We start from the raw sequence: 57,671 nt of genomic DNA, 5'->3' as shown, positions 1-57,671 counted from the left end.
CGATCGGACGCTTGGCTGCAGGCATCGGCAATGGCTTGCAGCAGATCCGCCAGACCATCCAGTGCGGCCCGCACGCTGGATTCGCCGAACAGGGGATTCTCCAGGCAAGCCAGGTCGAAACGCGCCAGACGCTCGCCCAACGTTGACAATACGACGTCCCGAGGCGCGTCGAAATCATCGCTCAGGCGTTTGAGCGTGCGCGTCACCAGCTTCAACTGGAACAACACCGCGTGAGGGTTCTGCTCGTCCAGCAGCAACAGATCGAGCACCGGGATCAGCTGTGCCATCGCCAGATAGCGCGAGCGATAGGTGATGCTGCTGTTGCCCAGTTCCAGCAACCACTCCAGCCCGGCCTGATCGAACGCACCGGCGCCGCGCAGGAAGCCTGCAAGGCTGCTGCCGAGAAATTGCAGACGCTCGATCCGTCGACCGATCATCAGGAAACGCCAGCCTTCGTCGCGGGTCATGTCGTCCAGGGCGAACCCGGACAACGCCGCCAGCGACATCACCAGGCGGTTGAGAAAATCCAGCAACTGGCCGAAGTCCGGTTCGGCGGTGTCCAGCTCCGTCGCCTCGCGCTGCAACTCCACCAGCGCCTGCCAGTTCTCCCGCGAAAGCTTGCCGCGCACCTGCGATGCCGCCCACTGCAAGCGTTGCAGGTTCGAGCGCAGACTGAACGACCAGTCCTCGCCCAACACAGCCGCGAGCAGGCGCTCCGGCAGCTCGCCTTCATCCGGCAGCAGCATCAGCCGCTCGCCAAGTTCCACCGCCGCTTGCAGGGCCTGCGGATCGTCACCGTCGACGTAACGCGCCAGCATGATCCGCAACAGCCGCGCGCTGTCGTCGCAACGCTCGCAGTAACGGCCGAACCAGAACAGGTTTTCCACCACCCGCGACGGCAGGTAGGGGTCGCGCCGCACCAGATCAGGCACGCCGATGTTGCGCCGGGACTTCCACTGCTCGCCACTGGGTGGCCGGTCACCCAGCACCCAGGTGTCCTTGCTGGCGCCACCGCGCTGCATCGACACCACTTCGGCATCGGCTTCGGCCGCCACCCGGGTCAGGCCTCCGGGCAGCACCCGATACCCGTCATGACTGTCCACCGCATACATGCGCATGCCGATGGCCCGCGGTTGCAACCGGCCGTCCTCGGGCTGCCAGACCGGTGCGAGGGACAGCTGCGCGAGCTCTTGCGCCACGTAGACATAAGGCCGGGCCTGAATGCGCCGGGCAAGCGCCTGGCGCTGCTCGTCACTCAAATCACGCCCGAAGACCGGTGCAAAGCTCTGCGACGGGAAGGCCGGCTTGATCAACAGTTCCGGCAGTTTCTCCAGTGCCTGGGCCAGCACGGGCGCCTCTCCGCACCACCAAGTGGCGATGGAAGGCAGGATCAGTTCTTCGCCGAACAGGTATTGATTGATCTTCGGCAGAAACCCGAGCAACCCCGGCGACTCCAGCACACCGCTGCCCAACGCATTGGCCACCAGCACCCGGCCTTGACGCACAGCCTCGAGCAATCCCGGAACACCCAGTGCCGAATCCGTGCGCAGCTCCAGCGGGTCACAGAAATCATCGTCGAGCCGGCGCATGATCGCGTGAACCCGACGCAGGCCGCTCAGGGTTTTCAGGTAGACCGTGGCATCGCGCACCGTCAGGTCGCCCCCTTCCACCAACGGATAACCGAGCTGACGCGCGAGATAGAGATGCTCGAAATAACTTTCGTTGAAGCGCCCAGGGGTCAGCAATACCACCAGTGGCGCCTCGTCGTCACAAGGCGCCTGACGGGCCAGGGTTTCCTGCAACGTACGGAAGAAACCGGCCAGGTGCTGCACCTTCAGATCCCGGTACAACTCGGGAAAGGCCCGGGACACGATGGTGCGGTTCTCCAGCGCATAACCGGCACCCGATGGCGCCTGGGTACGATCCGCCGTCACCCACCAACGCCCGTCCGGCGCGCGCGCCAGATCCACGGCATACAGATGCAGAAAGGCCCCGTCCGGCGGTGCAATGCCCTGACAGGGCCAGAGAAAATTGTCGTGGCCGAACACCAGTTCTGCCGGCAGCAAGCCTTCGCGGATCAAGTGCTGCGGACCATACAGATCCGCCAGCACTGCATTGAGCAGACGCGCCCGCTGTGCGATCCCGGCCGACAGTTGCTGCCATTCAACGTCAGCGATCACGTGGGGCAGCAGATCCAGCTCCCATGGACGATCCGCGCCCTTGGGATCGGCATACACATTGTAGGTGACACCGTTTTCCTGAATCTGCCGGGCCAGCAGCGCCTGACGCTGCGCCCGTTGCGCCGGGGTGCTGCGCTGAAACTGGTCGAACAAGCGCTGCCAATGTGGGCGCACCGCGCCGCCGGTGTCGAGCAGTTCTTGGTATGAGCCCGCCGTCAGCGGGTAGCGGTCAAGCAGATCAGGCATGGAAAGCTCGGCAGCCAGCAGATTGGGGTCAGACTAACGCAGGCACATGACGCCGGGATATACGAAAAATCCATCTGCGGCTGTGAGCGAGCCTGCGCGTATTCGAAAGCGCGCAAGACTTATGCCATGCGGCGGTCCGGGCGCGTTCCCGAGGTGCTCAAGGCAGTAAAGCACCAAAATCGGGCACGCAGTGAAAGGGGCCGACACGCCTGCACGCAAATGTCGCGAGGCACAACGCAAAACGCCAACCCGAAGGTTGGCGTTCTGTTCAGCTCAAGTGTGCGTTTCAGCGCGGAACGACCGGCTTGCGTGCCGGCTTCGGCCCCTTGCCTTTCGCCGCATCCTTGCGCTCCTTGGCAGCCTGCTGGTTGCGGGCGAATGCCGCAGCCTTGGCCTGTTCACGCTTGTCCCACGGATTGCCGCCGTCGCTGGCGCGCGGTGGCAGACCGGTGTGCTGGGTGAGAATCTTCGTGCTCTTGTCTTTCGCGACCTTGTGGCTGCCGGCCGGTGTCGAGTTCTTGCGACGGGCACTCTGATAGCTGTCGGTCGCCGGCTGGTGCAGCGGGATCAACTGGTGCTTGCCCGGCCCGATCAGGTCGCCACGACCCATGCGGATCAGCGCTTCACGCAGAATCGGCCAGCCCTTCGGATCGTGATAACGCAGGAACGCCTTGTGCAGGCGGCGCTGCTCCTCGCTCTTGACGATGGTCACGCCGTCGCTCTTGTAGGTGACCTTGCGCAACGGGTTCTTGCCCGAGTGATACATGGCAGTGGCCGAGGCCATCGGCGACGGATAGAACGCCTGCACCTGGTCGGCACGGAAGCCGTTGCCCTTGAGCCACAGGGCCAGGTTCATCATGTCCTCGTCGGTGGTACCCGGGTGGGCCGCGATGAAGTACGGAATCAGGTATTGCTCCTTGCCCGCTTCCTTCGAGAACTTCTCGAACATGCGCTTGAAGCGGTCGTAGGTGCCGATCCCCGGCTTCATCATCTGGTTGAGCGGACCTTCCTCGGTGTGTTCCGGGGCGATCTTCAGGTAACCGCCGACGTGGTGGGTCACCAGTTCCTTGACGTACTCCGGCGACTCGACCGCAAGGTCGTAACGCAGGCCGGAGGCGATCAGGATCTTCTTCACTCCCGGCAACGCACGGGCGCTGCGGTACAGCTGGATCAGCGACGAGTGGTCGGTATTCAGGTTCGGACAGATGCCCGGGAACACGCAGGACGGCTTGCGGCACGCGGATTCGATTTCCGGGCTCTTGCAGGCAATGCGGTACATGTTCGCGGTCGGGCCGCCGAGGTCGGAAATGACGCCGGTGAAGCCAGGTACCTTGTCACGGATCTCTTCGATTTCGCGAATGATCGATTCTTCGGAACGGTTCTGGATGATCCGGCCCTCGTGCTCGGTGATCGAGCAGAAGGTGCAGCCACCAAAGCAGCCACGCATGATGTTCACCGAGAAACGGATCATGTCGTAGGCCGGGATCTTTTCCTTGCCGTAAGCGGGATGCGGAATACGTGCGTAAGGCATGCCGAACACGTAGTCCATTTCTTCGGTGGTCATCGGAATCGGCGGCGGGTTGAACCAGACGTCGACCTCGCCATGCTTCTGCACCAGCGCACGGGCGTTGCCCGGGTTGGTCTCCAGGTGCAACACGCGGTTGGCGTGGGCGTACAGGACCGGGTCGTTACGTACCTTCTCCATCGATGGCAGGCGGATCACGGTCTTGTCGCGGGTCATCTTCGGGCTGGCCAGGATCTGCACGACCTTGGCTTCCTGCGGATCATCGACCGGGCCTTTTTCCTGCTCGATGGCGCAAGCCGCCGTGTCCTGGGTGTTGACGTACGGGTTGATGATCTTGTCGATCTTGCCCGGACGGTCGATGCGCGTGGAGTCGACTTCGTACCAGCCCGCCGGCGTGTCGCGACGGATGAACGCGGTGCCGCGCACATCGGTGATGTCTTCGATCTTGTGGCCGTAGGACAGACGCTGGGCGACTTCGACAATCGCCCGCTCGGCGTTGCCGTACAGCAGGATGTCGGCGCTGGCGTCGATCAGGATCGAGTTGCGCACGCGATCCTGCCAGTAGTCGTAGTGGGCGATGCGACGCAGGGAGGCTTCGATGCCACCGAGCACGATCGGCACATGTTTGTAGGCTTCCTTGCAGCGCTGGCTGTAGACCAGACTCGCGCGATCCGGACGCTTGCCGGCCATGCCACCCGGTGTGTAGGCGTCGTCGGAACGGATTTTCTTGTCGGCGGTGTAGCGGTTGATCATCGAGTCCATGTTGCCGGCCGCGACGCCGAAGAACAGATTCGGCTCGCCGAGCTTCATGAAGTCGTCCTTGGACTGCCAGTTCGGCTGCGCAATGATCCCGACGCGAAAACCTTGAGCTTCCAGCAGCCGGCCGATGATCGCCATGCCGAACGACGGATGATCGACGTAGGCATCACCGGTGACGATGATGATGTCGCAGGAATCCCAGCCGAGCTGATCCATCTCCTCCCTGCTCATTGGCAGGAACGGCGCGGGTCCGAAACATTCGGCCCAATATTTTGGATAGTCAAATAACGGCTTGGCTGCTTGCATGTCGATAACCGGTGTTGGCTTTCATTGAATTTCGCGGGCGCGGAATATAGCACAAATTTTGACCAATTCCGACGACCGTGGTCGGATTCTCTCCCCTTCGCCCGCCTGCGGCCCACCGGCCCCCCAGAGATACCCTTCAACTTATTCAAGGATGAATAAAGATGCCTGCAAAACCACCGTCAAAAGGTGTGACCACCGCCGAAGTGCACAACCCGCCTTCGCGATCGGCCCAGGACCTGCCGCCACGGCACGGCACTTCGCCCGCTATCCGCTCCGCCGCGCAAAGCCTCGTCGACGGCCAGACACCGGGCAGAAACCCGGACAGGGCAGATCCCGACAGAATCTCTGCGGCGCCATCGCTGAACGTCAGCGAAATCCACTCATCCCCGCCTGCGATACCCTCAGCACCTGCACTGGAAACCTATCGGGTCAGTCCGGGCACCCGACTGCCCGCCGCCGACGCAAGCGGCTTCAGAGTGTTCAAGGGGCGGTTGTTCGTCGACATGCATGATGGCAGCATCCTGCAAATCAGCCTGGATCCCGAGATGGCGCTCTATCGGGCCAGCCTGGGAAGTGAATCACGGCCTTCGGGCCCGATTCTTTTCCATGACCCCCGCAGCAACCGTTGGCACCCGCTGTTCGACTTCGAAGAGAGCGCCCTCCCGCTTTCTGCCGGCCGGCTGACGACCTTCAGGACAACGCTGGATTTCTCCGGCACAGCTCCGGACAGCGACGGTTTGCATGGTTTCGACGGCAAACGCTACGTCATCATCGAGAATCATGCCCATCAGGTGATGCACGACGTTGACGCTTCCTCTTCCGAACGCAAGGTCTGGCGCATCGTCAATCCGAAAGACCCGGTCGCCGGCGATCGCGAAAACATCTATCGCGCCAGCCGGGCCGGCGAAACGCTGGCCATCACCCGCAATGCCGAAGGGATCTGGACCACAAGTCTTGATGGACTCAAGGGAGGCATGCGCCGCACTGCACAGACCCAGGACAACAAAGCCTATTTGTTTCTGCGATATGAGCCCATCAGAAACGCCTTCGAAGCCTTGGCCGCCTCCAACAGGCGTTATGGAGAACTCTGGGACGGCGCCCGAGATCTTCCGGAGGGAAGCCAGGCCGAGAAAGAGGCGCTGATCAAACTTGAAGTGCATATCATCAAGCACACAAGAATGCAGGCCGAATACTTCAAGTCACTGATCGACAACAAGGACTGGTTGATCCTGTTGAAGGCCGGCGGGCTCTACAAAAGCGAACTGCATACCCTTCAGTTGAACAGAATCGACTACTTCAACAAGCTGATCGCCGTAATGGATCGCAGGGTCTATCCGACCGTGCATGCAATCACGGTGGAGTCGCTGAAGAGCAATTTCGCCCATCTCAATAAAAAGCTGAAGATCATGGACGATCGTCAGGACGTGATGGAGCAGATTCGCAAAGCCGACCGCAGTGCGACATCCGAACTGGATGAGCTGAACCGTGGCGTACCCACCGCAGACCAGATTTATTCCAGCCAATACAACATCTGTCTGCGCCTGATTTCCGACGACCCCGAAAATCCGCCGCCTTTCGGCATGCGCAGTGCAATGGCCCTGCACCTGCTGAAAAAGGATCTGCACGAAGTCTCAGGCTACTCCGAACCGCTGGCACTGCAATTGACGCTGGAAAACATCAGGAGTGACAGAGCGGCGTTCGAATCTCTGGCCTTCGAATCTCTGGCCTTCGAATCTCTTGCCTTCGAAACTCTTGCCTTCGAAACTCTGGATAGTTCAGCGACTCCGGCAAAAGCCGCATATGTCAGCCAGGCGTTGTCCCTGCTGGACAGGTTTGTATCGAAAATCGACAACCGCCTGAACGAAATCCATGAGCAGATCGACAGTAACAGCCAATTGCCTCACTACGATCAGGATATCGATTTCGATTTTTTCCCGGAGCAGTCTTCCGGAGCCGCCGAGGCAGCCGCCCCGCGAAAACTGTTCCGGACACGCCATCATGGTACTTATCGGGTACTGGTCGGAGTGAAGGACACCGCAGCGGACGGCAGCGTGACGCTCGAGGTTCCCGATCTTTTCAAGCCGGATGCGCCACCCCAGCGTTACCAGAAAATCCGGAATGAATGGCGACGCATCCGCCCTGCCAGCGCTCCGGCGCCCAGACCGCAACTCATGCGCAACGCGACCGAATGCCTGGCGCGGGTGAATGAACACGTTACCCAGGCCCGGCTGATGGAAGCCCGCAAAGCCAACCCGACCAATATCGTCGAATTTCTGGGTGCCGAGTCGGATCGCCTCAAGGATCTGGCACAGCGTCTGGAATCCACTGAACGGGCGGCAGAGGATGCCGAGGTCACCGGATTGATCAACCGCCTCGGAACCGCCGCTGCGTCAATGGATGCCGAAGGGCAATCCATTCTGATACGGATGTACAAAAACAAGGATGTGCTGGATGTGCTGCGCCTGAACTTCCTGCTCGATCACTCGGAACTGAAGGTAGTGAAAACGGTAGAGCGCAGACAAACGGGCAAGGGAAGAGACAAGTCGTTCCTCGATGTCTACTCGATCAATGACCGCTCGGACAACGCGCCGTTATGGGAGGCGCACTTTCACTATGACAGGCAAGACCGCCAGGCGCTGGACTACACACTCAAGGGGGCACACATGAAGACCCTGGAACAAGGCAAGCTCGGCAGCGCGTTTCAACAGCGCGAAGAACAGGCAGGTCGGCCCCACCAGAGGATCTGGCGGGAGCTCATCAGTCCGCGGGTCGCCCAGAAACTGTTCGATCACCTGGCATGAATCGCGCTATTCATCATCGTCGAAGTTATAGCTGCCCGGTGCAAGGTTTTCGAAGCGCGTGTACTTGCCGATGAAGGCCAGGCGAATGAAGCCGATCGGGCCGTTCCGCTGTTTGCCGATGATGATTTCGGCGATGCCTTTGTGTTCGGTTTCCGGGTGATACACCTCGTCCCGATACACGAACATGATGACGTCGGCGTCCTGCTCGATCGCTCCGGATTCCCGCAAGTCGGAGTTCACCGGACGCTTGTTCGGGCGCTGCTCCAGGGAGCGGTTGAGCTGCGACAGGGCAACCACCGGGCAGTTGAATTCCTTGGCCAGGGCTTTCAGGGAGCGGGAGATCTCGGAAATTTCGTTGGTCCGGTTGTCACCGCTGGAGCCCGGGATCTGCATCAACTGCAGGTAGTCGATCATGATCAGGGCGATGTCACCGTGCTCGCGCACCAGACGTCGGGTCCGTGCACGCATTTCCGACGGGCTGATGCCCGCGGTGTCATCGATGAACAGCTTGCGGTCGTTGAGCAGGTTCACCGCCGAGGTCAGGCGTGGCCAGTCGTCATCTTCCAGTTGGCCGGAACGCACCTTGGTCTGGTCGATGCGTCCGAGGGACGACAGCATACGCATGATCAGCGATTCGCCTGGCATCTCGAGCGAGTACACCAGCACGGCCTTGTCGCTGCGCAGTACGGCGTTCTCCACCAGGTTCATCGCGAAGGTGGTCTTGCCCATCGACGGACGACCGGCAACGATGATCAGGTCGGCCGGTTGCAGGCCGCTGGTCTTCTCGTCGAGGTCGGTGTAGCCGGTGGACAGGCCGGTGATCGCATCCGAGGTGTTGAACAGCGTATCGATACGATCGATCGCCTTTGTGAGCAGGTCATTGACCCCCACCGGGCCGCCGGTTTTCGGACGCGCCTCGGCGATCTGGAAGATCTGCCGTTCGGCTTCGTCGAGGATCTCTTCGGCGGTACGCCCCTCGGGGTTGAAGGCGGCATCGGCAATATCGTTACTGATGCCGATCAACTGGCGCAATGTCGCACGCTGACGGACGATCTGCGCATAAGCCTTGATGTTGGCGACGGACGGTGTGTTTTTTGCCAGTTCGCCAAGGTAACCGAGGCCGCCGACTTGCGAGGTCTGACCTTCCTTGTCCAGTTGTTCGGCCAGGGTCACGACGTCGATCGGCGAGTTCTGATCGGCCAGTTTGGCGATCGCACGGAAAATCAGGCGGTGGTCATGCCGGTAGAAATCACCGTCGGAGACCTGATCGAGCACGCGTTCCCAGGCGTTGTTGTCCAGCATCAGACCACCGAGCACAGCCTGTTCGGCCTCGATGGAGTGCGGCGGCACCTTCAGGGCAGCGGTTTGCAGATCGTATTGCTCAGGAGCGGAGATTTCGTTCATGGCCACTTGTTTTATTCAGGAAAAGCACGGTTTGCAGAAAGACAAAGGGCACGACCTGTAAACAGGATCGTGCCCGATGTTAACCGCCTGACGGGCAAGCCGCCAGCCGATCAGGTGTTGCTTAAGCAGCTACAACGACAACGCGTACGGTAGCTTCGACTTCAGCGTGCAGGTGCACGGCTACGTCGAATTCACCCACGTTGCGGATGGTGCCGTTCGGCAGACGAACTTCGCTTTTCGCCACTTCAACGCCGGAGGCGGTCAGTGCGTCAGCGATGTCGTGAGTACCGATCGAACCGAACAGCTTGCCTTCGTCGCCAGCGGTGGCAGTGATGGTCACTTCCAGCTCGGCCAGTTGGGCAGCGCGGCTTTCAGCCGATGCTTTACGCTCGGCAGCGGCTTTTTCCAGCTCAGCGCGACGCTCTTCGAACGCAGCCAGGTTGGCAGCGGTCGCAGCGGTGGCTTTGCCGAAAGGCAGCAGGTAGTTACGACCGTAGCCGGCCTTAACCTTTACTTTGTCGCCCAGGTTGCCCAGGTTGGCGATTTTTTCCAGCAGGATCAGTTCCATTTGGTATTAACCTCTTAACTTTTAACCTTCACCGTTCGCGTTATCGATGTCTTTCGACACGTGACGACCGCGAAAATCAATCAGGCTGTCGACAATGGCCAGAACCACAAGCAACGGACCGAGCAAGTGCATGAAAGGCACGAGCGTGACGTATATCCCCACCAGCCAGAAGCCGGCCAACCGTTTCTGCGCCACCAGCCCGTGAACCAGGGCCAGACCGGCGAAGAACAGCGGTACGCTGCACAACGGCATCAGGACCAGTGCATGCAGACCGAAGAACGGTGCCACACACATGACGGCCAGAAGCGACAGCGCAACGCCTTTCGGCAGTCGGATGGCGCGAAACTCGCGACCGAAACCGCCGGGGTTATACAACAACGCCTGCCAATAGCGCCCAAGAATCAGGCACAGCACGCTAAAAACCTGCAACGACAGTGCTGTCGAAATGATCGACAGAGGAACCGCCAACCCCGTGAGAATCGCTTTCTGGTCTGCCGAGAATTTCTCGTAGACCTCACCCATTGCCAGCGGCAGGACTTGTTCAAACGTCTGCGCCAGCGCTTCGGTGAAGGAACCGAACACGGTCCCCAGACTCACGGCAATCAACAATCCCACGGCCACGCTGACCAGCAGCACGCGATTCCAGGTGTGTCCGGCGCGTAAAACCAGCGCCAGACCGCAAGCCCCGAGCAACACGATCAGTGCTGTCGGGTCCTTCAGGTAGTGCCAGCTAACTAACGCCGACAACACGCCCACACCCAGGACGCTCAAGGCGTCCGAACCGCGCCGCAGAAGCACAAGGCAACCTGCAGCGGCACTCAACCAGAACAACAGCGGCAACGCCGCAGATCCGGCCACGACCAGCGTGGCCTGCATACGCCCCCGCATGATGAATTCAGCCAAGGCACGCATGCATTCGATCCTTTACTTCTTGTCGACTACCCGGTCTCAGCGGCCGTGGCTGTCGGTGTAGGCCAGCAGGGCCAGGAAGCGGGCGCGCTTGATAGCGGTGGCCAGCTGACGCTGATAACGAGCTTTGGTACCGGTGATACGGCTTGGAACGATTTTGCCGGTCTCGGATACGTAAGCTTTCAGAGTGTTGAGATCTTTGTAGTCGATCTCCTTCACGTCTTCAGCGGTGAAGCGGCAGAATTTACGACGACGGAAGAAACGTGCCATTTGATAGGCTCCTTAAAAGGTCCGTGGATTACTCGTCAGCGTTATCGCTGTTGTCGCTGTCGCTATCGCTGTCATCGCCATCGGCGCTGCCATCGTGCTCAGGACGCTCGCGACGCTCACGGCGCTCACTGCGGTTTTCTTCAGCCTTGAGCATCTCGGACTGGCCAGTGATGGCTTCGTCGCGACGGATGACCAGGTTACGGATCACAGCATCGTTGTAGCGGAAGTTGTCTTCCAGCTCGGCCAGGGCCTTGCCGGTGCACTCAACGTTCAGCATCACGTAGTGAGCCTTGTGAACATTGTTGATTGCGTAGGCCAGTTGACGACGGCCCCAGTCTTCCAGACGGTGGATTTTGCCGCCGTCTTCTTCGATCAGCTTGGTGTAACGCTCAACCATGCCGCCGACTTGCTCGCTCTGGTCAGGGTGGACCAGAAAGATGATTTCGTAATGACGCATGAATGCTCCTTACGGGTTGTAGCCTGCCGCTCAAAAACGGTCAGACAAGGAGTGAATGACACTTATGGACTTGCCGGCACGGGGCACATGGGTGCCTGCCGTCACAGCAAGGGGCGCAATTGTAGAGAAGGGACAGAAGAGGCGCAAGGCAATTGGTGATTATTTGAACAGCCACGCTTTCTGCCACACCAGAAAACACTGTGGGAGCGAGCCTGCTCGCGATTGGGAGAAACACTCAACAATGATGCTGAATGTAACTCCGCTATCGCGAGCAGGCTCGCTCCCTCATTTTGGACTGCGTGAGGCTTAAGCCTTTTTGGCAGCAGCCTTGGCCTTGGCCCCGCGCTGGCGCTGGGCCTCGAACAGGCACACGCCGGTCGCAACCGATACGTTGAGACTGCTGACGCTGCCGGTCATCGGCAGGTGCACCAGGTAGTCGCAATGCTCACGGGTCAGACGACGCATGCCCTTGCCCTCGGCGCCCATGATCAGGATGGTCGGGCCGGTCAGGTCCTGGTCATAGAGACTGACCTCGGCCTCACCCGCCGTACCGACAATCCACAGGCCGCGCTGCTGGAGTTTTTCCAGGGTACGCGCGAGGTTGGTCACGGCCACCAGCGGTATCACCTCCGCCGCGCCGCAAGCCACCTTGCGCACGACCGGCGTCAGGGTCGCCGACTTGTCTTTCGGCACGATCACCGCCAGCGCACCGGCAGCATCCGCCGAACGCAGGCAGGCACCGAGGTTGTGCGGATCGGTCACGCCGTCGAGCACCAGCAACAGCGGCGCGCCTTCGGTCCGATCAAGCAGTTCGTCGAGCATCGCCTCGCCCCAGACCTGGCTCGGACTGACCTCCGCCACCACGCCCTGATGCACGCCTTCGACCCAGGCATCCATCTCGCGGCGTTCGGCCTGGCCGATCTGCACACGGTTTTCATTGGCCAGCTCGACCAGCGTCTGCACTCGCGGATCGTTGCGGCTTTCAGCCAGCCAGATCTGCTTGACGCGTTTTGGATGGTGACGCAACAACGCTTCTACCGCGTGAACGCCGTAGATTTTTTCCAACTGACTCATGACTTCGCCTTCGGTTTACGTGCCCCGCCACTTTTGGCTGGAGCGGAACCCGACTTCGGCGGGCCCTTGCGGTGCTTGCTCGATTTGCCTGGCTTGCCGCCGGAAGCCTTGTCGGGTGTGGACCTTCCGGTTTTTCCCGAGGGCGCCGCCTTACCGCCGTTCTTGGCTTCGGCCAGCAACGCCTTCTTCAATTCACGGCTTTTGCGCAGCTCGGCGTTTTTTGCCACGGCATCGCTCGGACGGTAAGCGTCGGAAACCTTTTCCTTGGCCGGACGACGGCTGGCGGTTTTTGCCGGGGCCTTTTCTTCCACAGCCCTGGTCGCCGGAGCAGCCGTTTCGGCGCCCCGTTTCTTGCGACCGATGGGGGCACTGATGGTTTTCTCGGCCATCTCGAAGTCGATCTTGCGCTCGTCGAGATCTACACGCATGACGCGCACTTCAACGGTATCGCCGAGACGGAAGCTGCGACCGGTGCGCTCACCGGCCAGGCGATGGTGCACGGGGTCGAAGTGGTAGTAGTCGCCCGGCAGCGCCGTGACGTGCACCAGACCTTCGACGTAGATATCGGTCAGCTCGACGAACAGACCGAAACCGGTCACTGCGGTGATGACGCCCGGGAACGACTCACCCACGCGATCCTTCATGAACTCGCACTTGAGCCAGTTCACCACGTCGCGGGTCGCTTCGTCAGCGCGGCGCTCGCTCATCGAGCATTGTTCGCCGAGCTGCTCCAGTGCCGCCTCGTCGTACGGATAGATGCGCGCCTTCGGAATGGTCATCGCGCCGGCACGACGAACGTGCGGCGTGTCCTGTTTCGAATGGATCACGCTGCGGATCGCCCGATGGGTGAGCAGGTCCGGATAACGACGGATCGGCGAAGTGAAGTGGGTGTAGGCTTCGTAATTCAGGCCGAAGTGGCCATCGTTTTCAGCGCTGTACACCGCCTGGCTCAGGGAGCGCAGCATCACGGTCTGGATCAGATGGAAATCCGGGCGATCCTTGATGCTCGCCAGCAAGGCCTGATAGTCCTTCGGTGTCGGGCCTTCCTTGCCCTTGTGCAAGGACAGGCCGAGCTCGCCAAGGAACGCGCGGAGTTTTTCCAGACGCTCCGGTGGCGGACCATCGTGAACGCGGTACAGCGCCGGAATCTCATGCTTTTGCAGGAACTCTGCCGTGGCCACGTTGGCCGCGAGCATGCACTCTTCGATCAGCTTGTGCGCATCGTTACGAGTGGTCGGGCGGATCTCGGCGATCTTGCGCTCGGAACCGAAGATGATCCGGGTTTCCTGAGTCTCGAAATCGATCGCGCCACGTACGTGACGGGCGGCCAGCAATACCTTGTACAGCGCGTAGAGCTGCTTGAGGTGCGGCAGAATGTCGGTGTATTCACCGCGAAGCTTGCGCGCTTCGGTAGCCTTCGGCGTTTCCAGCATCGCGCTGACCTTGTTGTAGGTCAGTCGTGCGTGAGAGTGGATCACCGCTTCATAGAAGCAGTAGTCGGTCATTTCGCCGGACTTGGAGATGGTCATCTCGCAAACCATCGCCAGACGATCAACGTGTGGATTCAGCGAGCACAGGCCGTTGGACAGCTCTTCCGGCAGCATCGGCACCACGCGCTCGGGGAAGTACACCGAGTTGCCGCGGACCTGAGCCTCGGCATCCAGCGCCGAACCGATTTTCACATAGCTGGAAACGTCGGCAATCGCCACATACAGCTTCCAGCCGCCGGAAAACAGGCGCAGCTTGCCCGGCTTGGCTTCGCAATAGACCGCGTCGTCAAAGTCGCGAGCATCTTCACCATCGATCGTGACGAACGGCAGATGGCGCAGGTCGACGCGTTTCTCTTTGTCCTTTTCTTCGACTTCCGGCTTGAGCTTGCGGGCTTCCTTGACCACGGCCTCAGGCCAGACGTGTGGAATATCGTAGGTACGCAGGGCGACATCGATTTCCATGCCCGGCGCCATATAGTTACCAACGATTTCGATCACATCACCCTGTGGCTGAAAGCGCGGAGTCGGCCAGTGGGTGATCTTCACCTCGACGAACTGACCGATCTGGGCATTGGCGTTGCGCCCGGGCGTGACCAGCACTTCCTGCTGGATCTTCGGATTGTCTGCAACAACGAAACCGATGCCGCCCTCTTCGAAGTAACGACCGACGATGCTTTCGTGAGCACGGGACACCACTTCGACGATCACGCCTTCGCGGCGACCGCGACGATCCAGACCGGAAACACGGGCCAGGGCGCGGTCGCCGTCGAATACCAGACGCATTTGCGCCGGGCTCATGAACAGATCGTCGGAACCATCATCCGGCACCAGGAAACCGAAACCGTCGCGGTGACCGCTGATGCGGCCGAGGATCAGGTCGAGCTTGTCCACCGGCGCATAAGTGCCACGACGGGTGTAAATCAGTTGAGCATCACGCTCCATGGCACGCAGGCGGCGGCGCAGAGCCTCGATCTGGTCGTCCGTGGTCAGACCAAACTCTTCGACCAGTTGCTCACGGGCAGCCGGCGAACCCCGGTCAGCAAGGTGCTGAAGGATCAGTTCGCGACTGGGAATGGGGTTTTCATATTTTTCCGCTTCACGAGCGGCCTCGGGATCGAGGGACTGCCAATCGGCCATTAGAGAGTTTTCACCTTGTCTATATGCGGGTTAGTTTGGCATAGGCGCCATCAAACGGGAAATTTCCGACTCTATAAGGCGCGTCTTGAGACCTTTATCGACGTCCGAAAAGCGTTTTGGACACCGCTGGTAAAAAAAACCATTTTTTTTGCTGACAGGGGTTTACAGTTAAAAAGACGCTCCGTATAGTGCGCGCCATCGACGACGTACTGACGCTGTCGAGATGCCCAGGTGGTGAAATTGGTAGACACGCCAGCTTCAGGTGCTGGTGACCTTACGGTCGTGGAAGTTCGAGTCTTCTCCTGGGCACCAATTTCGAGTTTGAGACTGAAGCAGTTTCAAGGCTCACACAAAAACCCGCGAAAGCGGGTTTTTTGTATTCTGCGCCCCGCATTTTTTCTGAAATTGATTTATTAAAATCAAATCAGGGGTTTACAGATCAAAAGACGCTCCGTATAGTGCGCCACATCAACAGCGGCAACGCTGAAGATGAAGCCCAGATGGTGAAATTGGTAGACACGCCAGCTTCAGGTGCTGGTGACCTTACGGTCGTGGAAGTTCGAGTCTTCTTCTGGGCACCAATTCAGATTCAAGGTCACGATCTTGAATCACACAAAAACCCGCGAAAGCGGGTTTTTGCATTTCTGGCTTCCTGAAAACTCAATCCGCCGTGCCAGCCCCTTCCACGGCTCGCAAGGACCATTTGAGAACAAATATCGTTTATCATTGTTGCAAGTTTTTGCAATGCGACAGTGAGGAACCCTGCGAATGATGTTTCGAAATACCCTGCGCCGCGGCTTGACCTTCACCCTGCTCGGCCTGGCACTCGCCACTCCCCTCACCCAGGCTGCCGACACGGTTTCCCTGACACTCTACAACGGTCAACACAAGGAAGTGGGCGACGCCATCGCCAAAGCTTTCGAAGCCAAGACCGGCATTCACGTCAATGTGCGCAAGGGCAGCAGCAACCAGCTCGCCAGCCAGATTATCGAAGAAGGCGACCGCTCCCCGGCCGACGTCATTTACACCGAAGAATCCCCACCGCTGAACAACCTCGGCGAACTGGGCCTGCTGGCCAAGTCCGACGACGCCACCCTGGCAGTCCTGCCGAAAAAGTACGTCGCCGGCAATGGCACCTGGATCGGCGTCACCGCTCGGGTTCGCGTCGTTGCGTTCAACCCGAAGCTGGTCGATGAAAAAGACCTGCCCAAATCGGTACTGGATTTCGCCGATCCACAGTGGCAAGGCAAGGTCGGTTTCGTGCCCACCAGCGGCGCATTCCAGGAACAGGCCGTCGCCATCATCAAAAAGCACGGCCGCGAAGCCGCCGAAGAATGGCTGACCGGCCTACGCGCCTTCGGCAAGACCTACAGCAACAACATGGTAGCCCTCAAGGCTGTGGAAAACGGCGAAGTCGCCACTGTCCTTGTGAACAACTACTACTGGTTCGCCCTGCAGCGGGAGAAAGGCAAGCTCGACTCCCGACTGCATTACTTCACCGGCGGGGATGTCGGCGGCCTGATCACCGTCTCCAGCGCAGCCGTGCTGAAGTCCAGCAAGCATCCAAAAGAAGCCCAGCAATTTCTCGCCTACATGGCCAGCGAGGAAGGCCAGCGCGTGATCACCCAGACCACCGCCGAATATCCGCTGCATAACGGCATGGAATCGGATCGCGGCCTCAAGCCATTCAGTGAGCTGGAAGCACCGGACGTCACGCCCGCCGATCTGGGCAATGCCGAGGAAGCGCTGGATCTGGAACGCGAAGTTGGCTTGAACTGATGAGCGCATCGCTATCCGCTCCCGCCACCCGCGGGGATTACGTACCACGGCGCAAGCGCCCTTCGGCCTGGCTGGTACTGCCGGTGGTGCTGCTGGTGGTGATGAGCCTGCTACCGCTGGTCTACGTCGGGCTCAAAGCCTGGCAGGCCGGCTGGAGCGAGGCGCTGCACTTGCTGTGGCGACCCTACGTGTTCGGCCTGCTGCGCAACACGCTGGCGCTGATGGTCGGCGTGACCGTGACTTGCGGTGTGATCGGCCTGTCGCTGGCCTGGCTGCTGGAGCGCAGCAACCTGCCTGGCCGGCGTCTGTGGGGCGTGATTCTGTGTCTGCCGTTTGCGGTACCGGCCTTCGTCAGCAGCTTTACCTGGGTATCGCTCAGCGCGCAGTTCGAAGGACTGGGCGGGGCGATCCTGGTGATGAGCCTGTCGAAATATCCTCTGATCTTTCTGCCGGTGGCAGCCACCCTGCGCAACCTCGACCCTTCCCTTGAAGAGTCGGCAAGGACACTGGGGCAGAATCGCCGGGGCGTGTTTTTCCGCGTCACCCTGCCCTTGCTCTGGCCTTCGCTGCTGGCCGGCTCCTTGTTGATTGCGCTGCACATGCTGGTGGAGTTCGGCGCACTGTCGATCATCGGCCTGCAGACATTCACCACCGCGATCTATCAGCAATTCGAGTTGGAATTCAGCAATGCCAACGCGGCGATGCTGTCCGCGGTGTTGCTGGCACTTTGTTTGATGCTGCTGTGGCTGGAGTTGCGAGTGCGCGGCAAGGGCCGCCATGTGCGTACCGGCCAGGGCGCGGCGCGGCGTGCCGAACAAGTGCAGCTCGGGTCGTGGGCGATTGCCGGTCAGTTGTATTGCCTGATGCTGGCGATTGTCGGGAGCGGAATCCCGCTGGGGATGCTGGCTTACTGGCTGGCGGTCGGATCGTCAGCCGCTTTCCCGGTGGCAGCAATCACCGAGGCCTTGCTGTCGTCGCTGGCGCTGTCACTCGGTGGGGCGGGACTGTGTCTGGCGCTGGCGGTGCCGGTCGGGTTGCTGGTGGTGCGTTACAAAGGCCAGCTGGCGATCTGGGCCGAGCGACTGCCCTATCTGCTGCATGCCCTTCCGGGATTGGTGATCGCTCTGACGCTGGTGTATTTCGCCCTGCATTACGTGCCGGCGCTGTATCAGACGACCCTGTTGCTGCTGATCGCGTATGCGCTGCTGTTTCTGCCGCTGGCCCAGGCGCCAATCCGCACAGCGCTGAACAAGGCCGCACCGCAGCTGGAAGAGGCCGCCCGCACCCTTGGCGCATCGTCGTTCACAGCGTTCTGCCGAGTGACTTTACCGATCATCTTTCCGGCACTCGGTGCGGCATTCGCGCTGGTGTTTCTGGATGCCATGAAAGAACTGACGGCAACGCTGCTGCTGAGCCCGACGGGGCTCAATACTCTGGCGACCGAGGTATGGGCCCACACAGCGAATGTCGAGTTCGCCGCAGCGGCGCCTTATGCAGCGTTGCTGATCGTGGTATCGGGCTTGCCCGTCTACTTGCTGACCACCCGAATGTATTTGAGCCGATAAAAAAATCGCAGCCGAAGCTGCGATTTTTTTTGCCCGCACTATCAGGCCCGGAACTGCCCCAGACTGGCCTTGAGCTGCGCCGCCAGACCATCGAGCACCTTGCCGCTGGCCGTGGTTTCGACCACCGCTTGAGCGGCTTTCTCGGCCTGGGCATGAATCGTCTCGACCCGCCCGCGCACAGCCTGCGCACCCTGCGCCTGATGAGCCGCTGCCTGGGTCGCCAGACCGATCGCCGTATGCACCTGCTCGACCGACGCCTGCACCGATTGCTGCAAACGTGCGCTGTCACGCAATACCAGCAAACCTTCACTGGCCTGACGCCCGGCCTGACCGATTGCCTCGACCGCCTCGCGTGCGCCCTGCTGCAGCGCCACAATGTGCGCCTGAATATCGCCAGTGGAGCTTTGGGTCTTGCTGGCCAGCGCCCGTACTTCATCCGCCACCACCGCGAATCCTCGCCCGGTCTCACCGGCCCGGGCCGCCTCAATGGCGGCATTGAGCGCCAGCAGATTGGTCTGCTCGGCGATGCCGTGAATCACGGTCAGTACCACTTCGATCTGCTCGCTTTGCTGTGCCAGCCGCTCGATGACTTTCGCGCCGGTATCAACTTGCCCCGCCAGCGCCTCGATGAGACTCCCGACCCTGGCCGACGTGCGGGTGTTCTCTTCGGTGGCCTGGCGAATATCCACCACCTGCTTCAGCGCCGCCTGCATCGCATGGCTTTCCGACTGCGCCTCATCGGCCATTTGCGACAGCGCCCGCAGACTTTCGGCCACTTCATCGCGCTGCATTCCCGCCGCCGCATCGGCACCGGCGTTGCGCAGGGTCATGGCACCGATCTCCTGGCCGGTACGCTGAGCCACATCCCCGGCTTCGCGCACGATCGGCTGCAACTTGTCGACAAAGCGATTGACCGCCGAGGCCATGTCGCCGATTTCGTCCTTGCTGTTGATCTGCACACGCTTGGTCAGATCCCCCTCGCCCGCTGCCAGATCATCCATGGCGGCGTTGAGCATCTTCAAGCGATTGACCACACGATGGCCGAGCACGACCGCCAGCAGCAACAGCACACCGGCGCCGACCAGTGCCAGGCCCATACCGATACGCCAACGCAGCGTGGCAGCAGCGTCCTGCACGGTACTGGCTGTGTTGGCTTTCATCTCGGCGGCGGTGGACTGCGCCGACTGCAGTCGCGCCCGCATGGCCGCAGCACTGTCCGCCGCTGCACCTTTGAGGCTATCGCCCACCAGTTGATCACTGCTGGCAATGAGCGCCGAGAAGCGCTGATCGAGCGCTGCCAGATCGGTTTCCACCGAAGCCGTCGAAACCCCCATCAGCACTTTGCCGATTTCCACCCCGTTGGGATTGATCGACGCTTCGATGTAATAAACGGAAGGGTCATTTTTCGCCGCATCCAGCACCTTATCCAACGCCCGCTCGCCCTGGCCCTTTTCGAGCAAGGCCTTGTTGATGGGGTTTTCGCGGTTGAGATAGCGGGTCAGATGCTGGCCGGTAGCATCGTCATAAACCACGAACAGCACATTGGGATTGCGTTGTGCCCGGCGGGCGAACTCCGACAATGTCGGCACATCGCTGTCCCACATGGCCCGAGGCGCCACCGAAGCCAGCAACTGGGCCATGTCGTTGGCCGAGTCCTTCAGGTCTTTCTCCAGCGTCGTACGCAGTTGTGCCTGCTCTTCCTTCAGACGCGAGGACAGGCCGGCAGTCAAACGCTGGCGAGTATTGGTGGATAACGTATCGAGGCTCGACGTGACTTCACGCCCGGCCTGCTCCAGCTCACCGGAAAGCTTCTGGCTGTCGGCGCCCAGGCGAGTGCCGAGGTCGGCCTCCAGCGCAGTGACCGTGCTCCGCGTCAGGGCGACGGCAACGAGTACCTGCACCAAAAGGGCGATACCGAGAGTAACGAAAACGGGCCGCAACAAACGGCTTTGTAACAGTGAGAGAACGGCCGACACTGTGAATCCCTCTACGTCTGACGCCATTAAATTGATGGCATTCTTGTAGACAGATTCACAGCAAAGGTCATGCCGTCCAACAGGCATAAACGACAAAGGCCCCGATGAAGGGGCCTTTGTGTTTTTACATCAACGACTTATCAAGCGAACGGATGACGCAGAACGATGGTTTCGTTGCGGTCCGGGCCCGTCGAAATAATGTCGATCGGCGCGCGACCAGCTCTTCGATGCGCTTGATGTAGTTGCGTGCAGCCTGTGGCAGCTCTTCCAGGGTCTTTGCACCCAGGGTCGATTCGCTCCAGCCCGGCATCTGCTCGTACACCGGCTCCAGGCCAATGTAGCTGTCAGCATCGGTCGGTGCGTCGATCATGGCGCCATCAGCGTTCTTGTAGCCTACGCAGATGTTGATGGTTTCCAGACCGTCCAGCACGTCCAGCTTGGTCAGGCACAGGCCCGAGATGCTGTTGACGTCGATGGCGCGGCGCAGAATGTTGGCATCGAACCAGCCGCAACGACGGGCACGACCGGTGGTCGCGCCGAACTCGTGACCACGCTTGGCGAGGAACGCGCCAACATCGTCAAACAGTTCGGTCGGGAACGGGCCCGAACCGACGCGCGTGGTATAGGCCTTGGTAATACCGAGGATGTAATCGATGAACATCGGGCCGACACCCGAACCGGTCGCGATACCGCCGGCAGTGGTGTTGGAGCTGGTCACGTACGGGTAGGTACCGTGGTCGATGTCCAGCAGCGAACCCTGAGCGCCTTCGAACATGATGTCCTTGCCGGCGCGACGCAGGTCGTGCAGCTCGGCGGTGACGTCGAGCATCATCGGCTTGAGCAGTTCGGCGTATTCCATGCACTCGTCCAGTGTCTTCTGGAAGTCTATGGCCGGCTCTTTGTAGTAATTGACCAGTACGAAGTTGTGGTAATCCAGCAACTCGCCCAGCTTGGCGGCGAAACGCTCACGGTGGAACAGGTCACCGATGCGCAGGCCGCGACGCGCAACCTTGTCTTCGTACGCCGGGCCGATGCCGCGACCGGTGGTGCCGATCTTCATCTCGCCACGGGCCTTTTCACGGGCCTGGTCCAGTGCCACGTGGTAGGACAGGATCAGCGGACAGGACGGGCTGATGCGCAGGCGCTCGCGCACCGGTACGCCCTTCTCTTCCAGCTTGGTGATTTCCCGCAGCAGGGCGTCAGGTGCAACCACCACGCCGTTGCCGATCAGGCACTGCACGCCTTCGCGCAGCACGCCCGACGGGATCAGGTGCAGGACGGTTTTCTCACCGTCGATCACCAGGGTGTGGCCAGCGTTGTGGCCACCTTGGTAGCGCACTACGGCGGCAGCATGTTCGGTCAGCAGATCAACGATCTTGCCTTTGCCCTCATCACCCCACTGGGTGCCCAGGACTACGACATTCTTACCCATAACACTTGTCCTCATTCGCGCAAACTTGGTGCCGGCGATGGCCGGCAGGAAAACTCAGGAAGCCAGTGGCGATACTTGCCAAAGCCCGTTCTGCTGGATCAATTGCCGGTCGCAGTCCGCATCACGGGCGGCGGCCAAAGGTTGTCCAGGCAATGCCTGAACGACACGCTGACCCTCACTGCGCAACTGGCAAACCTGCTGCCAGAGTGCCGCATCCGTACTGTCAGGCATCCAGATACCGCCAGACGGCAGCTCGACCTCAGCACGCCCCAGGGTCACCAGGGTTTTCAAATCGGTGGAAAAACCGGTTGCCGGACGGGCGCGACCAAAGTCCGCGCCGATGTCGTCATAGCGACCGCCCTGAGCGATTGACTGGCCGACACCCGGCACAAACACCGCGAACACCACACCGGTGTGATAGTGGTAACCACGCAGCTCGCCCAGATCGAAGTACAGCGGCAGCTCCGGGAAGCGCGCCGACAACCGCTCGGCGATCGCCAGCAAATCTTCCAGCGCCGCCAGCACCGGCGCCGGCGCACTGGCCAGACGCTCACGGGCAGCGCTCAACACTTCACGGCCGCCGCACAAGTCGGCCAGTGCCCGCAACATGCCGGACAGATCGGCCGGCAGACCTTCGGTCAACGTAATGACCTCATCGATGGCCTTGCGTTGCAGGGCATCGAACAGCTGCTGCTCGACTTCACCCGACAGACCGGCCGCCTGCGCCAGACCGCGGTAGATGCCGACATGCCCCAGGTCCATGTGCACATCCGGCACGTCGGCCAGTTGCAGCATGGCCAGCATCAGACTGATGACTTCAACGTCGCTGCTCGGGCTGGCATCGCCATACAACTCGGCACCCAGCTGGATCGGGCTGCGCGAAGACGACAAGGCACGCGGCTGGGCATGCAGCACACTGCCGGCGTAGCACAGACGGCTCGGGCCTTCACGACGCAGGGTGTGTGCATCGATACGCGCCACTTGCGGCGTGATGTCGGCCCGAAAACCCATCTGCCGGCCCGACTGTGGGTCGATGACCTTGAAGGTACGCAGATCCAGGTCCTGGCCCGCGCCGGTCAGCAGGGATTCCAGGTACTCGATATGGGGAGTCACGACGAACTCGTAACCCCAGCTCTGGAACAGATCCAACACCTGACGACGCGCGACTTCAATGCGCGCCGCTTCCGGTGGCAGTACTTCTTCGATGCCATCTGGCAGCAGCCAGCGGTCTACCGTTGCCATTACGCCATTCCCCTTAGATCCGGGCGGCCAGCCCGAGGGCGAGCCTTGAGTGAAGCAGAAAATGACCGGTCCGTTCAAAACGCACGCGCATGAACGACGCGACGAAAGGCCTGTTACCGGCTTCGCCCATCACTTTCCTCGAATAACTGCCGGGCCATTCAACCCGATCTTCTGCAACAAAAACAGCAATCAAACATGCAGACGCAAAAAAGCCGGGAATTTCCCGGCTGCCGCATCATACACACGTTTTCCGAAAGGATCACCCCGCCCGAGGCATTAGCCGCCGGGCGGAATGATTCAGGTCAACGTCGCATCAAGGCCTGGACTTTTCCAGGTACTTGAAGAAGTCGCTGCTCGGGTCGAGCACCATGACGTCGGACTTGTTCGCAAAGCTTTCACGGTAGGCACGCAGGCTACGGTAGAACGCGTAGAAATCCTGATCCTGACCGTAGGCCTTCGAGTAGATGGCAGCGGCCTGGGCATCGCCGTCACCGCGAATCTCTTCGGATTCGCGATAAGCCTCGGCCAGCAGCACGCGGCGCTGGCGATCGGCGTCGGCACGGATGCCTTCGGCCAGCTCGTTACCCTTGGCGCGGTGCTCGCGAGCTTCACGCTCACGCTCGGTGCTCATACGCTCGAACACACTGCGGTTGACTTCCTTCGGCAGATCGATGGCCTTGACACGGACATCGACCACTTCGATACCCAGCTCCTTTTCCGCCATCTTGTTCAGCGAAGCCGTGATGTCGGCCATGAGCGCATCACGCTCACCCGATACCACCTCATGCAGGGTGCGCTTGCCGAACTGGTCACGCAGACCGGACTCCAGACGACGGGAAAGACGCTCGTCGGCGATCTGCTTGAGGCCGGAAGTCGCGGTGTAGAAGCGCTCGGCATCTTTCACGCGCCACTTGGCGTAGGCGTCGACCATCACCGCCTTCTTTTCCAGGGTCAGGAAGCGCTGTGTCGGTGCATCCAGCGTCATCAGACGTGCGTCGAATTTACGCACCTGGTTAACGTAAGGCACCTTCACATGCAGACCCGGCTGAACATCGGCCTGAACCACACGACCGAACTGCAGCAGCACAGCGCGCTCGGTCTGAGCCACGATGTAGAAGCAGTTCCAGCCAACCAGCACCACAACAACGCCAACGATCAGGGCGATCAGCGATTTATTGCTCATCAGCGGGTCTCCCTTGTACGTGTCTGCGGCAGGTCGGTGACATGCGGCACGACATCCGTGTTGTTGCCGGCAGCAGCAGAACCGGTAACCGGTGCGTTATTGCCAGGACTGTTCTGGATCATCTTGTCCAGCGGCAGGTAAAGCAGGTTGCTCTGGCCGTTCTTGTTGCCGGTCACGAGAACCTTGCTGGTGCTGCTGAAGACTTCCTGCATGGTGTCCAGGTACAGACGCTGACGAGTGACCTCCGGCGCCTTGCGATATTCGGCCACCAGCTTGGTGAAGCGATCAGCCTCACCCTTGGCGCGGGAGACCGTTTCGTCACGGTAGCCATTGGCATCTTCGAGGATGCGCTGGGCCTGACCACGGGCTTCCGGCACCACCCCATTGGCGTAGGTTTCAGCCTGGTTGCGCGAACGCTGCTCGTCTTCACGGGCACGGATCACGTCATCAAAAGCTTCCTGTACTTCACGCGGTGCGGCTGCGCTCTGTACGTTGACCTGGGTGACGGTGATACCGGTGCGATAGGTATCGAGGAAACGTTGCAGACGTTCCTTGATTTCGCTCGCCATCAGCTCACGACCTTCGGTCAGCACCTGATCCATCGCCGTGGAGCCCACCACATGGCGCAGCGCACTGTCGGTTGCATGTTGAAGGCTGATTTCCGGCTGGTCGACGTTCAGCACGAAGTCCTGCAGGTTGCTGATCTTGTACTGCACGGTCAGCGGCACTTCGACGATGTTCTCGTCTTCGGTCAGCATCTGGCCCTGCTTGGTGTAGGCACGCTCACGCGTGACGTTTTCCATGTACTTCCTGTCGATCGGCGGGAAATAGATATTCAGGCCCGGGCGACAGTTTCGTAGTACTTGCCGAAGCGCAGCACCACGGCCTGCTCCTGCTCGTCCACCACGTAAACCGCGCTGTACAGCCACACGGCCGCCAACACGACAAGACCAATGCCGAGCAGCCGCCGAAGCCGCCACTCTTGCCCGGACCGCCCCCGTCGTCACCCCGTTTCTTTCCACCACCGAACAACCCGTTCAGGCTTTCCTGCAGCTTTCGGAAGGCCTCGTCGAGATCCGGCGGCCCCTTGCGGTCGCCATTGTTGCGACGCTTGCCACCCCAGGGATCCTGATTGTTCGAGTTGCCACCCGGCTCATTCCAAGCCATAGCGCTCTCCATCTGATAAAGCAAAGACGCACCCACGGCGCGCCGACCAATGCTACAGAATGCCTGCCGTTGCGGCACAACCGCTTTTTCAGGCTTTTATTGCAAAGTGTGTTGCTCGATGAACTCCGTCGGCACAACGCCTTCACGGCTGACCAGTCGATTGAGTTCTGAACGCGGCAATCGCACGGCCAGCAAGCTGACACCTTCTTCGTCGTATTCTTCTTTCTGTACCGCGCCCAGTTCGAAGAACTGTGCACGCAGACGCGCAAACCGCTGGGGCAGACGCAAGGTTCCGACAAACAAATCATTGCCCAGCAATTCGGCAATGGCTTGCTCAAGCAGCTCCAGACCAGTGCCATCACGCGCCGACAACCATACCCGTTGAGGCTTGCCGTTCTCGTCGCGCTGGATTTGTGGCTCAACGCCTTCAAGCAAATCGAGTTTGTTATAGACCTCGAGGATCGGCAAGTCCTGGGCCCCAATCTCGCCCAGCACCACCATCACCTGCTCGATCTGCAGCATGCGATCCGGTTCGGCCGCATCGATCACGTGCAACAGCAGGTCGGAATTGCTCGACTCTTCGAGCGTAGACCGAAATGCCTCGACCAGTTTGTGGGGCAGATGACGAATGAAGCCCACGGTATCGGCCAGGACGATCGGTCCCAGGTCGTCCAGTTCCAGACGGCGCAGGGTCGGGTCCAGCGTGGCGAACAACTGGTCGGCCGCGTACACCTCCGATCTCGTTACGTTATTGAACAGCGTGGATTTACCGGCGTTGGTATAGCCCACCAGAGACACGGTAGGAATTTCCGCACGGGAACGCCCGCGACGTGACTGTTCACGCTGGCTGCGCACCTTTTCCAGCCTGCCCTTGATCTGGCGCAGACGAACCCGCAGCAGGCGCCGGTCGGTTTCCAGCTGGGTTTCACCCGGACCGCGCAGGCCGATACCGCCCCCCTGACGTTCAAGGTGAGTCCAGCCGCGAACCAGCCGGGTACTCATGTGGTCAAGCTGGGCCAGTTCAACCTGGAGCTTGCCCTCATGGGTACGGGCGCGTTGGGCGAAAATATCGAGAATCAGACCGGTACGGTCGATCACGCGGCACTCGAAGACACGTTCGAGGTTGCGTTCCTGACTCGGCGTAAGGACGTGATTGAAGATCACCAGATCGGCTTCTTCGGCATGTACCAGGTCGCGCAGTTCCTCGACCTTGCCGCTGCCGATCAGGTATTTGGCGGTTGGCCGATGACGCGGTACGTTAAAAAACGCAACGGTCTCGGCGCCTGCCGAATTTGCCAGCTCCTGAAACTCCTGCGGATCTTCGCGCGCCTCAGGGTCCTGTCCATCCAAGTGAACGAGGATGACTCGCTCACCACCACCGTGGCGCTCAAAGAACAAAGGACACTCCTATCAGGCGTTACCTGGCTCAGCGTCACCTGCATCGGATTCGGATGCACTTGGCAGACGAATTGGACGAACCGGCACGACTGTAGAGATAGCGTGTTTGTAAACCATCTGGCTGACGGTGTTCTTCAGCAGGATGACGAACTGGTCGAACGATTCGATCGTGCCTTGCAGTTTGATACCGTTGACCAGATAGATGGAAACCCCAACTTTCTCTTTACGTAAAGTGTTCAAGTAAGGGTCTTGTAGCGAATGCCCTTTTGACATGTGCCGCACTCCTTTAAGGATTCAATATAAAAAATAGGTAATCAGATGGCTTTTGCCGCCACTCCCCCAAGGATAGACGGCAATTGCAAGGACTCAGCTCAATATGGAGATGGTCCCAAGGTATTTCAAGGTGCGTGGCAGATTGTCGCAATCCAGACTGTCAAGCCAGTGCAAATCGTTCCAGCTGCGCAGCCAGGTAAACTGGCGTTTGGCCAACTGGCGCGTGGCAATGATGCCCCGCTCCTGCATTTCGGCCGACGTCAGCTTGCCATCCAGGTAATCCCAGACCTGTCGATAGCCTACCGCACGTATAGACGGCAACCCGGCATGCAGGTCACTTCTATTACGCAGGGCTACGACCTCGTCGATAAATCTCTGTTCCAGCATATTTGTGAATCTTTGTTTAATGCGCTCATGCAGTACCTGACGATTTGCCGGAGCAATCGCCAAGTTCGCGACAGTATAGGGCAATTGTTGCCGTCCCGATGCCGCTGCATCAGTCGTTTGCCGAGATTGTTTCAAGCGCAGCTCGGTCATGCTCTGACCACTGACCCGGAATACTTCCAGAGCACGACTCAGGCGCTGTGGATCGTTCGGATGAATACGCGCCGCGGACGCCGGATCGATTGCCGCCAGTTGATCATGCAGGGCCTGCCAGCCAAGGCGTGCAGCTTCTTCTTCAATCTGTGCGCGAACTTCGGGATCTGCCGCCGGCATGTCCGCCAGGCCGTCGACCAACGCCTTGTAATAGAGCATCGTACCGCCCACCAGCAGCGGAATGTTTCCGCGTGCGGTGATTTCGGCCATCGCCTGCAAGGCATCACGGCGGAAATCCGCAGCCGAATAAGCCTCGGCCGGGTCGAGAATGTCGATCAGGCGGTGCGGATACTCGGCCAGCACCTCTTTCGATGGCTTGGCCGTGCCAATGTCCATGCCGCGATAGACCAGCGCCGAGTCAACGCTGATCAACTCGCAGGGCAGTACCTTGGTCAGCTCGATGGCCAGATCGGTCTTGCCCGCAGCGGTCGGGCCCATCAGGAAAATCGCTGGAGGAAGCTGGCTCATCAACGACCGCGCAGGAACAGTTTGTCCAGATCGTCCAGGCCCAGCTGGGTCCAGGTCGGTCGGCCATGGTTGCATTGACCGCTGCGCTCGGTGTTTTCCATGTCACGCAGCAGGCCGTTCATTTCCGGCAAGGCCAGGCGGCGGTTGGCGCGGATCGCGCCGTGGCAGGCCATCGTGCCGAGCAGCTCGTTCAAATGCGCCTGGATCCGGTCGCTGGTGCCATATTCCATCAGGTCCGCCAGCACATCGCCCACCAGACGATTGGCCTCGGCCTGCTTGAGCAGGGCCGGAATCTGCCGGATCGCAAGGGTTTCCGGGCCCAGTCTCTGCAACTCGAAGCCAAGGCGCTGGAACCATGCCGCGTGCTCCTCGGCGCAATCGGCCTCGCGCTGACTGACCGCCAGCGACTCCGGCACCAGCAGCGGCTGACCGCTCAAGCCTTCGCTGGCCATGGCGATCTTCAGGCGCTCGTACATGATCCGCTCGTGAGCGGCGTGCATGTCCACCAAAACCAGGCCATGGGCGTTTTCGGAAAGAATATAAATGCCCTTGAGCTGCGCCAGCGCATAGCCCAGCGGCGGAATATCTTCCTGGCCGGCCGGCAATGCATTGGCATTCGCTTGCGGCAGCGGTGCAAAAAACTCGCGATACGCGGCCTGCGCTTCGGCAGCCGGCACGGCAGATTGCGGACGCGGTGTGTATTGATACTGATAAGCGCCGCCAGCACTGGCACCCGACGACGTATTGAATGCCGGTTGCGCTTGCGGTTGCTCCAGCAAGGAGTTGGCAGCCAGACGCATTTCACCCTGCGGACCGAACTCACCCGCCTCGAGGCCGGTCGGCCGTACGATAGCGGTGGTGACAGAACCGGCAAGCTGATCTTCAGGCCGCACATCGCCCAGTGCACGGTGCAACGTGCCGTAGAGGAAATCATGCACCATGCGTCCGTCACGGAAACGTACTTCGTGCTTGGTCGGGTGTACGTTGACGTCGACAGCGGCCGGATCGACCTCGAAAAACAGCGCGAACGTCGGATGGCGGCCATTGAACAGCACATCGCGATAAGCCTGACGCACCGCGTGAGCCACCAGTTTGTCGCGCACCGCGCGGCCATTGACGAAGAAATACTGCAAATCCGCCTGGCTGCGGTTGAAGGTCGGCAGACCGACCCAACCCCACAAGTGAAGACCGTTGCGCTCGATCTCGATCGGCAGAGCCTGCTCCAGGAAACCCGAGCCGCAGATCGCCGCCACGCGCCGGGCGCGGGCCGCATCGTCGTGGGCCTCGTGCAGACTGAGGATGGTCTTGCCGTTGTGGCGCAGATGGAATGCCACATCGAAACGCGCCAGCGCCAGACGTTTGATCACTTCCTGAAGATGATCGAATTCGGTTTTTTCGGTCTTGAGGAATTTGCGCCGTGCCGGGGTATTGAAGAACAGGTCGCGGACTTCCACCGAGGTACCGACCGGATGAGCCGCCGGCTGCACGCGGGGCGCCATGTCGCGGCCTTCGGTTTCGACCTGCCAGGCCTGATCGGCGTCACGGGTGCGGGACGTCAGGGTCAGGCGTGCCACGGAGCTGATCGACGCCAGTGCCTCGCCCCGGAAACCCAGGCTCATCACCTGTTCGAGATCTTCCAGGTTGCGGATTTTGCTGGTGGCGTGACGGGCCAGCGCCAGCGGCAGGTCATCGGCGGAAATCCCGCTGCCATCGTCGCGCACCCGCAGCAGTTTGACACCGCCCTGCTCGACATCGACATCGATGCGTCTGGCGCCGGAGTCGAGGCTGTTTTCCAGCAACTCCTTGATCACCGAAGCCGGGCGCTCAACCACCTCGCCGGCGGCGATCTGGTTCGCCAGCCGTGGGCTGAGCAGTTCAATGCGCGCTGCGTTCAGAACCTGATTCATTCTTTGGATGCCAGTTCAGTGCCCGGAATGGTCAGGTGCTGACCGACCTTCAACTCATCGCTGCTCAGGTTGTTGGCACTGCGCAGAGTGGCTGCCGACACCTGATAACGCACGGCAATCATCGCCAGGGTTTCACCCGGGCTTACCCGGTGATCACGCGGCCCCTGGGCGATCTTGCCCGAGTCGCGCAGCCAGGCGATGTAGGTGCCCGGCGGCGGATTCTGCTGGAAGAACTGGCGCACGCCGCTGCTGATCGAGCGCGCCAGCGCCTGCTGGTGGCTCGATGCCGAAAGCTTCGAGGCTTCGTTGGCATTGGAGATGAAGCCGGTTTCCACCAGGATCGACGGAATGTCCGGGGATTTCAGCACCATGAACCCGGCCTGTTCCACACGCTGCTTGTGCAGTGGCGTGACGCGACCGATGTTGGTCAGGACTTTCTGGCCGACGTTGAGGCTGGAGGTCAGCGAAGCGGTCATCGACAGGTCGAGCAGAACACCGGCCAGCATCCGGTCCTTGTCGTCGAGGCTGACGTTGCCGGCACCGCCGATCAGGTCGGAACGGTTTTCGCTGTCGGCCAGCCAGCGGGCGGTTTCCGAGGTGGCGCCACGGTCGGACAAGGCAAACACCGAAGCCCCGAACGCCGCCGCAGATGGCGCGGCGTCGGCGTGGATCGAAACGAACAGGTCGGCGCCTTTCTTGCGGGCGATTTCGGTGCGGCCGCGCAGCGGGATGAAGTAGTCGCCGGTACGGGTCAGTTCGGCACGGAAGCCTTTCATGCCGTTGACCTGGCGTTGCAGTTCACGGGCGATCTGCAGCACCACGTCTTTTTCGCGCTGGCCGCGTGAACCGGACGCCCCCGGGTCTTCACCACCGTGACCGGCGTCGATCACGACAATGATGTCGCGTTTGCCGGCAGGAGCCGGGGGCAGTTTGATCGCAGGTTCGGCCGGAGTTACCGGCACGGCCGGAACAGTGGCGACCGTCGGTGCCGGCGCAGGTGTTGGCGGCGGCGCGGCATCGGCCGGGTTGTCGAACAGGTCGACCACCAGACGATTGCCGTACTGCGCGTTCGGCGCCAGCGAGAAGCTTTTCGGGGTGACGGCTTTCTTGAGGTCGATGACCACCCGCAGATCGGTCGGCGTACGCTGGGCCGAACGCATGGCGGTGATCGGTGTGTTGGCGGTGGAGACTTTCAATGGCGCGCCAAGGGTAGCGCCGTTGATGTCGATCACCAGACGGTCCGGGGCCGTGAGGGTGAAGACGCTGTGCTGCACCGGGCCGGTCAGGTCGAACACCAGACGCGTGTTGTCCGGCGCCCGCCACAGGCGCACGCTGTTGACCTTTGTCTCGGCCACAGCGTTGACGGTTACTGCCATCAACATCAGTCCAGCGGCAGCCACCAACGCGCGAAAGCGCATACCTAACCCCATCATTTATTTGGATTCCAACGCCAAAGCGGCACACCAGGCCTCGCCACGCGAGCCCTGGGACAAAATAGTCAGCGAACGCCCGCTGTCTTGCGGGCTAATGGTAATGGTCAGGTCAGGCTTTGGCAAAAAGCCTGCACCTTTATCGGGCCACTCGATGAGGCACAGGGCGTCGTCTTCGAAATAGTCGCGAATGCCGAGAAACTCCAGCTCTTCCGGATCGACCAGGCGATACAGATCGAAGTGGAAGGCACGGATATCACCGATCTCGTAGGGCTCGACCAGGGTGAAGGTCGGACTTTTCACCGCACCGACATGCCCCAGCCCGCGAATGATGCCCCGCGACAGCGTGGTCTTGCCCATGCCGAGGTTACCTTCGAGGAAGATCAGGCCATGCCCACCGGTCACGCGGGCGATCCGTGCGCCAAAGTCGCTCATCGCCTGTTCATCGGCCAGGTACAGGGTTACTTCAGACACGGTGCATGCTCCTCCAACAACTGACGAATGGCTGGAATCAGATCACTGGCCGCCAGCCCACGGCCGAATTTACCTTGTTGCGCCCCGGCGTTGGCGTGCAGCCAGACCGCCAGACACGCCGCGTCGAACGGTTCCATGCCCTGGGCCAGCAATGCCCCGACCAGACCGGCCAGCACATCGCCGAGGCCTGCGGTGGCCATGGCCGGATGGCCTTGATGACACAACGCCAGACGCCCGTCGGGGTGGGCGATCAGACTGCCCGCGCCCTTGAGCACCACCACCGCTGTGTATTTTTTGCTCAGTGCCAATGCTGCTGCCGGACGATCCGCCTGCACGTCGGCAGTGCTGATCCCCAACAGTCGCGCCGCCTCCCCCGGATGCGGCGTAATCACGCAATCCTTGGGTAGAGTGACAAATCCGGACGCCAGCAGATTCAATGCATCGGCATCCCACACCTGCGGCAGCGGCGCATTGGCGGCGGCCGACAGCAGTGCCCTGCCCCAACTCGCCTGCCCGAGTCCCGGGCCGACCACCAGCACGGACACCTTTTCCAGCAGCCCCATCAGTTGATTGGCCGACGAAGTGCCCAGCACCATCGCTTCCGGCACCCGGCTCAACGCTGCCGGGACATGTTCCGGACGGGTCGCCAGCGACACCATCCCCGCCCCGCTGCGCAAGGCGCTTTCGGTACTGAGCAGAATCGAACCGCCAAAGCCATGATCGCCACCGATCAGCAGGACATGGCCAAAACGCCCCTTGTGCGCAGCCGGCTCCCGAGCTGGCAGACGCGGCAGATTACCGGCATCGAGCCGGCGGGCAGCGATGGCAATGTCACTGCAGGTTTCGACCGTCGCTTGCAGATCGTTGAACAGCAGGTCGCCGACATGGTCCGCCGCGTCCCCGGTAAACAGGCCAAGCTTGAGCCCGATGAAGGTCACGGTCAGATCCGCCCGCACGGCACTGCCCAGCACATGACCGGTATCGGCACACAAACCGGAAGGGATATCGACCGCCACCACCGGCAGGCCACTGGTATTGATGGCTGCGATGGCAGATACATACGGCTCACGCACGTCCCCGCTCAGACCGGTGCCAAGCAGCGCATCGACAACAATTCCGCGCAATTCACCGGAAGCAGTCCACGCAGCAATCGCAACGCCTTCGGCCAGCGCCTCGGCATGTGCCAGCGCCGCATCACCCTGCAGACGTTGCGGATCACCGACGGCCAGCACCTGTACTGCCCAGCCTGCACGACGGGCCAGCACCGCTATCAGATATCCGTCACCGGCGTTGTTGCCGTGCCCGGCCAGCACAGTCAATGCGTCCGCCGAAGGCCATTGGCGCACCAGCGCGCGCCAGGTGGCATGGGCGGCACGTTGCATCAGTTCGAAGCCCGGCGTGCCGGCGGCAATCAGCCGTGCGTCGAGTCCCCGCACCTGCGCGGCGCGGTACAGTGCGTCGGGTAATGGATCTTTAGTGTGCGGCATGCGTCTTCGGGCTCCGATGTCTGGCAGAATTATACGCACCTCAGCTCCGGTTTCTCTCGCCTCATGTCCGCCATTACCACAGATCTTCCCGCTCTCGCCCAATCCATCAAGGACTGGGGCCGCGAGCTGGGCTTCCAGCAAGTCGGCATCAGCGGCGTGGACCTGGCCGAGCACGAGCAGCACCTGCAACGCTGGCTCGAGGCCGGCTACCACGGCGAGATGGACTACATGGGCGCCCACGGCAGCAAACGCTCGCATCCCGACGAGCTGGTGCCGGGGACCTTGCGCGTGGTGTCATTGCGCATGGACTACCTGCCGGGCGACACGCAAATGGCGCAAATGCTGGCGAAACCGGAAAAAGCCTACATCTCGCGTTATGCCTTGGGCCGCGATTATCACAAGTTGATCCGCAAGCGCGTGCAACAACTGGCGGACAGGATTCAATCGGAAATCGGACCATTCGGCTTTCGCGCTTTCGTCGACAGCGCCCCGGTGCTGGAAAAAGCCATCGCCGAACAGGCCGGGCTGGGCTGGATCGGCAAAAACACCCTGGTGCTGAACCGCAAGGCCGGCAGTTATTTCTTTCTCGGCGAACTGTTCGTCGACCTGCCGCTGCCGGTGGACGCCCCCCACAGCAGCGAGCACTGCGGACGCTGCACTGCATGCCTCGATATCTGCCCGACCAATGCGTTCGTCGGTCCGTATGTGCTGGATGCGCGACGTTGCATTTCCTACCTGACCATCGAACTGAAGAACGCCATCCCCGAAGACCTGCGACCGCTGATCGGCAACCGGGTGTTCGGCTGCGACGACTGCCAGATCTGCTGCCCGTGGAACCGCTTCGCCAGCCCGTCCGGCGAAAGCGATTTCAAGCCACGGCACAACCTGGACAACGCCGAACTGGCCGAGCTGTTTTTGTGGGATGAAGAAAAGTTCTTGAGCAGCACCGAGGGCTCGCCTCTGCGCCGGGCCGGTTACGAGCGCTGGCTGCGCAATCTGGCCGTGGGGCTGGGGAATGCGCCTTCAACGATTCCAGTGCTGGAAGCATTGAAGGCGCGACGGGGTTATCCGTCGGAGCTGGTTCGTGAACATGTGGAGTGGGCACTCAAGCAACACTCGGATCGCGACCTCCAGAATCACGGATAACCCGGCAGATAGGTGCTATCCGCTACCAGGCAGGATCATGACTACCCACCTGTTTGATGATGACGTGCCGGGTATCATTGTTGGTCAGGAAAAACACCCGGTCCGCTTGCGACAGACGAGTGTGTGCATGCTCATAGCCCGCATATGGCTTGGCCGGCGCGTAGTTGGGATAAGGATCGAATTTACTGCCGGGGTAACTCTTGGCAGCGTCATAAGGCGATTTGTTGTTGATCGCGATGTCATCTCTGAACTCCGCGTATTTGGCCCGCGCAACGTTGCCCGGCTTGCCGTTGGGAATGTAATCATGCGCGGCAAAGTCCTCCGTCAACGTCCAGCGTACCGGTGGAGGCGGTGGCTCCTGACCGTTTGCGCCGGATGACTTGGCCTTCTTTCCTCGAGCGTAGTACTCGACGGGTGGTTCATCGGCAAGCCCCTTGAAGTTCTTGCCCAGCATCCGCCCGCCCCGCGTGACGATTTGCCGGGCCGCCAGCCATCCGGCACCCGCCGAAGCCACGCCCAGCCCAAGACTCACCCAGCCAAGTATTGATGCGGCCTCGGATTCTGGCGCCCATTCATTGGCCAGCTCACTGGCAATCCCCGTCCCCCCCGAAGCGACACCCAGCCCCATGGCAAGCAGCGCCAGCGGGGTAGCCGCGCCAAGGGTCACAATACTCGCGACGATCCCGATGCCGCCGAGCGCGATCCCCAGAACCGACTGCCACGAAAAATGCCCCGTCGGGTCGACACGATTGACCGGGTCGCCCAGGCAATACGCATAGGCATTCATCCCGCCCGCTCCGAAAGGACTCAGGTTGTCGGGTGACAGAAAGCGCATCAGAGTCGGGCTGTAGGCCCGATAGCCGTTGCCCAGCAAGTACAGACCGGTAACGGGATCGAGCTGCTCGCCATTGAAACCTGCCAGACTGAAAAGACCGCCTTCGGCGTCCCGATGCCCATAGGGGCTATAGGCGATATTCGTAAGCTGACCACTTTGAAATTGCGTCAGCACACTTTGCTGCTGATCCGTGCCGAACATTTGCACGCCGGTAACCGGACCGTTTTCATACAGCCCCAGCATCAGACCTTCGTGGCGCACGACACTGCGTGAATCGCTGCCACACACATCGTTGATGGCGCGTCCACCGCGATAGTAACGCTGAGTGTCCGCGCTACCCGGCTGAGACAGCGCCATCAGCCGGTCGAAACCGTCGTACTGATAGCCCCGCACGCTCTGCCCCTGAGCATTACTGACACCGGTCAGACGCCCAAGCGTGTCGTAGGTCAACGTACGGCCCTGGTCATCCTTGATCATCCGGCCATTGGCGTCGTATTGCAGAGTGACCGGTTGCGGGTAATCAGCGTGGGAATGACTGACGCCCGTGAGCTGGGTGAAATCGACCTTGCTGTAGCTGAAAGTCGTCAGGTTGACGCCCTGGGGGAAACGGGTTTGCTGCGTGAGGAGGTTGTCCAGCGCATCGAAGGTGAATGTCTGTTCGACGATTTCCTTGCCGTAGGGATCGCGTGGCCGTTGCGTGCCTTCACAGGTGTATTGGCTCAGTCGTCCACGCACGTCATAGGTAAAGCGCTCATCGCGCAGTACTTGAGTGCCGCGTTTCAAGACTTTCTGCGCCAGCTTGCCGGAGGGGGTGTAACTCAAGGTCAGTGTCTGGCTTTCCTGACCCTCGACTTCAAAGCGGCGGGTCGTTTCACGCCCGATATCGTCGTAGCTCAGATACGTCTTCATGCGCAGGGCGGTCGATGTATCCCGGGCATCGATCAGCGCCAGCAAGCCTGCGGTGTCATAGGTGTATTCGAACCGCAAGCTGCCCTGGGTGAAAGCGGATTTGCGCCCCCAACTGTCATATTCAGACTTGTGTTCGTTGCCAAGTCCATCGATGAAAGTCAGCGGCCGCCCACCCAGCGACCAGGTCTGGGATGTTGTCTGGCGATGTTCACCGTACACGGTCGTTTCGGACTTCAAGCGTCCGGAAGGATAGTAGACGAAACGATGTTCGCGCCCCTGCTCGATGCAGGTTTCAGGCTTGCCATGCAAGGCGTCGTAGGTGAAGCGCGCCAGCAATCCGTCAGCCCTGCGCTCAGCCAGCCCGCTCACTCCCTGCGACCAGGTGAACTCGATCTTTTTACCGTCGGCCCCCATTTGCCATCCGGCCTGGCTGGAGCCCGACACATACCCCGTTGTGGATGTGCGACCGCCTGCCGTACTTTCAGTCAGGCGATCCAGCCCGTCGAATACCTGTCGGCCCAACTCCAGCGTGTCGACCTTGATCCTTACCGGTAATGTTTCGGCGCTGTGATCGGCATATTCTGTCTCGACCGCATGGCCGTCCGGCAATTCGCTGCGAACCAATCGATCAAAGACGTCGTAGTGGTAGAGCGTCTTGTTGCCTTCCTGATCGGTCTGGCTGCGGGTTCTGCCGTAACCGTCGTACTCAAGGATCGACTTGCCCAGGCTCTCCCCCTTCCGATCGAGCATCTCGATACTTTTCGGCTTGCCGAAAGCGTTGAAGACCGAGACCGTCTTGCCCATTCCCTCCTGCCAGAGAGTTTCCCGGAGAGAAACCGGATCGAATTCGCGATGTTCTACGCGCCCGTCAGCATGACGCGTCTGTTTCACTTGTCCCCAACTGTCATAGACCCGTCGGGTAATGGCCGGACGGGCAGTGCCGTCCCACCAGTCTGTGCGGGTCTGCTCCACCAGATGCCCTACCTTGTCGTGAAGTGCGGAGTACACCGTGCGCATAAGACTTTCTTGCGAAGCACCCTCATCGAGGTTGTCGCAATCAAGCTCCTTGATGCCGATCACACGTCCCAAACCGTCATGAGTGACCGTTTGCATACCTCCCGCCGGATCCGTGACGGTCACCGTCGCGGGCGAAGTGCCGCTTGCCTCCTGATAAACCCAAGTCGTCGAAGCAGCATGGGCGGTGCCCGGGGAGAGCGTCTTGCGCAAGCATCGACCAATGGCGTCGTACTTATAGTCGATCCGGCGACCGTCCTTGTCGGTCTCCGACAAGGTCAATCCGCTGTATGACGACAGGACTTGCGTCGTGCTTTGCGAAGTACCATCGAAACCGTGAACAGTTTGGGTCAGATGAAGGCGAGCCCCCTCCAGCCGAGAGGAAAACGCCGTTCGGGTGGTGCGGCCACTCCGGGTACTGCGCTGCTCCTGCAATGCACCATGCCGGAGCCGGTCCGCCGGTGTATTGAAATAGCTGTACTCGACTTTTGAACGAAGAACCTCCGCGTCTTCCACCTTTTCGAAAAACTGCTCTTCGATGACCACGACACTGGCCAGCGTCGAGCCTTGCAATGCCGGGTGCAAGGCATGACGAAAACGGGTACAGGTCGAGGCCCCGTCGCCGGTTGCGGCGATGACCGTCCTTTGCTTCTCGAAACGGACAAAGCCGAGCGGATCCACCGGGCAGTCCGGCGACTCGACAGCCGGATAGAACTCGGACAGCGTCGTGACACCGTCGGGCCCCACATGCCTGAGCAGGTTGCCCACGGCATCGAACTCGGTAATCGTGGTCTCCTCGCGTTGCTTTTTGCCGAGACGGTTTTCGAACTTCAGTGTCTGGACCCGGGGCAGACGAAAGTGTGCCGGTTGCTCGTTGAAAGGCTTTCCTGTTGCGAGGTGATACTCGGTGAGCTGCGAAGTGACCGCTTCCCCGCACGTCGTCACCTGCGCAACCAGCAAATGGAATTTGTTGTACGTCCGTTTGATGTGACTGTGCACCTTGCCATCGACAACCAGCCGCTCCTCGGACGTGTACTGGTAACTCCAAGGTGCCGAGTAGAGCGGGTCACCATCGTCGGATGGCTCCACCGACAAACCATGCCCAAGGAAATTACGGTCCGAAAACGTGTAGGTTCTGCTCGTTTTCGGCTGACCGTGACCCGGATAAATGTCATGGGCCATGACATGAGGCAGCGTCGCCGTCGCACCGACGTCGCTGGCGGGCAGCAGATGCCCCTGTTCCTTGTAGCGAATGATTTCAACGGCCCCCAACGGTGTAACGACCCGCTTCAAGTAACCGACTTCATCGATGAGCGAATATTCGAGATCCCAGCCCCGGCCCTCAGGCAAACCGATCTTCACGACCCGGTCGTTGCTATCGAGCTTCATTGTGAAGTCGGCCGTGGATGCCGTATCCGGGTTCTGGCTCAACGTAACCAGAGTGCCCTTGCGGGAGATTTTCAGCAGCGTCCGCCGGTCATCCCTGACTTCGATCAACTCCGGGTATTGATTGACCACTTTGTACAGCAGTGTGACGCCTGCGCCGTTGGCCGCGACGATCCGCGTCGGGACTGCGACCAGACTCCCCCCCTGCACCGTCAACTCTTCCCGATGTCCGTCCTTGTAACGAACATCAAAACGTCCGGCACCGCTTTTCACGACCTTGACGCTTTCCAGCTTCATTTCTCTGAACTGGAGACCCGCAACCGTTTCGACGGCCTTGTAACGCTCACCGCTGAACAGGGTCATCATCTTGCTGCGTGTGTCATAACGGGTCGTGGCCAACGACCAGCCCAGCCCGAAGCCGGTGTTTCGGGTATCGAGCGGGTTGAACCCCAGGGCGAGCCCGAACGAAGGCCCGTTGAGACCCTCAGATCGAACAGCGCCCAAAGACAAGGAACAGGTATACAAGCCTGTCCGAGGATCAACACCGCCCGTTACAAACTCACCAAAATTGAATGCATTGGAATGCACGGAGACCGGAGATTTGTTCTCCATATATAAATTCCTTTTTCATCACACAAAAACCAACTCACTCGATAAACTTCGAAGTTCAAGCCGATCGGATTGAAACCAAACAAAAGAAGCTCACGAACATCTGCAATAAAATCGCTACTCAAACCAACTTGAATGCGCGCGCGTAAAAATCCGGCTTTATACGAAGCCAGTGCGCCGTACCGAACTCATCAAATACCGTCAGTTCAAAAACCTGATCCCGAACCGGCTGACTCTGATAGTCGGGAGAGAGATAACTCAATACCGTCAGATTACCCGGCTGCTGATTGACTGGCGTCCCGACATACCCTTTCGGACCGCGAATGGTCGCACTGGCACCATAGACCGGCGCCATGTAGCCGCAATAAGTTCTTCCCCCCGGGTGGGAATCATCAATGTTTCTGGAAGCAAAGAACAACGTCGCGTACTCGTCATCCTTTTGTACTTGCGTGCTGGTCCAGTCCAGAAGATGAATGGAACGACGGTCAGCATAAAGACCCAAGCTGTATCGATGGATCGCGTCGAAACGATCAATGACGCTTTCACTGACCTTTTCCAGGGAAAAGTGGCTCACTGGATACTTGACCGGCGATACCGCCTCCAACGTCACGCTGCTGTCGCTTCCCAGTTGCCCGTTGCTTCGAACCACTTCATCGCCCAGGGTGATTTCGGCGGCGATTTGCAGCGAGCCCGGCCTGGAGCTGCTGACCCAGAACTCATAGACCTGGACAGGTTCGGCAGGGTCGGTAATGCGGTTATGCGCAGCCGGTACCAGTGGAGTGTCCCGGGCGATGCCGCCCGCCATGTCATGGGCGTAACGATTTTCCCGGGTCTCGACGTTCCAGTCCCCCGAGAGCGGCCGCGCGCCGTTGTAGGAGATCAGGCGAAGGGTCTGCATGGCCGGATGCCCGTGCAGAGACACTTCGTTGGCCCGGGCATCGCCACCCGAAACCAGGACCAGCACCCGCACTTGCATCCGACCGTTGGCGTAGAGTTGCTTATGGCGAAGTGTGGGGGCCGAATCAAATTTGACTTCGAGCCTCTGAATACTGACGACTTCTTCAAACATAAATAACTTCCTGTATAAACATTCAACTACCCCCTTTTCATACAAGCCAGGGCACGATCAAATATTAAACACATCACAAAAGTCTATAACAGCAGCAATAGCTGACAACATGTAAACAGAGCATCAGGAAGCACCAACCTGAAACACGAATTATAAAACCGGCCCTCTGAAATATAAAAATCACAACAAAAAAGCCCACTTCTTCAAAGCCAGAAAGACAAAGAAAAAAGTGAGCCATCTATTTTTTTACAACCAGACTCATTGCAAGACAACGGCTGCTCAGTATTTATCAGGTGTCGGACTCGACCCCGCTATCAGAACTTTCGCTTGATTCGGAAGAGTCAGCGACATCAAGACCGTCCTCATCCGCGCGAATCTGCACTTTACGATCAAGACTGGCATTTTCCAGATAGTGGGTGATTCGCTCCCTCGCCACTACGCCGAGCGGGTTGTCCCGCAAATCCAGGTAAAGATTCTGCGTATCCGGAATATCGAACAACTCTTCGCCGATGATGAAAATGTCGTTCTCTCGCAAATCCACGCGAGTCAGTGCCGGCAACCGCTCCATCCCGGACGGAAGCTCGTCGATCGCACAATCGCGCAGAAACAACTCTCGCAACCCCCGCATGAATCCCACAGACGGGGCAATGCCCAAAGGGTTTTCCCTCAAATCCAGCAACGTGAGGGTTTCGATCCGGGACAGGCCCTCGGCACTGCTCTCGGAAAGACGAAGTGAATTTCCGTTCAATATCAGGTGCTGCAAATCCCGCATCCGGAAGATCGCCGGAGAAAACGCTTCCATTCGCACAGACTCCAGAATCAGGTAGCGAACATTGGGAAAACTGTCCAAAAACCGACCCAACGATACTTCGGTATTACGAGCGCTCAGCACCAGCTCTGTCACCCATTCAAACCGGGCGGACAAATGTGGCAATTCCCCGGAGAAATCGATGAACGTCGAAAAGCTTTGATCGGCAGAACCCTGGCCCGACACTGATTCACGTCGCCAGACCGCTAGAAGATCCTGACTGAATTTTTCACGCGTCTGTCGTTGGCTGGCGAGGGCTTCAGCACTCAATCCGGACTCGGCGCCGGGATGAGTTGAACGTGCACTCCCTAGCCAGTCCTTCAGTTCCTCACGCAACGCGACAGACTCTTTTTCCAGTCGTACAAGAACGGAGTGCGGATCACTGTGTAAACGATCTCCGATGAAAGCAATCACTTCGTCGTCCGCAAGCCCGGGATACAGCGCTCGTACTCGTCGTTCGACAGATGCTCGCGAAATCAGACGGCCTGACAGTGCCGAGGAGGATCCCGGCGCGGAGGTTTCAACATCGTTTTCGTCCGCACCGGCAAGCTTTTGCACCTTGTTGCCGTCTTTCGGGTACCAGTACCGGCGGTGTTGATCAGGCAACAGAAACGGCCCGGAAGGAACGAGCTCACTTGCCAGCATTGCTCGCCAGTCTCCCGTAACGGCATCCCTGGCAACCTGGACAAAGTGCCCGTCGGTCAATTCGATGTACCGGCGCTGCTTGATGATTCTGAATCCCTGAGCATCGGGTGCGGGCAGTTTAGCTGCAGCGCTGATCCAGAAATCGGCCAACACCGGAGGCATCGGTGCGGTTGCAGGCACCCGGGATGCATATTCGGAAACAATCATGCTGTTCTCGACAACATGCGAGGGAGGGGCATCCTGCCTGAATGAATGGCCAGGGTCTGTTGTCGCAGGTGGCAATGCAGCGCGACGTGACACACCTGGCACGTCGACATCCGCTCGCGGCGGTGCTTCATGACTTGGAGCGCGGGAAGCAGGTGGGTTCGGGGAGGGGTCTGGAGCAAAACCTTTTGACGGCTTTTTGAGCATCAGTTCTCATCCTTGAGCGACATTGAGTCAGCTCCTTTATGGCAAGGAACTGACGGACAATAGTGTCCCTGCCGAAATGCCGGCAGGGATCATCGATATGACAGCTTACTGACTTATTCTTTTACAGCCGGCTTAAATATCTATTGCCCTGATGCAGATTTACCCCCGCTCAAGAATGAACAAACTTTCCGTAGCGTTGGTTCGAATGGCCAGTTTGTGTTCAGACCCGTATTGATCAATCGCGGAAAAATGAAACACCTCGTCCACCGTATACTTGGCGTAGCTGTACGCGTACTCGGAAATGGCTTGCACGATAGTCAATTCACCGTGACGGTCGCCGACCCGTACAGGATATTCCTTACTCATCTCAGAAGAGACACTGGCCGGGCCTGAAAATACGGTGTCTAAAAAGTTGTTGTCATTGACAGGCAACTTTACAGTCACGTCAGTCTGATCCGGGCCTACCAGAATACCGATCAGATAATTGGTCGCGGGTGCACCCAGCCAGTTACCGTGAGCAAAAACCAAGTTGCCTGTCCCCCGCGGCGCCACCCAGTCCACCAGTTTTATTTGCTGCCCCTGATGATTGAGTCCGAGGTAGTAATTGGAGATCCGGTTACCTGGTTCTTCATTCCCGCGTCGTACGCTTTTCAAGTGAAACTGCTCAAGCGAATAGCTGATCGGCAATTGCGCATCCAACGTAATACTGCTGTCCTGACGATCGATCAGACCCGTACCGTTGCTTTGAATAACGGTTCCGTTGAGTAAAACACGCGCTGCGATCTGTGTGGTACCAACCCCCGCCGATGAAACCCAGAAGGTGCGCACATGAGGATGAGCATGGTAGTGCGACTCATCGTCCGATGCGTCCATCAAGTCGGCAGAGACAGGAGCCTCCAGTGTATATCGTCCCTGTTCGGCACTGGCTGTCCAGCCGTCCCGCAATGTTTTCCCGGTATTGTAATGAATAAGTTCTACTGTATTCAGTACATCCGCCGGTACAGAAATATGTTGACCGTTTTCGTCGAAACCGGAGACCAGCACCTGCACTTTGACTTGCATACGCCCGTTGCCAAACAACACCTTGCTTCGCGTTGCGACCCCTGAATCGAACTTCACCCTCAATTCAATACTTTCCAGAGAAGCCGAATTGATAGGGCGCTCTGCAGACAGCTCATTAAACTCACTCATTCTTTCACTCCTGTGACTGATATCAGTTCCGATGCACCCGCACCTTATTGGGCGGAGCCGGATATCAATATCACGCCATTCAAAAGCGAACTTGAATTCAAGTGTAAGAAGCTGTAGCCAGTTCTCAATGCTCGTCGTTATAAACGAATTTCGGCATTTCCCAATGAAAGCGAATCGCCAACAACCGCAGCAGAAAGCCACCGAACAGGGTAATCAGAATTGCCTGTTCGCTCGGCACATTCAGATACAGACACAGCATGTAGCACCACGCCGCAGCAAACGAGACGCTGGCGTACAGTTCACGACGGAAGATCAATGGAATGTCATTGCAGAAGATATCTCGCAGGATGCCGCCGAACACACCGGTGATCACGCCGCTGACCGAGGCCACCAGCATGCCGTGGCCCATTTCCAGCGCAGTCATGCAGCCGATCAGGGTAAATGCCACCAGACCGACCGCATCAAGTACCAGAAACAGCGAGCGCAGGTGGCGCATCCAGCGGGCCGTGAACACGGTAATCATTGCCGCGACTGTGGTCAGCACCAGGTATTCCGGGTGCTTGACCCAGGTCAGCGGGTAGTGGCCGAGCAGCACGTCGCGCACCGAACCGCCGCCCAGCGCCGTGACGCAGGCGATCAGCACCACACCGAACCAGTCCATGCCTCGGCGGCCCGCAGAGAGGGCACCGGTCATGGCTTCGGCGGTAATGGCGACGAGGTAGAGCATCAGCAACATGGTGGCGATCCTGGCGGGAAGGCGCGCAGTCTAGCCATTTCAGGGCTGCACCAGAAGAGGGCTTTGCTGAACGTCTGTGACGAGGGGATCTGGCTGCTGCGCAGCCAGCCGGGACCAAGCTCCCTCGCCACAAAGGCCGCCGATCTCAGAACTTGATGAAGTGCTTGCGGTAGTGCTGCAGCTCGGCGATGGACTCGCGGATGTCGTCCAGCGCCAGATGGGTGCTGCCCTTCTTGAAGCTGTCACGCACGTCCGGTGCCCAGCGCGCCGCCAGCTCCTTGAGTGTGGAGACGTCGAGGTTGCGGTAGTGGAAGTAGCTTTCCAGCGACTTCATGTGGGTATAGAGGAAGCGACGATCCTGGCAGATGCTGTTGCCACAGATCGGCGACTTGCCTTTCGGCACCCACTTTTCGAGGAAGGCGATGGTTTCGGCTTCGGCCTCGGCCATACTCACTCGGCTTTCACGCACGCGCTGGGTCAGGCCGGAGTTGCCGTGGGTGCGAGTGTTCCACTCGTCCATGCGGGCGAGCACTTCGTCGCTGTGGTGGATGGCGATCACCGGGCCTTCGGCCAGGGTGTTCAGGTCACTGTCGGTGACGATGGTGGCCATTTCGATGATCACGTCATTTTCCGGATCCAGACCGGTCATCTCCAGGTCGATCCAGATCAGGTTCTGTGGGTTTTGCATATTTCGACTCCTAGGCAATGCCGCGCAGTTTAGCCTAGGCCGATGCCCGGGCGTGCTAAACTCGCGGCCGTTTTACCTAATCGCTGCATTCTTCAGACGGAACACCCATGGCCAAACGCCAACTCAATCGCCGCCAGAACTGGCGCATCGAAAAGATTCAGGGCGAGCGCGCCGCCCGCGCCGCCAAACGCGAGTCCTCGGCGGTCGAGGCGCTCGAAGGCGGCGACCTGGGCCCGGAGCAACACGGCCTGGTGATCGCCCACTTCGGTGTGCAGGTCGAGGTCGAGGCCGTTGACGGCGAACTGGCCGGCCAGGTTTTCCGCTGCTATCTGCGAGCCAACCTGCCCGCGCTGGTGACCGGCGACCGAGTGGTCTGGCGTGCCGGCAACCAGGGCATCGGCGTGATTGTCGCGCAACTGCCGCGCACCACCGAACTGTGCCGCCCGGACAGCCGTGGCCAGCTCAAACCGGTGGCCGCCAACGTCGACATGATCGTCATCGTCTTTGCCCCGCTGCCCGAGCCCCACGCCAACCTGATCGACCGTTATCTGGTCGCCGCCGAACACGCCGGCATCCGTCCGTTGCTGCTGCTGAACAAATTCGACCTGATCGACGAACAGAACGCTCCGGCACTGAACGCGTTGCTGGCGGTGTACCGCACGCTGGGTTATCCGGTGCTGGAAGTGTCGGCACATCACGGCAATGGCATGGAACAGCTGCAGAAGCAGCTCGACGGGCGCATCAGCGTGTTCGTCGGCCAGTCCGGTGTCGGCAAGTCATCGCTGGTCAACAGCCTGTTGCCGGATGTCGAAACCCGTGTCGGCCCGCTGTCCGAATGGTCCGGTCAGGGACAGCACACGACGACCACCGCACGGCTGTTCCACTTCCCGGGCGGCGGTGAGCTGATCGACTCCCCGGGCATCCGCGAATTCGGCCTCGGCCACGTCAGCCGTGCCGACGTCGAAGCCGGTTTCATCGAGTTCGACGACCTGCTCGGCACCTGTCGCTTCCGCGACTGCAAGCACGATCGCGAACCGGGCTGTGCCTTGCTCAAGGCCCTTGAGGACGGACGCATCCAGCAACAGCGGATGAACAGCTACCGCTCGATCATCGCCAGCCTGCCCGAAAACGGGTACTAGGCAACCGGACACAAAAAAGCCGCGATCATCTCGCGGCTTTTTTATTGGTCACTACTTCGGCGCGGGAGCCGGTGCAGCAGGCGCCGGGGCTGGCGCCGCGCTGCCCGGCTCGGCCGGTTTCGGCAGCGGGTCGTCGAACAGGTTCAACCGTTCACGCAACTCGTGGGCCGGCACCGGCTGCTGGTCCGCCGGCAACGCGTTCGGGTCGACCGGTCTGGCCGGATCGGCGCCGTTCTTCCCTTCTGCCGGTTTCGCCGGTTCAGCGCCTTGCGAACCTTCGATGGCCGCCTGGGCCTTCTTGGTCAGCACCACAATGTCGATGCGACGGTTGACCGGATTGAACGGGTTCTCCTTGTCGAACAGTGCCGACGAGGCGTAACCCACCACCCGTGCCACCTGCCCGTCCGGATAGCTGCCCGCCACCAGCGCACGCCGGGCGGCGTTGGCACGGTTGGCCGAGAGCTCCCAGTTGCCGAAGTCGCCGGTGCCGGTGTACGGCTTGGCATCGGTATGGCCGCTGATGCTGATCTTGTTCGGCACTGCCTTGATGGTGTCGGCCATGGCCAGCAGGATGTCTTCGAAGTACGGCTTCAGGCGTGCGGAACCGGAGTCGAACATCGGCCGGTTCTCGGCGTCCATGATCTGGATGCGCAAGCCGTTCGGCGTGATTTCGAACAGGATCTGATCCTTGAACTTCTGCAGTTGCGGGTTCTCGTCGACCTTGTTCTGCAGCTCCTGCAGCAACAGTTCCAGGCGTTCCTTCTCGACCTGCTCGGCCATGCCTTCGACCTGATCGGTGTCGACCGTGACCTTGTCCGGTTGCGGCTGAGACTTCACTTCAGGGTTGAGGGTGTTTTCCGGCGCCAGGGTCGGCGTGCCACCCAGATCGATGATGTAAGGCGTGCCGCTTTCCGAGAAGCCGACCGGGTCCTTGAAGTAACCGGCGATGGCGATCTTCTGCTCCGGTGTCGCGGTGGACAGCAGCCACAACACCAGAAAGAACGCCATCATCGCCGTCGCGAAGTCGGCGAAAGCGATCTTCCACGCTCCGCCGTGGTGCCCGCCACCGTAGCGCTTGACGCGCTTGATGATTATCGGCTGGTTATTTTCCATGACTTAGCGACCGCGTACCGCTTGCTCCAGCTCGGCAAAGCTGGGGCGGTGAGCCGGGTACAGAACCTTGCGCCCGAACTCCACGGCCAGCGACGGCGGCATGCCGGAAGCCGAAGCCACCAGCGAAGCCTTGATGGCCTCGTAGACGTTGAGCTCTTCCTTGGCATCGTGGGCCAGGGAATGCGCCAGCGGGCCGAAGAAACCGTAGGCCGCCAAGATACCGAAGAAGGTACCGACCAGTGCCGCACCCACGTGCAGACCGATGGACTTCTGGTCGCCGTCGCCCAGCGACGCCATGGTCACCACGATACCCAGTACCGCCGCCACGATACCGAAACCGGGCATGCCGTCGGCGATGCCGTTGACCGCGTGGGAAGGGTGCTCCAGTTCTTCCTTGAGACTGTACAGCTCCATGTCGAACAGTCCTTCAAGTTCGTGCGGCGCCATGTTGCCGGACGACATGATGCGCAGGTAATCGCAGATGAACGCGGTCATGCGTTCGTCTTTCAGCACCGCCGGGTATTTGGCGAAGATCGGGCTCGCAGCGGCATCTTCGATGTCGCCTTCGATGGCCATCATGCCTTCGCGGCGGCTCTTGTTGAGGATTTCGTAGATCAGGCCGAGCACTTCCAGATAGAAAGTGTGGCTGAAACGCGAGCTGAACATGCCCAGGGCTTTCTTGAGCACGTGCATGGTCATGTAGCCGGGGTTGGCCTGGAGGAATGCTCCGAGTGCCGCACCACCGATGATCATCACCTCGAAAGGCTGGATCAGGGCGGCAATCTTGCCGTGGGAGAGCACGTATCCGCCGAGCACGCTCGCGAATACGACGATGATGCCGATAATTTTAGCCATAGATAGAAAGTACTTGTTTAAGTCGGGTTCAAGGTCATATTCGGAAGTTAAAAAATCTCTTCTTCTACTTATCGGCAAAACTGCGCCAGACTATAGCCAGTTCAGGCGAAAAGCCAATTTAGCCCGTGCCGGGCGCGTCTACAGCAGATCAAGATCCCGTCCAGACATGGCTAATGAAACGAACGTCCCACACGCAAGACCGACTACGCTCGATGGCTGGGTGAAGCTGCTCGACGGCGTGCGCCTGCCGGTGCCGCAAGAGGCTCACGACAAGGTCTGCCGTGCGATCCGCGACAATCGCAGCTCGTTGCGCGACATTGCCGACCTGATGCAGGACAGCCCGGCGCTGGCCCTGAGCATCATTCGCGAAGCCAACCGCCATACCTTGGGCAGCCTGACCGCACCGGCGGAAAACCTTGAGGTGGCGATCAACCGCCTCGGGCTTTCCCGCACCGAAGAACTGCTGGCACGCCTGCCCGCCGAGCCTGCGGCACAGATCCCCCAGGCCTTGCGCCAAATACAGATGATCAGTCAGCACGCCACGCAACAGGCCAACGGTTTTTTCGCCAGCCGCCTGGCGCGCCTGTGGCAGGACATTCATTGGGGCAGTCTGCTGTTTCTGTCGCCGCTGTGGCCGTTGGCGCTGACTTTTCCCAAATTGCTCGAAGAATGGGAACTGCGGGTGATCCACAAGGGCGAATCGGCCCGTGACGTGGAAAAACAATTGTTCGGCGTGCGCCTGCTGAAGATCGGTCAGGCACTGGTCGACGTCTGGCGCCTGCCGATCTGGGTGCAGCAGGGTTATCGCCTGCTGCTCACCGAACAGCGCGAGCTGGTCAAGGTCTTGCGCATCGCCCGCGACGTCGATCACCCGCTGCGCCAGCAAAATCGCCTGGATGACGACCCGACCCTGCGCAACTGGCTAAATCAGCCGGCCAACACCGTGCTGCTGGCCAACGGTCTGGCGCTGTCGGCGCAACAGGCCTGGGACAGTCCGCACAGCGAGCGCTGGCAGTACCTGACCAGCCTCTATCTGCAGATTTCCCTGGACGAAGTGCAACAACAGCTGCACCAGCAGGCCGCCAACAGCGCACGCCGGCATTCGATGCCGGATCTGTGGCATCCGGCAGTTTCGCTGCTTTGGCCGTGGGGCACTCATCACCTGCCTGCCGGCCTGCTGCCCGCCGCAGCACCCAATGCCGAAGACCTCGCCAAATGGCGCCGGCAATGCGCCGAGCTGCTGGCCGAGCCGAGCCGTTTCACCAATGCCATGCACCTGACCATCGCCGCCCGCGACGCGTTGGTGGCCAGCGGCATGCGCCGGGTGATGATCCTGATGGCCGATCGCACTCAGTCCAGTCTGCGGGTGCAGCAGATTTCCGGTTTGCCGAAGGAAGCCGCTGCGCTCAATTTCGCCGTCAGCCAGAGCACGGTACTGCAACGTTTGCTAGCGCAGCAGGCACAGGTGCGGATCACCCCGGACAACAACGCCCAGTTTTCCGCTCTGCTGCCGCCGTCCCTGCGCACACTGTTCCGGGGCGAGCATCTGTTTCTGCGCTCGCTGGTCCATAACGGCCGGGTGATCATGATCGTGGTGGCCGATCAGGGCGGCGGGCCGTTCGCCGACATCACCGTGCAAGCCTTCGGCAAAACCGCGCAGTGCATCGAGAAAGCCCTGCACAGCTTTAGCCAGCGCGGCCAATGACAGCTACAATCCTTCCCCTTTGTGCTCTGGAGACCTCACATGTCTGACTTCTCTGGCCTGGCGCTGGTGATCGAGCCGAGCGACCTGCTCCCGCGCCTCGACGCCCGCAACCTGATTCTGGTGGATCTGACCAGTGCCGCCCGCTATGCCGAGGGTCACATTCCCGGCGCACGCTTCGTCGACCCGAAGCGCACCCAGCTGGGCCAGGCGCCGGCTCCGGGCCTGTTGCCGACAAAAGAAAAACTCGAAGAGCTGTTCGGCGAACTGGGCCATAACAAGGACGCGGTCTACGTGGCCTATGACGACGAGGGCGGTGGCTGGGCCGGACGCTTCATCTGGCTGCTCGATGTCATCGGCCACGACAAGTATCACTACCTCGACGGCGGCCTGCCGGCGTGGCTGGCGGAAGGTTCGCCGATGTCGATCCAGGTCCCGCCTGCCGTCGGCGGCCCGGTGTCCCTGACCCTGCACGATGAACCAACGGCCACCCGCGAATACCTGCAAAGCCGTCTCGGCGCCGCCGACCTGGCGATCTGGGACGCTCGCGGGCCATTGGAGTATTCCGGCGAGAAGGTATTGGCGGCCAAGGGCGGGCACATCCCCGGCGCAGTCAATTTCGAATGGACGGCAGGCATGGATCAGGCGCGTCAGTTGCGCATTCGTACCGACATGCCGCAGATCCTGGAGAGCCTCGGAATCACCCGAGACAAGGAAATCATCACTCACTGCCAGACCCATCACCGGTCCGGTTTCACTTATCTGGTGGCCAAGGCTCTCGGTTATCCGCGGGTCAAGGGTTACGCCGGTTCCTGGGGCGAATGGGGCAACCACCCCGACACCCCCGTCGAGCTTTAAGGATTTTCAAGGACAGTCATGAAAGAGCGTTTGTTTATCATCAGTCAGTACCTGCTGCCTCACCACTTGCTGTCGCGCCTGGCCGGCTGCATTGCCGAGTGCCGCGTGCGCTGGTTCAAGAATGCCTTCACCACCTGGTTCGCCAAGCGTTATCAGGTGGACATGTCCCAGGCACTGGTTGAGGACGTGACCGCTTACGAGCACTTCAACGCCTTCTTCACCCGTGCACTGAAAGACGGTGCACGCCCTCTGGATCAGACACCGGGCGCGATCCTCAGCCCGGCCGACGGTGCGATCAGCCAGCTCGGCCCGATCGAGCACGGTCGCATCTTCCAGGCCAAGGGCCACAGCTTCAGCGTGCTCGAACTGCTGGGTGGCGACGCCGCCAATGCGGCGCCGTTCATGGGTGGCGAGTTCGCAACCGTTTACCTGTCGCCGAAGGATTACCACCGCGTGCACATGCCGCTGGCGGGCACCCTGCGCGAAATGGTCTACATCCCGGGCCGGATCTTCTCGGTCAACCAGACCACCGCGGAGAACGTTCCGGAACTGTTCGCCCGCAACGAGCGCGTAGCGTGCATCTTCGACACCGAGCGCGGGCCGATGGCCGTGGTGCTGGTGGGTGCGATGATCGTGGCCTCGATCGAAACCGTGTGGGCCGGTCTGGTCACGCCACCGAAGCGCGAGCTGAAAACCTTCCGCTACGACGAAGCAGCCCGAGCGCCGATTCATCTGGAAAAAGGTGCCGAACTTGGGCGCTTCAAGCTGGGTTCGACCGCGATCGTGCTGTTCGGGCCGGACCAGGTGAAATGGGTCGAGGAACTGAAAGCCGGTTCGCCGGTACAGATGGGGCAGGCCCTGGCGCTGTCGAACGCCTGAACCTGCTGATCCGCCCCTGCGCACGTCTGCGAAGGGGCGGACACGACCTGAACGGCGCCGTTACTCTATCTGCCCACGGAAGCCGATCGGCCCTTCGTTGGCGTAGGTATTGGTGCCGCTGAGGTTTTTCCCGCCGTCACTCGAGGTGACATTCAACGCGATAACATTCTGGTTATCCCGACCGCCGATCACCCATTTGCCACCCGGATGCCAAGGGGCATCGTTGCCACCCCACTGGTTCTCGACGTTGTACTGGTTCTGGCCAGTGCGCTGAGCCTTGAAGCCAATAGGGCCTTCACCGGCATAGGTCATGGTGCCGGTAAAGGTTTTGCCACCGTCGCCTGACTTGATATCGATGGCGACGACTTTCTGGTTGTCCCGCGCGCCCAGTACCCAGGTTCCACCCGGATGCCAGGGTGCCGAACTACCGCCCCACTGGTTTGCAACTGCGTATTTAGACATGAACCTCATCTCCTTGAAGTTGTTCAGAGACCTGCCCGACGTAAGCGGCAAGCCGTGCAACCGTGCGTTTCCGATCGCACGCCAAAGAGCCTAGTAGCGCCTGAGGAAATGGCATCAGGCCAGCAGACCAACGGTAAAAAAGCCTGACAAACGCCTGCGAAACAGGCCACAGCTGCTAGAGTTTTTGGCATTGCCCTATTCGCCGCCGGAGCTGGTCACGGCATGAGTGAGACTCGACAACCACCTCAACTGAGCGCCCCGACGCCCACTCAATTGCGCCTGTCTTTCTGCGACGCGACCCCGCGCGACCTCAAACGCTGGATCGCCGGACTGCCCAAGGCCAACATCGGCGAAACCGCACGCCAGCTCTATCAGGGACTCGGCGAACTCAATCAATTGCTGACGCGCAGCGACAACCGCCTGCAACTGCTGGAGCTGCTGCGGCCCGAGGTGTATTTCGTCTGTCAGCACCTTGAACGGCACTTTCTGCATCAGGCGATCATGCTCGACGAGCGCTCACGCAAGATCAGCAATCTGTGCCAGGCCCTGCAGGGCCATCTGGCCACAGGTTACAAACAGATCGTTTTGCGTATCGCCCCCAAATACACAAAGGACCGTGCAGCCCTGTTGAGCGAGGCCCTGCAACGCGCCACCCATGCGCTGAAAGGACAACTGGTACGCGCCACGCAGCTCTACAGCCCGGCGCCGGAGCAACTGTGGTTTGAGCTGCACCAGTTGTTTCGCTGCGCCTGTGACTTGCAGCTGCAGCATCGTCGGGTACGTGATGAACTGGCCAGCCTCACCGGTGAACTGAGCGTCGAACAGACCTATATCGCCGCGCTGCTGCTGGGCAGCGCTCGCTGCAATCAACTGCGGCAGAACCCGATCGCTCAACTCGCACAGGTCATCGAGCCTTGGAGCGCATGGCTGAAACTGCATCCCGGCCATTCGGGCGAAGGGCTGTTTGCCATTTCCCCGGAGATCGACACCGGCCCGCGTTATCGCAGCAAGTTTCGCAGCGAACAACAGCCCGGTCTGCTTGGCTTCGATCCACAACCACTGGTGAAAGCCATCGAAGCTCACCTGCTGCACCAGGACACTTCAACACCGCTGCCCGTCCCCACGGGCCTGACCCTCGATACCCTGCAACATCTGTACGCCACCTGGGGCGAGGCGGCCGAGCGCAGCTTTCAGCGCACCGTCGGCCAGGGCACCCTGACCGTGTGCGTCGGCATGAGCGCCCTGCACTTCTATCTGGGTGGTGAACGCACGTTCAGCGAACTGCTCAAGCACCCCGGCTCGCGTGCCGCGAACTTCAGCCGGACAGTGGCTCAAGGCGAAAAGGACAGCTGGAGCCAGGCCTTCGACGCTGCTCCCCAGCGTAAGGCCGACGAATTTCTGCCCTACGAGGAAATCCGCTACGAACCGCTGGCCGACGACGAAAGCGACGCCGACAGTCCGCCGCACTATCCGACTTACGCCCTGCCGGTCATCAACCACAGTCCCGGAGGTTATTGCCTGGCATGGCCCAAAGAGGTGCCCGCCGAGTTGCAGACCGGGGAAATGGTCGGTATTCAGGACACTACCCATCAGGGCTGGAGCATTGCCGTAGTGCGCTGGATTCGTCAGGTACGCGGGGCCGGGACACAGATGGGCATCGAACTGGTCGCGCCCCACGCCCGGCCTTGCGGGTTGCAACTGGTGCGTTCGCGGGACGAACACAGCCACTATCTGCGTGGACTGCTGCTGCCGGAAATCAGTGCAATCGATCTGCCTGCCACCTTGTTGGCGCCACGTCTGCCGTTTCAGGAAGGCAGCAAAGTGCTGATCAACACCCAGGGCGAAGAGCACCGCGCCGGACTGGATCGGCGGGTGGCAAGCACACACAGTTTCAATCAGTTTGCCTATCGTTCGCTGGAGACCGCGCAGGATGGCGGGGGCGAAGAGGATTTCGACTCGTTGTGGAAATCGCTTTGAGCCAGGACCGCAGCCGGTGGCTGCGATCCTGTGTCGCTGTCAGAGCTGCCCGTCGCGATCCCGGAAGCCCAGCAGGTACAGCACGCCATCCAGCCCGAGGGTCGAGATTGCTTGCTTCGCCGACTGCTTGACCAGTGGCTTGGCCCGGAACGCCACGCCCAGCCCGGCAATCGCCAGCATCGGCAGGTCGTTGGCACCGTCGCCCACGGCAATGGTCTGCTCCAGACGCAAACCTTCTTTTTCAGCCAGCTGTTTCAGCAGATCGGCCTTGCGCTGGGCATCGACGATCGGCTCGATCGCCACGCCCGTGCACTTGCCATCGACCACTTCCAGTTCGTTGGCGAACACGTAGTCGATGCCAAGCTTCGCCTGCAGTTGCTTGGCAAAGTAGGTGAAGCCGCCGGACAGGATCGCCGTCTTGTAGCCCAGACGCTTGAGTTCAGCGAACAGGATTTCGGCACCTTCGGTCAGGCGCAGGGAGGCGCCGATCGAGTCCAGCACACTCACATCCAGGCCCTTGAGCAGTGCCAGGCGCTCTTTGAAGCTGGCACGGAAATCCAGCTCGCCGGCCATCGCCCGCTCGGTGATCGCCGAAACCTGCTCGCCCACACCGGCGGCCTTGGCCAGCTCGTCGATGACTTCGGCTTCGATCAGGGTCGAATCCATGTCGAACACCGCCAGACGACGGTTGCGACGGAACAGCGAGTCTTCCTGGAAGGCGATATCGACGTTCAGATCCTGGGCCACGCTGAGGAATTCGGCGCGCAGGGCCTGTGGATCGGCGGCTTCGCCACGCACGGAGAACTCGATGCAGCCCTTGCCTTTGTCAGCCGGCGTGTCCAGCGGCATACGACCCGACAGACGGTCGATGTGGTCGATGTTCAGGCCATATTTGGCGGTGATCGAGCTGACGGCCTGCAACTGGCCGGCGGTGACCTTGCGGGTCAGCAGCGTGACGATATGGCGTTTCTTGCCTTGATTGCCCACCCATTGCTGGTAATCCTCTTCGGACACCGGGGTGAAACGCACCTGCTGGTCGAGCTCGTAACCCTTGAACAGGATGTCCTTGAGCACCGACTTGCCTTGCTCTGTGTCGGGAATCTCCACGAGGATGCCGAACGACAGCATGTCGTGAATCACCGCCTGACCGATGTCGAGGATATTCACACCACCCTGGGCCAGGACGCCGGTAATGGCCGCAGTCAGACCCGGACGGTCGGCTCCGGTGATGTTAATCAGGACGATTTCGCGCAACGCGCACCCCCGCAACTGGAAAAAAACCGCATTCTACCCACTTTCAGTGACCATCGGGCACCGCCAGCGCTTTGCCGGTCTAGGGCCTGTCGCTATACTGCGCGTCAACTTCACGGACAAAAGAGCCGAGCTCAGTGAACCGGCCCACGCCAGTTAAAACCGATAACTTCTTCCTGCTGATCTTCCGTGCACTGCGCCACCGCCGTGTACCGATTGCATTGCGCATCGCCAGCCATAACGTGATCCTGGTCGCTCTGGCCCTGGTGATCTATGCCTGCGTGATGGGCTTGCAGTTCAAGCAGGCCATGCACGAGCAGGCGGATGCCCTGGGCGAAAGCCTGACCACGCAGACCGCCACTTCCGCCACCGAGCTGCTGGTGTCCAACGACATCCTCAGCCTCAACGTGCTGCTCAACAACCTGACCAAGAACAAGCTGGTAGCCCACGCCGCCATCTACAGCGTGGACAACCGCATCCTCGCCGAATCCGGTCAGCGGCCCAAACACGGCCTGCTGGGCGAAGCCGAGGGCATGTACGAGAGCAAGATCACCTTCCAGGACGTGACCGCCGGGCAACTGCGCATCAGCCTGGACATGGACCAGTTCCAGCAGCCGATGACCATCAGCCTGCAGAGCATGGGCATTCTGAGCGCGATCCTGCTGGCACTCTCGCTGGCCCTGAGCCTGCGCCTCGGCCGGCATATCTCCACACCGCTGCTGCAACTGCGCGTATGGCTGCGCCGGATCGACGAATTTACCCCGGGCACCGAGCGTCAGGACGAAATCGGCGACCTTGCCCGCCAACTGCACGCCAGCTATGCCCCGGAACCGGCCCCCAAACCTGAACCGGAACCGGAGTTCGAGGATGACGACATCGAGCCGGAATTCGAAGTGCGCAACCTGCGCGACCCGAGTTTCGACGAGAGCCGTCCGATGGCTGCGCAAAAGCCTGCACCGCGCCATGTGGTCAGCACTGTTGAAGACGACGATGACGAAGATCCGTTTTCCGATCTGCGTGACGAATCGCTGAACGAAACCGCACAACCGGCAGTACGCCGGCCGACTCCGAGCGTGCCGCAACACACGGCGGTGCTGGCGGTGCAACTGGGTTCGCAAGAGCAATTGCGCCGTCTGCCACGGGCACGCCTGGAAGAGTTGCAGGAGCGCTATCGCGATTGCCTGGAGCAGGCCGCTTCGCTGTATCAGGGCGAAATCGAAACACTGAACGACGGCAGTACGCTGATGCTGTTCCACACCGAAGACAGCGGCGACGATTACCTGACCAACGCCATCTGCTGCGGCGAGCTGCTGCGGGCTCTGGGTCATCAATTGCAGATCGAGGTCGCCGACAGCGGCATCACCCTGCAATTGCAGTTGGGCCTGACCCTGGGCGACGAACTGTTCGGCCTGAGCCAGATCGACCTGCTGCTGACCGACTCCGCCCAGGACGCCCTGGCCCTGTCGCAGCACAGCCGCAACCTGTTGCTGGTGGAGCGCCGGATCGGCGACGACGCGCTGATCCGCCAGCGTGCGCGGATCCGGCCGATTGCCAGCCCTGAAGGCGCCTGCTGTGTTGAGCGGTTGATGGAGCCTTATCCGTCGATGCTCGAACGCCAGCTGGCGCGGATGCATGAGCGCCGGGCCTGAGGCCCTGTCCTTGATGTGAAGAAGCCCGCAGATGCGGGCTTTTTGTTGCCTGCAAGCGCTCTTTCGCGAGCAGGCTCGCTCCCACACTTGATCTACGGCGTGCTCATACCCTGTGAGAGCGAGTCTGCTCGCGAAGAGGCCAGCCCACACAATGCGGACCTTCAACTTCTGCATCGGTTGTGCGTGCTTCATCAGTCCTCTGCAGGGGGCGGCTTGCTTGCGAAGAACACTGATGCCATGCAGCAGGCTCCCGGCCACCAGACATAACAAAGCCCGCACAAGGCGGGCTCTGTCCTGACTCGATCCAGCCTTAGAAGCGGAACACTTCCATATCGGTACGAATCGGCGAGGCCATCGGGATCTTCGGTTGCTTCTCGGCCTCCACCGCCGGCGCTGCCGGTTTCGGTGCCGGTTTGCGTGGAGCTTCGGCAACCGGTGGCTGGTTGGCCAACGGCTTGAGCGCGACCGACAGTTGCTCGGCCAGGCGCTGCAGCAGAATGCCTTGCGCCTGAACCTGAGAAGCCGTGCTGCCGCTGTGCAGCTCTTGCAAATGAACGATGCGGTTGTCGCGCACCTGGCCACGACGGTCAAGCAGCCGCCACTGTGCATCGAGAATCGCCGGCTGTTTCGCGCCGGAGTCCAGGCGAGTGATGGTCAACAGCACCTGAACATCCGGAGTGAACCCGGTGGTCGCCGGAGCCAGCACCACCCGCTGGCTGTCCAGACGACCGGCGACCTGACGCAGCAGCAGTTGATCGATATCCGAAGACAGGCTGCCGGCCCAACGACCATCGACCGCCGCCTGCAGGCTGCCATCAGGCTGACGCTGCAACAG

40 protein-coding genes, 2 tRNA genes and 2 pseudogenes (2 of these 44 cut by a window edge) are annotated in these 57,671 nt (G+C 60.4%); 12 read left to right on the top strand and 32 right to left on the bottom strand.

The window, feature by feature from the left end; all coding sequences use genetic code 11:
• A protein-coding gene (locus tag BBF94_RS09520; RefSeq protein ID WP_065258789.1) for a circularly permuted type 2 ATP-grasp protein crosses the window boundary here: on the bottom strand, window positions 1–2,426 show its 5' portion. It extends 61 nt beyond the left edge of the window; 2,426 of the gene's 2,487 nt are visible here — the first part of the coding sequence; the start codon lies at window positions 2,424–2,426; its stop codon lies off the left edge, out of view.
• A gap of 286 nt (window positions 2,427–2,712) precedes the next feature.
• A complete protein-coding gene (locus BBF94_RS09515) occupies window positions 2,713–5,016 on the bottom strand; it encodes a YgiQ family radical SAM protein (RefSeq protein WP_065258788.1) in 2,304 nt (767 codons plus the stop codon).
• Window positions 5,017–5,177: 161 nt separating this feature from the next.
• Here BBF94_RS09515 and BBF94_RS09510 point away from each other — a divergent pair, with 161 nt between their 5' ends.
• Window positions 5,178–7,817, top strand: a complete 2,640-nt coding sequence (locus tag BBF94_RS09510; RefSeq protein WP_141676568.1) for a hypothetical protein — start codon at window positions 5,178–5,180, stop codon at window positions 7,815–7,817.
• Window positions 7,818–7,823: 6 nt separating this feature from the next.
• Here BBF94_RS09510 and dnaB read toward each other — a convergent pair whose 3' ends face one another.
• From dnaB to rnr, 7 genes are all read right to left on the bottom strand, one after another.
• Window positions 7,824–9,221 (bottom strand): replicative DNA helicase, encoded by a 1,398-nt coding sequence (gene dnaB, locus BBF94_RS09505; protein ID WP_065258786.1) that lies wholly within the window; start codon window positions 9,219–9,221, stop codon window positions 7,824–7,826.
• Between the two features lie 121 nt (window positions 9,222–9,342).
• Window positions 9,343–9,789 carry a 50S ribosomal protein L9 gene (gene rplI, locus BBF94_RS09500; RefSeq protein WP_065258785.1) on the bottom strand — a complete coding sequence of 149 codons (447 nt, stop codon included), beginning with the start codon at window positions 9,787–9,789 and terminating at the stop codon, window positions 9,343–9,345.
• Between the two features lie 21 nt (window positions 9,790–9,810).
• The gene (locus tag BBF94_RS09495) at window positions 9,811–10,701 is read right to left on the bottom strand and encodes a YybS family protein (protein ID WP_065258784.1); all 891 of its coding nucleotides are present in this window, start codon (window positions 10,699–10,701) and stop codon (window positions 9,811–9,813) included.
• 36 nt (window positions 10,702–10,737) lie between these two features.
• Window positions 10,738–10,968, bottom strand: coding sequence for a 30S ribosomal protein S18 (gene rpsR, locus BBF94_RS09490; RefSeq protein ID WP_002551829.1), 231 nt, complete (start codon window positions 10,966–10,968; stop codon window positions 10,738–10,740).
• A 28-nt stretch (window positions 10,969–10,996) separates the two neighbouring features.
• Window positions 10,997–11,425, bottom strand: a complete 429-nt coding sequence (gene rpsF, locus BBF94_RS09485) for a 30S ribosomal protein S6 (RefSeq protein WP_065258783.1) — start codon at window positions 11,423–11,425, stop codon at window positions 10,997–10,999.
• 306 nt (window positions 11,426–11,731) lie between these two features.
• The gene (rlmB, locus tag BBF94_RS09480; protein ID WP_065258782.1) at window positions 11,732–12,499 is read right to left on the bottom strand and encodes a 23S rRNA (guanosine(2251)-2'-O)-methyltransferase RlmB; all 768 of its coding nucleotides are present in this window, start codon (window positions 12,497–12,499) and stop codon (window positions 11,732–11,734) included.
• The gene (gene rnr / locus BBF94_RS09475; RefSeq protein WP_065258781.1) at window positions 12,496–15,126 is read right to left on the bottom strand and encodes a ribonuclease R; all 2,631 of its coding nucleotides are present in this window, start codon (window positions 15,124–15,126) and stop codon (window positions 12,496–12,498) included. Before rnr ends, rlmB begins: the two co-directional genes overlap by 4 nt.
• A 225-nt stretch (window positions 15,127–15,351) precedes the next feature.
• Here rnr and BBF94_RS09470 point away from each other — a divergent pair.
• The 4 genes from BBF94_RS09470 (at window position 15,352) to BBF94_RS09455 (ending at window position 18,470) form a co-directional block, all read left to right on the top strand.
• Window positions 15,352–15,438 (top strand) — tRNA-Leu (locus tag BBF94_RS09470).
• Between the two features lie 182 nt (window positions 15,439–15,620).
• Window positions 15,621–15,707, top strand: a tRNA-Leu gene (locus tag BBF94_RS09465).
• Window positions 15,708–15,894: 187 nt separating this feature from the next.
• Entirely contained in the window at window positions 15,895–16,905 is a 1,011-nt protein-coding gene (locus BBF94_RS09460) for an extracellular solute-binding protein (protein ID WP_065258780.1), read from the top strand.
• Window positions 16,905–18,470, top strand: coding sequence for an ABC transporter permease (locus BBF94_RS09455; RefSeq protein ID WP_065258779.1), 1,566 nt, complete (start codon window positions 16,905–16,907; stop codon window positions 18,468–18,470). The genes BBF94_RS09460 and BBF94_RS09455 overlap by 1 nt, the downstream gene beginning before the upstream one ends.
• Before the next feature lie 41 nt (window positions 18,471–18,511).
• Here BBF94_RS09455 and BBF94_RS09450 read toward each other — a convergent pair whose 3' ends face one another.
• The 12 genes and pseudogenes from BBF94_RS09450 to BBF94_RS09395 all read right to left on the bottom strand — a co-directional run bounded on the left by BBF94_RS09450 (window position 18,512) and on the right by BBF94_RS09395 (window position 33,504).
• Complete coding sequence (locus BBF94_RS09450; RefSeq protein ID WP_065258778.1) at window positions 18,512–20,446, bottom strand: methyl-accepting chemotaxis protein; 1,935 nt, start codon at window positions 20,444–20,446, stop codon at window positions 18,512–18,514.
• Window positions 20,447–20,586: 140 nt separating this feature from the next.
• Window positions 20,587–21,878 (bottom strand): annotated as a pseudogene (locus BBF94_RS09445) (adenylosuccinate synthase).
• A 54-nt stretch (window positions 21,879–21,932) separates the two neighbouring features.
• Window positions 21,933–23,120, bottom strand: coding sequence for an ATP phosphoribosyltransferase regulatory subunit (locus BBF94_RS09440; protein ID WP_065258777.1), 1,188 nt, complete (start codon window positions 23,118–23,120; stop codon window positions 21,933–21,935).
• 313 nt (window positions 23,121–23,433) lie between these two features.
• Window positions 23,434–24,303: a protease modulator HflC gene (gene hflC / locus BBF94_RS09435; RefSeq protein WP_065258776.1), complete on the bottom strand. Its 870-nt coding sequence runs from the start codon at window positions 24,301–24,303 to the stop codon at window positions 23,434–23,436.
• Window positions 24,303–25,470: pseudogene (gene hflK / locus BBF94_RS09430) on the bottom strand (FtsH protease activity modulator HflK). Before hflK ends, hflC begins: the two are co-directional and overlap by 1 nt.
• Window positions 25,471–25,566: 96 nt before the next feature.
• Complete coding sequence (hflX, locus tag BBF94_RS09425) at window positions 25,567–26,868, bottom strand: ribosome rescue GTPase HflX (protein WP_065258775.1); 1,302 nt, start codon at window positions 26,866–26,868, stop codon at window positions 25,567–25,569.
• Between the two features lie 12 nt (window positions 26,869–26,880).
• Window positions 26,881–27,141 (bottom strand): RNA chaperone Hfq, encoded by a 261-nt coding sequence (hfq, locus tag BBF94_RS09420; protein WP_065258774.1) that lies wholly within the window; start codon window positions 27,139–27,141, stop codon window positions 26,881–26,883.
• 93 nt (window positions 27,142–27,234) lie between these two features.
• Window positions 27,235–28,206 (bottom strand): tRNA (adenosine(37)-N6)-dimethylallyltransferase MiaA, encoded by a 972-nt coding sequence (gene miaA, locus BBF94_RS09415; RefSeq protein WP_065258773.1) that lies wholly within the window; start codon window positions 28,204–28,206, stop codon window positions 27,235–27,237.
• Window positions 28,206–30,113 (bottom strand): DNA mismatch repair endonuclease MutL, encoded by a 1,908-nt coding sequence (mutL, locus tag BBF94_RS09410; RefSeq protein WP_065258772.1) that lies wholly within the window; start codon window positions 30,111–30,113, stop codon window positions 28,206–28,208. Before mutL ends, miaA begins: the two co-directional genes overlap by 1 nt.
• A complete protein-coding gene (locus BBF94_RS09405; protein WP_404820927.1) occupies window positions 30,110–31,495 on the bottom strand; it encodes an N-acetylmuramoyl-L-alanine amidase in 1,386 nt (461 codons plus the stop codon). Before BBF94_RS09405 ends, mutL begins: the two co-directional genes overlap by 4 nt.
• Before the next feature lie 51 nt (window positions 31,496–31,546).
• Entirely contained in the window at window positions 31,547–32,017 is a 471-nt protein-coding gene (tsaE, locus tag BBF94_RS09400) for a tRNA (adenosine(37)-N6)-threonylcarbamoyltransferase complex ATPase subunit type 1 TsaE (protein ID WP_065258770.1), read from the bottom strand.
• Window positions 32,005–33,504 carry a bifunctional ADP-dependent NAD(P)H-hydrate dehydratase/NAD(P)H-hydrate epimerase gene (locus BBF94_RS09395; protein WP_065258769.1) on the bottom strand — a complete coding sequence of 500 codons (1,500 nt, stop codon included), beginning with the start codon at window positions 33,502–33,504 and terminating at the stop codon, window positions 32,005–32,007. The genes tsaE and BBF94_RS09395 overlap by 13 nt, the downstream gene beginning before the upstream one ends.
• Before the next feature lie 63 nt (window positions 33,505–33,567).
• Between BBF94_RS09395 and queG the strand changes: the two genes are divergently transcribed.
• Entirely contained in the window at window positions 33,568–34,650 is a 1,083-nt protein-coding gene (gene queG / locus BBF94_RS09390; RefSeq protein WP_065258836.1) for a tRNA epoxyqueuosine(34) reductase QueG, read from the top strand.
• Between the two features lie 22 nt (window positions 34,651–34,672).
• On the opposite strand, the gene BBF94_RS09385 is transcribed toward queG, so the two are convergent.
• The 6 genes from BBF94_RS09385 to orn all read right to left on the bottom strand — a co-directional run bounded on the left by BBF94_RS09385 (window position 34,673) and on the right by orn (window position 44,951).
• Complete coding sequence (locus tag BBF94_RS09385; RefSeq protein ID WP_065258768.1) at window positions 34,673–39,406, bottom strand: RHS repeat domain-containing protein; 4,734 nt, start codon at window positions 39,404–39,406, stop codon at window positions 34,673–34,675.
• Between the two features lie 118 nt (window positions 39,407–39,524).
• A complete protein-coding gene (locus BBF94_RS09380; protein WP_065258767.1) occupies window positions 39,525–40,472 on the bottom strand; it encodes a hypothetical protein in 948 nt (315 codons plus the stop codon).
• Between the two features lie 289 nt (window positions 40,473–40,761).
• Window positions 40,762–42,132: a leucine-rich repeat domain-containing protein gene (locus tag BBF94_RS09375; protein ID WP_065258766.1), complete on the bottom strand. Its 1,371-nt coding sequence runs from the start codon at window positions 42,130–42,132 to the stop codon at window positions 40,762–40,764.
• 363 nt (window positions 42,133–42,495) lie between these two features.
• Window positions 42,496–43,527, bottom strand: coding sequence for a hypothetical protein (locus tag BBF94_RS09370; protein ID WP_065258765.1), 1,032 nt, complete (start codon window positions 43,525–43,527; stop codon window positions 42,496–42,498).
• 124 nt (window positions 43,528–43,651) lie between these two features.
• Complete coding sequence (locus tag BBF94_RS09365; protein WP_064379088.1) at window positions 43,652–44,263, bottom strand: trimeric intracellular cation channel family protein; 612 nt, start codon at window positions 44,261–44,263, stop codon at window positions 43,652–43,654.
• A gap of 145 nt (window positions 44,264–44,408) precedes the next feature.
• Window positions 44,409–44,951: an oligoribonuclease gene (orn, locus tag BBF94_RS09360; protein WP_065258764.1), complete on the bottom strand. Its 543-nt coding sequence runs from the start codon at window positions 44,949–44,951 to the stop codon at window positions 44,409–44,411.
• A 107-nt stretch (window positions 44,952–45,058) separates the two neighbouring features.
• Between orn and rsgA the strand changes: the two genes are divergently transcribed.
• Window positions 45,059–46,090 carry a small ribosomal subunit biogenesis GTPase RsgA gene (gene rsgA / locus BBF94_RS09355; protein ID WP_065258763.1) on the top strand — a complete coding sequence of 344 codons (1,032 nt, stop codon included), beginning with the start codon at window positions 45,059–45,061 and terminating at the stop codon, window positions 46,088–46,090.
• A 51-nt stretch (window positions 46,091–46,141) separates the two neighbouring features.
• Here rsgA and motB read toward each other — a convergent pair whose 3' ends face one another.
• Window positions 46,142–47,203: a flagellar motor protein MotB gene (motB, locus tag BBF94_RS09350; RefSeq protein WP_065258762.1), complete on the bottom strand. Its 1,062-nt coding sequence runs from the start codon at window positions 47,201–47,203 to the stop codon at window positions 46,142–46,144.
• Between the two features lie 3 nt (window positions 47,204–47,206).
• A complete protein-coding gene (gene motA, locus BBF94_RS09345) occupies window positions 47,207–48,058 on the bottom strand; it encodes a flagellar motor stator protein MotA (RefSeq protein WP_065258761.1) in 852 nt (283 codons plus the stop codon).
• 166 nt (window positions 48,059–48,224) lie between these two features.
• Between motA and BBF94_RS09340 the strand changes: the two genes are divergently transcribed.
• Genes BBF94_RS09340 through asd form a run of 3 tightly spaced genes read left to right on the top strand, consistent with a single transcriptional unit; the run spans window position 48,225 to window position 51,497 of the window.
• On the top strand, window positions 48,225–49,763 hold the full coding sequence (locus BBF94_RS09340; RefSeq protein ID WP_065258760.1) for an HDOD domain-containing protein: 1,539 nt from the start codon (window positions 48,225–48,227) through the stop codon (window positions 49,761–49,763).
• A gap of 39 nt (window positions 49,764–49,802) precedes the next feature.
• On the top strand, window positions 49,803–50,618 hold the full coding sequence (locus BBF94_RS09335; RefSeq protein WP_065258759.1) for a rhodanese-like domain-containing protein: 816 nt from the start codon (window positions 49,803–49,805) through the stop codon (window positions 50,616–50,618).
• Window positions 50,619–50,636: 18 nt separating this feature from the next.
• Window positions 50,637–51,497 (top strand): archaetidylserine decarboxylase, encoded by an 861-nt coding sequence (asd, locus tag BBF94_RS09330; RefSeq protein ID WP_065258758.1) that lies wholly within the window; start codon window positions 50,637–50,639, stop codon window positions 51,495–51,497.
• A 60-nt stretch (window positions 51,498–51,557) separates the two neighbouring features.
• Here asd and BBF94_RS09325 read toward each other — a convergent pair whose 3' ends face one another.
• Window positions 51,558–51,959, bottom strand: a complete 402-nt coding sequence (locus tag BBF94_RS09325) for a lectin OAA family protein (RefSeq protein ID WP_065258757.1) — start codon at window positions 51,957–51,959, stop codon at window positions 51,558–51,560.
• Window positions 51,960–52,181: 222 nt separating this feature from the next.
• On the opposite strand from BBF94_RS09325, the gene BBF94_RS09320 reads away from it, so the two are divergent.
• Window positions 52,182–53,936: a molecular chaperone gene (locus BBF94_RS09320; protein ID WP_065258756.1), complete on the top strand. Its 1,755-nt coding sequence runs from the start codon at window positions 52,182–52,184 to the stop codon at window positions 53,934–53,936.
• 39 nt (window positions 53,937–53,975) lie between these two features.
• Here BBF94_RS09320 and serB read toward each other — a convergent pair whose 3' ends face one another.
• Window positions 53,976–55,190, bottom strand: coding sequence for a phosphoserine phosphatase SerB (gene serB, locus BBF94_RS09315; RefSeq protein ID WP_065258755.1), 1,215 nt, complete (start codon window positions 55,188–55,190; stop codon window positions 53,976–53,978).
• Between the two features lie 134 nt (window positions 55,191–55,324).
• Between serB and BBF94_RS09310 the strand changes: the two genes are divergently transcribed.
• The gene (locus BBF94_RS09310; RefSeq protein ID WP_065258754.1) at window positions 55,325–56,836 is read left to right on the top strand and encodes an AhpA/YtjB family protein; all 1,512 of its coding nucleotides are present in this window, start codon (window positions 55,325–55,327) and stop codon (window positions 56,834–56,836) included.
• Window positions 56,837–57,146: 310 nt separating this feature from the next.
• On the opposite strand, the gene BBF94_RS09305 is transcribed toward BBF94_RS09310, so the two are convergent.
• A protein-coding gene (locus tag BBF94_RS09305; protein WP_065258753.1) for a PqiC family protein crosses the window boundary here: on the bottom strand, window positions 57,147–57,671 show its 3' portion. The gene runs 186 nt beyond the window's last position; only the last 525 of its 711 coding nucleotides appear in the window; its start codon lies off the right edge, out of view — the gene reads right to left on this strand; it ends in the stop codon at window positions 57,147–57,149.

It is taken from the genome of Pseudomonas bananamidigenes, assembly GCF_001679645.1.
GTDB lineage: Bacteria > Pseudomonadota > Gammaproteobacteria > Pseudomonadales > Pseudomonadaceae > Aquipseudomonas > Aquipseudomonas bananamidigenes.
The sequence above is the reverse complement of the archived record's forward strand: the minus strand, read 5'-3'. Positions and strand labels throughout refer to the sequence as shown.

What these genes read in the sequence shown, in the direction of transcription:
- BBF94_RS09515 (WP_065258788.1), bottom strand. Translation starts at nt 5,016, where the DNA reads ATGCAAGCAGCCAAGCCGTTATTTGACTATCCAAAATATTGGGCCGAA.
- BBF94_RS09510 (WP_141676568.1), top strand. Translation starts at nt 5,178, where the DNA reads ATGCCTGCAAAACCACCGTCAAAAGGTGTGACCACCGCCGAAGTGCAC.
- dnaB (WP_065258786.1), bottom strand. Translation starts at nt 9,221, where the DNA reads ATGAACGAAATCTCCGCTCCTGAGCAATACGATCTGCAAACCGCTGCC.
- rplI (WP_065258785.1), bottom strand. Translation starts at nt 9,789, where the DNA reads ATGGAACTGATCCTGCTGGAAAAAATCGCCAACCTGGGCAACCTGGGC.
- BBF94_RS09495 (WP_065258784.1), bottom strand. Translation starts at nt 10,701, where the DNA reads ATGCGTGCCTTGGCTGAATTCATCATGCGGGGGCGTATGCAGGCCACG.
- rpsR (WP_002551829.1), bottom strand. Translation starts at nt 10,968, where the DNA reads ATGGCACGTTTCTTCCGTCGTCGTAAATTCTGCCGCTTCACCGCTGAA.
- rpsF (WP_065258783.1), bottom strand. Translation starts at nt 11,425, where the DNA reads ATGCGTCATTACGAAATCATCTTTCTGGTCCACCCTGACCAGAGCGAG.
- rlmB (WP_065258782.1), bottom strand. Translation starts at nt 12,499, where the DNA reads ATGAGTCAGTTGGAAAAAATCTACGGCGTTCACGCGGTAGAAGCGTTG.
- rnr (WP_065258781.1), bottom strand. Translation starts at nt 15,126, where the DNA reads ATGGCCGATTGGCAGTCCCTCGATCCCGAGGCCGCTCGTGAAGCGGAA.
- BBF94_RS09460 (WP_065258780.1), top strand. Translation starts at nt 15,895, where the DNA reads ATGATGTTTCGAAATACCCTGCGCCGCGGCTTGACCTTCACCCTGCTC.
- BBF94_RS09455 (WP_065258779.1), top strand. Translation starts at nt 16,905, where the DNA reads ATGAGCGCATCGCTATCCGCTCCCGCCACCCGCGGGGATTACGTACCA.
- BBF94_RS09440 (WP_065258777.1), bottom strand. Translation starts at nt 23,120, where the DNA reads ATGGCAACGGTAGACCGCTGGCTGCTGCCAGATGGCATCGAAGAAGTA.
- hflC (WP_065258776.1), bottom strand. Translation starts at nt 24,303, where the DNA reads ATGAGCAATAAATCGCTGATCGCCCTGATCGTTGGCGTTGTTGTGGTG.
- hfq (WP_065258774.1), bottom strand. Translation starts at nt 27,141, where the DNA reads ATGTCAAAAGGGCATTCGCTACAAGACCCTTACTTGAACACTTTACGT.
- miaA (WP_065258773.1), bottom strand. Translation starts at nt 28,206, where the DNA reads ATGAGCCAGCTTCCTCCAGCGATTTTCCTGATGGGCCCGACCGCTGCG.
- mutL (WP_065258772.1), bottom strand. Translation starts at nt 30,113, where the DNA reads ATGAATCAGGTTCTGAACGCAGCGCGCATTGAACTGCTCAGCCCACGG.
- BBF94_RS09405 (WP_404820927.1), bottom strand. Translation starts at nt 31,495, where the DNA reads ATGTTGATGGCAGTAACCGTCAACGCTGTGGCCGAGACAAAGGTCAAC.
- BBF94_RS09395 (WP_065258769.1), bottom strand. Translation starts at nt 33,504, where the DNA reads ATGCCGCACACTAAAGATCCATTACCCGACGCACTGTACCGCGCCGCG.
- queG (WP_065258836.1), top strand. Translation starts at nt 33,568, where the DNA reads ATGTCCGCCATTACCACAGATCTTCCCGCTCTCGCCCAATCCATCAAG.
- BBF94_RS09385 (WP_065258768.1), bottom strand. Translation starts at nt 39,406, where the DNA reads ATGGAGAACAAATCTCCGGTCTCCGTGCATTCCAATGCATTCAATTTT.
- BBF94_RS09380 (WP_065258767.1), bottom strand. Translation starts at nt 40,472, where the DNA reads ATGTTTGAAGAAGTCGTCAGTATTCAGAGGCTCGAAGTCAAATTTGAT.
- BBF94_RS09375 (WP_065258766.1), bottom strand. Translation starts at nt 42,132, where the DNA reads ATGATTGTTTCCGAATATGCATCCCGGGTGCCTGCAACCGCACCGATG.
- BBF94_RS09370 (WP_065258765.1), bottom strand. Translation starts at nt 43,527, where the DNA reads ATGAGTGAGTTTAATGAGCTGTCTGCAGAGCGCCCTATCAATTCGGCT.
- BBF94_RS09365 (WP_064379088.1), bottom strand. Translation starts at nt 44,263, where the DNA reads ATGTTGCTGATGCTCTACCTCGTCGCCATTACCGCCGAAGCCATGACC.
- orn (WP_065258764.1), bottom strand. Translation starts at nt 44,951, where the DNA reads ATGCAAAACCCACAGAACCTGATCTGGATCGACCTGGAGATGACCGGT.
- rsgA (WP_065258763.1), top strand. Translation starts at nt 45,059, where the DNA reads ATGGCCAAACGCCAACTCAATCGCCGCCAGAACTGGCGCATCGAAAAG.
- motB (WP_065258762.1), bottom strand. Translation starts at nt 47,203, where the DNA reads ATGGAAAATAACCAGCCGATAATCATCAAGCGCGTCAAGCGCTACGGT.
- motA (WP_065258761.1), bottom strand. Translation starts at nt 48,058, where the DNA reads ATGGCTAAAATTATCGGCATCATCGTCGTATTCGCGAGCGTGCTCGGC.
- BBF94_RS09340 (WP_065258760.1), top strand. Translation starts at nt 48,225, where the DNA reads ATGGCTAATGAAACGAACGTCCCACACGCAAGACCGACTACGCTCGAT.
- BBF94_RS09335 (WP_065258759.1), top strand. Translation starts at nt 49,803, where the DNA reads ATGTCTGACTTCTCTGGCCTGGCGCTGGTGATCGAGCCGAGCGACCTG.
- asd (WP_065258758.1), top strand. Translation starts at nt 50,637, where the DNA reads ATGAAAGAGCGTTTGTTTATCATCAGTCAGTACCTGCTGCCTCACCAC.
- BBF94_RS09325 (WP_065258757.1), bottom strand. Translation starts at nt 51,959, where the DNA reads ATGTCTAAATACGCAGTTGCAAACCAGTGGGGCGGTAGTTCGGCACCC.
- BBF94_RS09320 (WP_065258756.1), top strand. Translation starts at nt 52,182, where the DNA reads ATGAGTGAGACTCGACAACCACCTCAACTGAGCGCCCCGACGCCCACT.